Annotated in this window: 47 protein-coding genes, 2 tRNA genes and 1 rRNA gene (1 of these 50 running past the window's edge); 14 read left to right on the forward strand and 36 right to left on the reverse strand. The window is 62.7% G+C overall.

Features of this window, described 5'->3' with window-relative positions:
• From BMY91_RS19345 to BMY91_RS19360, 4 genes are all read right to left on the reverse strand, one after another.
• A 16S ribosomal RNA gene (locus BMY91_RS19345) occupies positions 1-163 on the reverse strand; the annotation flags it as partial.
• 487 nt (positions 164-650) lie between these two features.
• Positions 651-4,304, reverse strand: a complete 3,654-nt coding sequence (locus BMY91_RS19350) for a 1,4-alpha-glucan branching enzyme (protein ID WP_090824910.1) — start codon at positions 4,302-4,304, stop codon at positions 651-653.
• Between the two features lies 1 nt (position 4,305).
• A complete protein-coding gene (treS, locus tag BMY91_RS19355; protein WP_090824912.1) occupies positions 4,306-6,102 on the reverse strand; it encodes a maltose alpha-D-glucosyltransferase in 1,797 nt (598 codons plus the stop codon).
• Positions 6,102-8,186: an alpha-1,4-glucan--maltose-1-phosphate maltosyltransferase gene (locus BMY91_RS19360; protein WP_175538718.1), complete on the reverse strand. Its 2,085-nt coding sequence runs from the start codon at positions 8,184-8,186 to the stop codon at positions 6,102-6,104. The genes treS and BMY91_RS19360 overlap by 1 nt, the downstream gene beginning before the upstream one ends.
• Before the next feature lie 125 nt (positions 8,187-8,311).
• Between BMY91_RS19360 and glgP the strand changes: the two genes are divergently transcribed.
• The gene (glgP, locus tag BMY91_RS19365; RefSeq protein WP_177179965.1) at positions 8,312-10,936 is read left to right on the forward strand and encodes an alpha-glucan family phosphorylase; all 2,625 of its coding nucleotides are present in this window, start codon (positions 8,312-8,314) and stop codon (positions 10,934-10,936) included.
• 91 nt (positions 10,937-11,027) lie between these two features.
• Here glgP and BMY91_RS19370 read toward each other — a convergent pair whose 3' ends face one another.
• From BMY91_RS19370 to glgX, 7 genes are all read right to left on the reverse strand, one after another.
• On the reverse strand, positions 11,028-12,938 hold the full coding sequence (locus BMY91_RS19370; RefSeq protein ID WP_090824918.1) for an ABC transporter ATP-binding protein/permease: 1,911 nt from the start codon (positions 12,936-12,938) through the stop codon (positions 11,028-11,030).
• 104 nt (positions 12,939-13,042) lie between these two features.
• The gene (locus tag BMY91_RS19375; RefSeq protein ID WP_090824919.1) at positions 13,043-14,254 is read right to left on the reverse strand and encodes an efflux RND transporter periplasmic adaptor subunit; all 1,212 of its coding nucleotides are present in this window, start codon (positions 14,252-14,254) and stop codon (positions 13,043-13,045) included.
• Positions 14,251-15,099, reverse strand: a complete 849-nt coding sequence (locus tag BMY91_RS19380; RefSeq protein WP_143054087.1) for a hypothetical protein — start codon at positions 15,097-15,099, stop codon at positions 14,251-14,253. Before BMY91_RS19380 ends, BMY91_RS19375 begins: the two co-directional genes overlap by 4 nt.
• Positions 15,100-15,287: 188 nt before the next feature.
• Positions 15,288-15,614 carry a hypothetical protein gene (locus BMY91_RS19385; RefSeq protein ID WP_090824923.1) on the reverse strand — a complete coding sequence of 109 codons (327 nt, stop codon included), beginning with the start codon at positions 15,612-15,614 and terminating at the stop codon, positions 15,288-15,290.
• A 317-nt stretch (positions 15,615-15,931) separates the two neighbouring features.
• Entirely contained in the window at positions 15,932-16,291 is a 360-nt protein-coding gene (locus BMY91_RS19390; protein WP_090824925.1) for a barstar family protein, read from the reverse strand.
• A 6-nt stretch (positions 16,292-16,297) separates the two neighbouring features.
• Entirely contained in the window at positions 16,298-16,801 is a 504-nt protein-coding gene (locus BMY91_RS19395; RefSeq protein ID WP_090824927.1) for a guanyl-specific ribonuclease, read from the reverse strand.
• 25 nt (positions 16,802-16,826) lie between these two features.
• Positions 16,827-18,941, reverse strand: a complete 2,115-nt coding sequence (gene glgX, locus BMY91_RS19400; RefSeq protein ID WP_090824929.1) for a glycogen debranching protein GlgX — start codon at positions 18,939-18,941, stop codon at positions 16,827-16,829.
• 118 nt (positions 18,942-19,059) lie between these two features.
• Here glgX and BMY91_RS19405 point away from each other — a divergent pair, with 118 nt between their 5' ends.
• The gene (locus BMY91_RS19405; RefSeq protein WP_090825075.1) at positions 19,060-19,869 is read left to right on the forward strand and encodes a carbon-nitrogen hydrolase family protein; all 810 of its coding nucleotides are present in this window, start codon (positions 19,060-19,062) and stop codon (positions 19,867-19,869) included.
• Positions 19,870-20,175: 306 nt separating this feature from the next.
• Here BMY91_RS19405 and rlmB read toward each other — a convergent pair whose 3' ends face one another.
• The 6 genes from rlmB to BMY91_RS19435 form a co-directional block, all read right to left on the reverse strand.
• A complete protein-coding gene (gene rlmB, locus BMY91_RS19410) occupies positions 20,176-21,168 on the reverse strand; it encodes a 23S rRNA (guanosine(2251)-2'-O)-methyltransferase RlmB (protein WP_090824931.1) in 993 nt (330 codons plus the stop codon).
• An 80-nt stretch (positions 21,169-21,248) separates the two neighbouring features.
• On the reverse strand, positions 21,249-22,703 hold the full coding sequence (gene cysS / locus BMY91_RS19415; protein WP_090824933.1) for a cysteine--tRNA ligase: 1,455 nt from the start codon (positions 22,701-22,703) through the stop codon (positions 21,249-21,251).
• 35 nt (positions 22,704-22,738) lie between these two features.
• Positions 22,739-23,095, reverse strand: coding sequence for a hypothetical protein (locus BMY91_RS19420; protein WP_090824934.1), 357 nt, complete (start codon positions 23,093-23,095; stop codon positions 22,739-22,741).
• Positions 23,088-23,639, reverse strand: coding sequence for a 2-C-methyl-D-erythritol 2,4-cyclodiphosphate synthase (ispF, locus tag BMY91_RS19425; protein WP_254779886.1), 552 nt, complete (start codon positions 23,637-23,639; stop codon positions 23,088-23,090). The genes BMY91_RS19420 and ispF overlap by 8 nt, the downstream gene beginning before the upstream one ends.
• Positions 23,639-24,421: a 2-C-methyl-D-erythritol 4-phosphate cytidylyltransferase gene (ispD, locus tag BMY91_RS19430; RefSeq protein ID WP_090825079.1), complete on the reverse strand. Its 783-nt coding sequence runs from the start codon at positions 24,419-24,421 to the stop codon at positions 23,639-23,641. Before ispD ends, ispF begins: the two co-directional genes overlap by 1 nt.
• 121 nt (positions 24,422-24,542) lie before the next feature.
• Positions 24,543-25,025: a CarD family transcriptional regulator gene (locus BMY91_RS19435; protein WP_011690592.1), complete on the reverse strand. Its 483-nt coding sequence runs from the start codon at positions 25,023-25,025 to the stop codon at positions 24,543-24,545.
• A 293-nt stretch (positions 25,026-25,318) separates the two neighbouring features.
• On the opposite strand from BMY91_RS19435, the gene BMY91_RS19440 reads away from it, so the two are divergent.
• Positions 25,319-25,861 (forward strand): hypothetical protein, encoded by a 543-nt coding sequence (locus BMY91_RS19440; protein WP_090824936.1) that lies wholly within the window; start codon positions 25,319-25,321, stop codon positions 25,859-25,861.
• A gap of 95 nt (positions 25,862-25,956) precedes the next feature.
• Here BMY91_RS19440 and BMY91_RS19445 read toward each other — a convergent pair whose 3' ends face one another.
• Together BMY91_RS19445 and BMY91_RS19450 are read right to left on the reverse strand one after the other, a co-directional pair.
• Positions 25,957-26,637, reverse strand: coding sequence for a response regulator transcription factor (locus BMY91_RS19445; protein WP_020608526.1), 681 nt, complete (start codon positions 26,635-26,637; stop codon positions 25,957-25,959).
• The gene (locus tag BMY91_RS19450) at positions 26,634-27,908 is read right to left on the reverse strand and encodes a sensor histidine kinase (RefSeq protein ID WP_177179969.1); all 1,275 of its coding nucleotides are present in this window, start codon (positions 27,906-27,908) and stop codon (positions 26,634-26,636) included. The genes BMY91_RS19445 and BMY91_RS19450 overlap by 4 nt, the downstream gene beginning before the upstream one ends.
• A 199-nt stretch (positions 27,909-28,107) precedes the next feature.
• Here BMY91_RS19450 and phoU point away from each other — a divergent pair, with 199 nt between their 5' ends.
• Positions 28,108-28,761, forward strand: a complete 654-nt coding sequence (gene phoU, locus BMY91_RS19455; RefSeq protein ID WP_090824938.1) for a phosphate signaling complex protein PhoU — start codon at positions 28,108-28,110, stop codon at positions 28,759-28,761.
• A 142-nt stretch (positions 28,762-28,903) separates the two neighbouring features.
• Here phoU and BMY91_RS19460 read toward each other — a convergent pair whose 3' ends face one another.
• Entirely contained in the window at positions 28,904-29,650 is a 747-nt protein-coding gene (locus BMY91_RS19460; RefSeq protein WP_090824940.1) for a phosphoglyceromutase, read from the reverse strand.
• Between the two features lie 131 nt (positions 29,651-29,781).
• Here BMY91_RS19460 and BMY91_RS19465 point away from each other — a divergent pair, with 131 nt between their 5' ends.
• Positions 29,782-30,603 (forward strand): class I SAM-dependent methyltransferase, encoded by an 822-nt coding sequence (locus tag BMY91_RS19465; RefSeq protein WP_175538720.1) that lies wholly within the window; start codon positions 29,782-29,784, stop codon positions 30,601-30,603.
• 23 nt (positions 30,604-30,626) lie between these two features.
• Here BMY91_RS19465 and BMY91_RS19470 read toward each other — a convergent pair whose 3' ends face one another.
• Positions 30,627-30,968: a DUF2516 family protein gene (locus BMY91_RS19470; RefSeq protein WP_090824942.1), complete on the reverse strand. Its 342-nt coding sequence runs from the start codon at positions 30,966-30,968 to the stop codon at positions 30,627-30,629.
• Between the two features lie 10 nt (positions 30,969-30,978).
• The gene (locus BMY91_RS19475) at positions 30,979-32,163 is read right to left on the reverse strand and encodes a trans-sulfuration enzyme family protein (protein WP_090824944.1); all 1,185 of its coding nucleotides are present in this window, start codon (positions 32,161-32,163) and stop codon (positions 30,979-30,981) included.
• A gap of 83 nt (positions 32,164-32,246) precedes the next feature.
• On the opposite strand from BMY91_RS19475, the gene tmk reads away from it, so the two are divergent.
• Genes tmk through BMY91_RS19490 form a run of 3 tightly spaced genes read left to right on the forward strand, consistent with a single transcriptional unit; the run spans position 32,247 to position 35,700 of the window.
• Positions 32,247-32,906: a dTMP kinase gene (gene tmk / locus BMY91_RS19480; RefSeq protein ID WP_090824946.1), complete on the forward strand. Its 660-nt coding sequence runs from the start codon at positions 32,247-32,249 to the stop codon at positions 32,904-32,906.
• On the forward strand, positions 32,903-34,054 hold the full coding sequence (locus BMY91_RS19485) for a DNA polymerase III subunit delta' (RefSeq protein ID WP_090824948.1): 1,152 nt from the start codon (positions 32,903-32,905) through the stop codon (positions 34,052-34,054). Before tmk ends, BMY91_RS19485 begins: the two co-directional genes overlap by 4 nt.
• A gap of 8 nt (positions 34,055-34,062) precedes the next feature.
• Positions 34,063-35,700, forward strand: coding sequence for an alpha/beta hydrolase (locus BMY91_RS19490; RefSeq protein ID WP_090824950.1), 1,638 nt, complete (start codon positions 34,063-34,065; stop codon positions 35,698-35,700).
• Here the strand turns inward: BMY91_RS19490 and BMY91_RS19495 are convergent.
• Positions 35,697-36,428 (reverse strand): HAD family hydrolase, encoded by a 732-nt coding sequence (locus BMY91_RS19495; protein WP_090824952.1) that lies wholly within the window; start codon positions 36,426-36,428, stop codon positions 35,697-35,699. The genes BMY91_RS19490 and BMY91_RS19495 overlap by 4 nt on opposite strands.
• A gap of 214 nt (positions 36,429-36,642) precedes the next feature.
• On the opposite strand from BMY91_RS19495, the gene BMY91_RS19500 reads away from it, so the two are divergent.
• Positions 36,643-36,715 (forward strand) — tRNA-Thr (locus BMY91_RS19500).
• A 60-nt stretch (positions 36,716-36,775) separates the two neighbouring features.
• On the opposite strand, the gene BMY91_RS23540 is transcribed toward BMY91_RS19500, so the two are convergent.
• The 4 genes from BMY91_RS23540 to BMY91_RS19520 form a co-directional block, all read right to left on the reverse strand.
• Entirely contained in the window at positions 36,776-37,948 is a 1,173-nt protein-coding gene (locus BMY91_RS23540; RefSeq protein WP_256212839.1) for a DUF6226 family protein, read from the reverse strand.
• A gap of 114 nt (positions 37,949-38,062) precedes the next feature.
• Positions 38,063-39,292: an amidohydrolase gene (locus BMY91_RS19510; RefSeq protein ID WP_090824954.1), complete on the reverse strand. Its 1,230-nt coding sequence runs from the start codon at positions 39,290-39,292 to the stop codon at positions 38,063-38,065.
• Positions 39,293-39,341: 49 nt separating this feature from the next.
• Positions 39,342-40,079: a hypothetical protein gene (locus BMY91_RS19515; RefSeq protein ID WP_090824955.1), complete on the reverse strand. Its 738-nt coding sequence runs from the start codon at positions 40,077-40,079 to the stop codon at positions 39,342-39,344.
• 96 nt (positions 40,080-40,175) lie between these two features.
• Positions 40,176-40,937 (reverse strand): DUF5058 family protein, encoded by a 762-nt coding sequence (locus tag BMY91_RS19520; RefSeq protein WP_090824958.1) that lies wholly within the window; start codon positions 40,935-40,937, stop codon positions 40,176-40,178.
• Between the two features lie 270 nt (positions 40,938-41,207).
• Here BMY91_RS19520 and BMY91_RS19525 point away from each other — a divergent pair, with 270 nt between their 5' ends.
• Positions 41,208-42,656 (forward strand): amidase, encoded by a 1,449-nt coding sequence (locus BMY91_RS19525; protein WP_090824959.1) that lies wholly within the window; start codon positions 41,208-41,210, stop codon positions 42,654-42,656.
• Here the strand turns inward: BMY91_RS19525 and BMY91_RS19530 are convergent.
• The 8 genes from BMY91_RS19530 to BMY91_RS19565 form a co-directional block, all read right to left on the reverse strand.
• Positions 42,637-43,593: an Lrp/AsnC family transcriptional regulator gene (locus BMY91_RS19530; RefSeq protein ID WP_090824961.1), complete on the reverse strand. Its 957-nt coding sequence runs from the start codon at positions 43,591-43,593 to the stop codon at positions 42,637-42,639. The two genes, BMY91_RS19525 and BMY91_RS19530, sit on opposite strands and share 20 nt — an antisense overlap.
• A gap of 199 nt (positions 43,594-43,792) precedes the next feature.
• Positions 43,793-44,632 carry an aldo/keto reductase gene (locus BMY91_RS19535; RefSeq protein WP_090824963.1) on the reverse strand — a complete coding sequence of 280 codons (840 nt, stop codon included), beginning with the start codon at positions 44,630-44,632 and terminating at the stop codon, positions 43,793-43,795.
• 135 nt (positions 44,633-44,767) lie between these two features.
• Positions 44,768-45,208 (reverse strand): hypothetical protein, encoded by a 441-nt coding sequence (locus BMY91_RS19540; RefSeq protein ID WP_090824965.1) that lies wholly within the window; start codon positions 45,206-45,208, stop codon positions 44,768-44,770.
• An 8-nt stretch (positions 45,209-45,216) separates the two neighbouring features.
• Positions 45,217-45,972 carry a bacterial proteasome activator family protein gene (locus BMY91_RS19545; RefSeq protein ID WP_090824967.1) on the reverse strand — a complete coding sequence of 252 codons (756 nt, stop codon included), beginning with the start codon at positions 45,970-45,972 and terminating at the stop codon, positions 45,217-45,219.
• Between the two features lie 79 nt (positions 45,973-46,051).
• The gene (locus tag BMY91_RS19550) at positions 46,052-46,243 is read right to left on the reverse strand and encodes a YbdD/YjiX family protein (protein ID WP_090824969.1); all 192 of its coding nucleotides are present in this window, start codon (positions 46,241-46,243) and stop codon (positions 46,052-46,054) included.
• A complete protein-coding gene (locus tag BMY91_RS19555; RefSeq protein WP_256212840.1) occupies positions 46,240-48,573 on the reverse strand; it encodes a carbon starvation CstA family protein in 2,334 nt (777 codons plus the stop codon). Before BMY91_RS19555 ends, BMY91_RS19550 begins: the two co-directional genes overlap by 4 nt.
• Before the next feature lie 141 nt (positions 48,574-48,714).
• On the reverse strand, positions 48,715-49,257 hold the full coding sequence (locus BMY91_RS19560; protein WP_090824971.1) for a PadR family transcriptional regulator: 543 nt from the start codon (positions 49,255-49,257) through the stop codon (positions 48,715-48,717).
• 30 nt (positions 49,258-49,287) lie between these two features.
• Complete coding sequence (locus BMY91_RS19565) at positions 49,288-50,271, reverse strand: NAD(P)H-quinone oxidoreductase (RefSeq protein WP_090824973.1); 984 nt, start codon at positions 50,269-50,271, stop codon at positions 49,288-49,290.
• A gap of 101 nt (positions 50,272-50,372) precedes the next feature.
• Here BMY91_RS19565 and BMY91_RS19570 point away from each other — a divergent pair.
• The 4 genes from BMY91_RS19570 to BMY91_RS19585 all read left to right on the forward strand — a co-directional run bounded on the left by BMY91_RS19570 (position 50,373) and on the right by BMY91_RS19585 (position 56,821).
• Positions 50,373-50,463: transfer RNA gene (locus BMY91_RS19570), tRNA-Ser, on the forward strand.
• A gap of 189 nt (positions 50,464-50,652) precedes the next feature.
• Positions 50,653-51,438 carry a VOC family protein gene (locus BMY91_RS19575; RefSeq protein WP_090824975.1) on the forward strand — a complete coding sequence of 262 codons (786 nt, stop codon included), beginning with the start codon at positions 50,653-50,655 and terminating at the stop codon, positions 51,436-51,438.
• Between the two features lie 226 nt (positions 51,439-51,664).
• The gene (locus BMY91_RS19580; RefSeq protein ID WP_177179967.1) at positions 51,665-52,108 is read left to right on the forward strand and encodes a septum formation family protein; all 444 of its coding nucleotides are present in this window, start codon (positions 51,665-51,667) and stop codon (positions 52,106-52,108) included.
• 180 nt (positions 52,109-52,288) lie between these two features.
• Complete coding sequence (locus tag BMY91_RS19585; protein ID WP_090824979.1) at positions 52,289-56,821, forward strand: ExeM/NucH family extracellular endonuclease; 4,533 nt, start codon at positions 52,289-52,291, stop codon at positions 56,819-56,821.
• Between the two features lie 81 nt (positions 56,822-56,902).
• Here the strand turns inward: BMY91_RS19585 and cycA are convergent, their stop codons facing one another.
• A protein-coding gene (cycA, locus tag BMY91_RS19590; RefSeq protein WP_090824981.1) for a D-serine/D-alanine/glycine transporter crosses the window boundary here: on the reverse strand, positions 56,903-57,671 show its 3' portion. 698 nt of this gene lie beyond the right edge of the window; the window shows 769 of its 1,467 coding nt (coding positions 699-1,467); its start codon lies beyond the right edge, outside the window; its stop codon occupies positions 56,903-56,905.

Here is a 57,671-nt window from a genome sequence, read left to right on the forward strand (position 1 = left end):
ACCCAGTTTCCCAGGCTTATCCCAGAGTCAAGGGCAGGTTACTCACGTGTTACTCACCCGTTCGCCACTAATCCACCCAGCAAGCTGGGCATCATCGTTCGACTTGCATGTGTTAAGCACGCCGCCAGCGTTCATCCTGAGCCAGGATCAAACTCTCCGTTGAAGTAAAACAAATCAAACAGACACAACCACACCCACCGGAAATAACGGCAAACACGGCTGCACAAAATTCGAAACCAGCTGAAAACCAGACCACCACACACGGGGGTGCGCGACAATCCGGCCATAATTTCAACCAATCAAAAAACAATCGGTATCAACAAACTTGGCACACTATTGAGTTCTCAAACAACAGGTCACTATTCCGAAGCAGTACCACCAGCCTTCGCTGGATCGCTCCGGAGCAACTTTTCAAGCTTACCGGCTAGCTTCCTTCGAGTCAAATCGGCATGCTTGACTTGATTTTTCCTTGCGGTATCTTGTCAGCTTGCGATCTCTACTCGTGGAGCAGCGCGGGTACTAACTATACCCCTACTTCCCCGGGATGGCAAAACCGGTGAACGACACACCCTCTACGCCGAGCAAAAACCCCGAAAACAAAGGGAAGAGGGCCTGAAGAGCAAGCCTTCAGACCCTCCTAACCCCGGCTGTTACTCAGCCGGCGCGAACCAGGAAGCTCCGAGCGGCGGAAGCGTTACGGTCAGGACGGCCGGCTGACCATCTGTCCCTGGAGCGGCAGCCTTCAAGGTTCCGGCGTTGACCACTCCCGAGCCGCCGTAGCTTTCTGAGTCGGTATTCAGCACCTCCACCCAGTCCCCCGCTGCCGGAACACCCAGGATGTAGTCCTTGTGGGGACCGCCGGAGAAGTTCACTGCGCACACCAACGGCTTGCCTTGGTGATCCCAGCGGATAAACGTGAGGACGTTGTGATCGGCGTCCCCGCCGTTGATCCATTGGAAACCACCGGCCTCGTTGTCGCGTTCATAGAGGGCCGGCGTGGACGAATACACCTGGTTCAGGTCCTTGATCAGCAACTGGAGTCCCCGGTGAGCAGGGATATCGGCAAGGAACCAGTCCAGTCCGTACTGTTCGGACCATTCCGCTTCCTGGCCGAATTCAGTGCCCATGAAGATGAGCTGCTTGCCCGGATGCGCCCACTGGTAGGCGAAGAAGGCACGCAGGTTGGCCAGTTGCTGCCACCGGTCACCGGGCATCTTCCGCAGCATGGAGCCTTTGCCGTGAACTACTTCGTCGTGGCTGATGGGCAGCAGGAAGTTCTCAGTGAAGGCGTAGACCAGGGAGAACGTAATGGTGCCGTGGTGCCACTTGCGGTTGATGGGATCCTCGGAGATGTACTTCAGGGAGTCATGCATCCAGCCCATGTTCCACTTCAGGCCGAAGCCGAGCCCGCCGTGGTTGGTGGGAGCCGTGACGCCAGGGAAAGCGGTGGATTCCTCGGCAATGATGATGGCACCCGGGTGGGACTTGTACACCGTGGCGTTGACTTCCTGCATGAAGGAAATGGCTTCGAGGTTCTCGCGGCCGCCGAACTTGTTGGGCCTCCACTGCCCTTCTTCACGGGAGTAGTCCAGGTAAATCATCGAGGCCACAGCGTCCACGCGCAGGCCATCGATGTGGAATTCCTCAAGCCAGTACAGTGCATTGGCCACCAGGAAGTTCCGGACCTCGCTGCGGCCGAAGTCGAAGATGAGGGTTCCCCAGTCCGGGTGTTCTCCCAGCGCGGGATCCGAGTGCTCGTACAGCGGCTGGCCATCAAACTGCGCCAGCGCCCAGGAATCCTTGGGGAAGTGTGCGGGTACCCAGTCCAGGAGGACGCCGATTCCGGCCTGGTGCAGCGAGTCCACCAGGAACCGGAACTCATCCGGGTGACCGAACCGCGACGTAGGCGCGAAGTAGGAGGTCACCTGGTAGCCCCATGACCCACCGAAGGGGTGCTCTGCAACCGGCATGAACTCCACGTGCGAGAAGCCAAGCCACTTGACGTACTCCACCAGTTCCTTGGCCAGCTCCTTGTAGCCAAGCCCCAGACGCCACGAGCCCAAGTGGACTTCGTAGACGCTCATGGGCGAGTTGTGCGGATCCCTTTGTGCACGGGCACTCATCCACTCCGCGTCCTTGAACCTGTAGCTGGGATCCACCACGCGTGAAGCCGTCAGCGGCGGTACCTCAGTACCGAAGGCCAGAGGATCAGCCTTCTCTACCCAGTGCCCGGCCTTGGTCAGGATCTCGTATTTGTAGCACGCCCCTGCTACAACGCCCGGAATGAACAGTTCCCAGACGCCGGAGGAACCCAGCGAGCGCATTCCGTGCGAGCGCCCGTCCCATCCATTGAAGTCGCCCTTGACGCGAACAGCCTGCGCGTTCGGCGCCCACACGGCGAACGAGACACCGTCCACGTCGCTCAGTGCGGAGCGGTAATGCTGGACGTGCGCCCCCAGCACATCCCAGAGACGCTCATGGCGACCCTCGCCGATCAGGTGCAGGTCCACTTCACCTACGGTAGGCAGGTAGTGGTAGGGGTCGTCGATGGTGACGGGTTCGGCGTCGTACACCACGTCCAAACGGTAGTCCGGCACGTGGCCGGCCTGCAGCGGTTCCAGGACCGCGGTCCAGACGCCATGCGACTCATGGGTCATGTCGGTGCGGCCGGCTTCGGTCACAACAACCACTGACTTCGCGAGGTGCTTCACAGTACGGATGGTGACGTGGCCATGGTCGTCCAGGTGTGCGCCGAGGACGGAGTGCGGCGCGTGGTAAGCGCCCGCTGCCACGCGTTCCAAGGTCTCGGAGTCCACGTGCAGGGGAACTCGGGGCCGTTCGGTGCGTGCAGAGCCAGTCATGTCATTACCTTCCGCTGTAGCTGCCGCATGCTTGCCGCGGCTTGTGTTGTCGAGGATTCTTCGCGATGCCATCACCGGAATCGCCAGCCAGTCAGGCCGGTTCCGCAGCTCGTAAACCACCTCGTATAAAGCCTTGTCCAGCCACAATGCCACAAAGAGCGGCGAGCGGCGGTCTATGGTTCCCGGGGTGACTTCGCTGTACCCCTCCAGGAACGCCGTCGCGCAATCGTCCACCCAGGTTTCAGGCACGGTGACGTCCGAATTCTCGCGCGTGGCAGCTCCGGCGGCGTAGTCAAAGGAACGGAGCATGCCCGTGACATCACGTAGGGGAAGATCAGGTGTGTTGCGCTCATCAATGGTGCGGAGCGGCTCGCCCTCAAAGTCCAGGATGGCCCACCGCCCCGGCTGGCCGTCAGCACCCGGCACCCTGAGAATCTGTCCCAGATGGAGGTCGCCATGAACGCGCTGCAGCTGCCCAACGTCCAGGGGGTCCAGGGCCGCCAGCAGGTGGTCGAGGTTGGCGTCGTAAGGTCCGACGGCGGAGGCCGCCTCAGCCCACGACTGGCGCATGCGCCGGGCCACAGTCGCCATGATGTCCGGGCCCTGCGTTTGGCCGTCCAGAACCCCAAATGTTTCCGCGAGCCTGGCGTGCACTGTGGCAGTGGCGGCCCCGAGCCCGCGGGCCTCAGCGGTGAAGTCCTTGCCCGAAGCGGCCGCGTCAACAGCCAGGCGCCAGGCATCCAGGCCGCCCACGAGGAACTCGTGTGCCACCGTCAGTTCGCCGGTGGCGGCCGCGGAACCGTCCGACGCCGGTACGTCCCATGAGCCTGTGATCCAACCGAGCGTCGCGGGAACCTCGGTGGTCCCGGCAGCGGTCAGTGCCGCACCAAGCTCCACTTCGGGGTTCTTGCCCGGTGCCAGCACACGGAAAATCTTGACGATGGCTGCCGAATCACCGTCGTCGATGATGACCGATGTGTTGGACTGCTCGCCGGAAAGCACCTTCACAGACGTGGGGTCTTCCGGGAGGGCGACGCGGCCACGCGTGAGGTGCCCTCGGGCGCCAGCGACGGTACCTTCGCTGCGCATGAGCCCCAGCCAGGCGGTGATGAAGTCCGGATCGTAGGCGGCGTCGTACACCAGCTGCAGGCCCGAATCATCCGTCAGCTCACCAACCAAAGCGCCGGGAGCTTCAACCAGCGGTTGGCTCCGGTAACTCAATGGAACCTGGACAACGTCAGTCCGGGGACCGCCGTCGGCCGTCCGGTAGGTGACCGCCAGCAACACCACCTCAAACGCGGGATCGCCACCGGAGACCGGGAGGCTGAAACCGCCCACCTGCTCCAACGCAAAGTCGGGGCTCTTGACCGGGAACCAGCGTTTGCCGGGAAGCCAGGTCCGGAGAAGTCCTTCAATGGAGGGGTTCAAGTTTTCCTTGCTCATCTCATCCTTTGGAGGTCACCACTGGAATCGCCTGGGTAAAAGGCGATGAGGGATTGGAAAATGCCGAACGCACCCGCAGCCAGTAGAAGCTGTGGCTGCCCAGCATCACGGTCAGGTGACCGTTGTCCCCGACGGCCGGGAAAGGCTGGCCGCCAAAAATATCGCGCAAGCCACGGCCAGCGAATTCAGGAAGGTCAAGGGTGGCGGCCACGGGATGCTGTGAGAGGTTGAAGACGCAGAGAATGTTTTCGCCGTCCTCCCCTTCCGGGTTCCCGGCCGGCAGTTCGCGGACGTATGCCAGCACCACTTCGTGGTCCGCTTCGATATGCCGGAAGCCGCCCAGGCCAAACACGGGGTGGTTCTTCCGGACACTGAGGATCTGCCGGGTCCACCGCAGCAGCGACCCTGAATGCGCGGCTTCGGCTTCAACGTTGGCCATGCTGTAGTTGTAAACCAGGGATTGGATCACCGGAAGGTACAGCTTGCCCGGATCCGCTCCGGAGAAACCCGCGTTGCGATCCGGGTTCCACTGCATGGGCGTGCGCACGGCATCACGGTCATCAAGCCAGATATTGTCTCCCATGCCGATCTCGTCCCCGTAATACAGGAACGGACTACCCGGCAGGGAAAGCAGCAGTGCGTTGATGAGCTCGATCTCGGAGCGGGAGTTGTCCAGTAAGGGAGCCAACCTGCGCCGTATCCCGATGTTGGCGCGCATGCGCGGGTCCGGGGCATACCAGCCGAGCATGGCAGCACGCTCCTCGGCAGGAACCATCTCAAGGGTGAGCTCATCATGGTTCCGCAGGAAAGTCCCCCACTGGGCACCCTTGGGAATCTCCGGGGTGTCCCTCAAGGTTTGGATGATTGGCGCGGCCTTCTGGTCCCTGAGGGCGTAGTAGAGCCGCGGCATGATCGGGAAGTGGAACGCCATATGGCATTCGGGGGCCTCTTCGGTGCCGAAGTACTCCACCACTTCATGGGGCGGCTGGTTTGCCTCGGCGATGATCACCCTGCCGGGATAGTTCGCGTCCACCATCCGGCGCAGGTCCTGCAGGAAGGCATGGGTTGCCGGCAGGTTCTCGCAGTTAGTGCCGTCTTCTTCGAACAGGTACGGAATGGCGTCAGCCCGGAAACCATCAATCCCCTGATCCAGCCAGAACCGGATGACGTCATACAGGGCCTCAACGACCTTGGGATTCTCGAAGTTCAGGTCCGGCTGGTGGCTGAAGAAACGGTGCCAGAAGAACTGCCGGCGGATGGGATCGAAGGTCCAGTTGGATTCCTCGGTGTCCACGAAGATGATGCGGGCGTCCTGATACTTCTCATCCGTATCACTCCACACGTAAAAGTCCCCGTAAGGACCGGTGGGGTCCTTGCGGGACTCCTGGAACCAGGGATGCTGGTCCGAGGTGTGGTTCAACGGAAGATCGATGATCACCCGGACACCGCGTGCATGGGCCTCGGCAACCAGCCTTTTGAAGTCGCTGATGGTGCCGAATTCGTCCAGCACCGAGGTGTAGTCCGCGATGTCGTAACCGCCATCGCGCAACGGGGAATGGAAGAACGGCGGCAACCAAAGGCAGTCCACGCCCAGCCACTGCAGGTAGTCCAGTTTGTCGATCAACCCATGGAAGTCGCCGGAACCATCCCCGTTGGCATCCGCAAAGGCCCGCACCAGTACCTCATAGAAGACTGCCTTGCGGTACCAGTGCGGATCATGCTGGAGACCGGGGGCGTTCAACTCGAAGGTGTTCTTCGGAGTGAAGTACTGGCTGGGATTTTGCGGAGAAAAACTCACTAAGGCTGCCTCCGGATGCTCAGTATGTGTGCCGGTTCAACGTGGGCATCCAACCGGACGTAGTTGTGCTCGCCCCACTCCCAGCTCTGGCCGCTGATGAGGTCGTCCACCCGGAACCGGCCGTCCTCGTTGAAGTCCGAAGGATCCAGCTCCAAGGCCGCGAGGTCCAGGGACACTGTGCTTTCGCGGGTGCTGTGCGGATCCACGTTGACCACCATGATCAACGTGTCCTTGGTGCCGTCCGGCAAGGTCTTGTGCTTGGAATAGACGATCGTGGCGTCATCCGTGCTGTGGTGCACGGTGAGGTTCTGCAGGTCACCCAACGCCAGGTGGTTCCTGCGGATGGCGTTGAGCCTGGTGATGTACGGCGCCAAGGTCCGGCCAGACTCGGCTGCGCCCTCCCAGTCCCTCGCCTTGTACTCGTACTTCTCGTTGTCGATGTACTCCTCGGCACCCGGCCGGGCAACGTGTTCGTACAACTCAAATCCGGCATAGACGCCCCACAACGGGCTTGCCGTCGCGGCCAACGCGGCGCGGATCCGGAAAGCGGCCGGCCCACCGAACTGCAGGTATTCGGTGAGGATGTCCGGGGTGTTCACAAAGAAATTAGGCCGGAAGAACGCAGGGCTTTCGTGGCTGACTTCCAGGAAGTACTTCTCCAGTTCGGTCTTGGTATTCCGCCACGTGAAGTACGTGTACGACTGCTGGAATCCCGCCCGGCCAAGGGCGTGCATCATGGGCGGCCGGGTGAAGGCTTCCGCGAGGAAAACAACCTCGGGGTTCTTTTTGTTGATCTTGCCGATCAGCCATTCCCAGAACCACACAGGCTTGGTGTGGGGATTGTCCACGCGGAAAATCTTCACACCGTGACTGATCCACAGCTGCACGATCCGAAGAATTTCCTTGGAAAGGCCGGTCGGATCATTGTCAAAGTTCAGGGGATAAATGTCCTGGTACTTCTTCGGAGGGTTTTCCGCATAGGCGATGGAACCGTCCACGCGTGTGGTGAACCACTCGGGGTTCGAGGTCACCCAAGGATGGTCGGGCGCAGCCTGCAACGCGAGGTCCAGGGCAACCTCAAGGCCCAGCTCTCCGGCACGGGCAACAAAAGCATCGAAATCCTCGAACGTTCCCAGTTCCGGGTGGATGGCATCGTGGCCGCCGTCCTTGGAACCGATGGCCCACGGCGAACCCGGGTCCTGCGGCCCCGGCGTCAACGTGTTGTTGCGTCCCTTGCGGTGCTGGAACCCGATCGGATGGATGGGTGGCAAGTAGATGACGTCGAAGCCCATGTCCGCCACGGCGTCGAGCCTCTTGGCTGCGGTCCGGAAATTACCTGAAGTCCACACTCCTGTTGAGTGGTCCAGTACGGCGCCTTCGGAGCGCGGGAAGAATTCGTACCAGGAACCGCGTCCGGCGAGGTCCCGCTCCACCTGCAGTGGGAAGCGCTCGGAGACGGTCACCAACTCACGGATCGGGAAACGTTCGACGGCGGCAAGCACCTCGGGGCTGAATCCGGCGCCAAGGCGCTCCTCGGCAGTCTTGCTTGTATCTGCCAGCACCACAGAAGCGGCACGCAAGGTGCGCTTGTCCGCACCTGTGCGGGCGGCGTCGTCGGCTGCTCCGGAGAGGAGCGCGGCGCCTTCGGCGAGCATCAATTCGACGTCAATACCAGCGGCCACCTTCACCTCGGCATTGTGGTGCCAGGTGCCGTAACGGTCGTGCCACGCTTCGATGACGAATGACCAGGCGCCCGTGCCGCCCGGCGTGATCAAGCCCTCCCAGCGGTCCAGGCCCTTCCACTGCTCACCCTCTGCAGGGGTAAGGCGGACACGCTGGCGCTCCCTGCCCCTCGGATCAAGCAGCACGGCGGAGACTCCGAGCTGGTCATGGCCTTCCCGGAAGACCGTGGCACCCACCACAAGGTCCTCCCCCGGCAGGGCCTTCGCCGGGAAACGGCCACCTTCAACCACGGGCTGGACGGCCGTGATCGGGAACCGGCCAAAGCGCAGTCCGTCGGTGATGTCCGTTTTCGTCTTGGATTTCAGGGCGGTGATGGTTCGCGCGGTATTCGTCACAAGCACGACGTTAGCGACAAAAATCACAGAATGCTAAGCACACGACCTTTCTCCTCGACGCAAGATGTCTTTTACCTAAAAGAAACCCAAAGCAGTTCCGACTGCCATGTCAGTCAGTTAGTGTGGCGCTCGTGAAGGCTATTCGAAGGTTTACAGTCCGTACCGTCCTCCCCGAGCCCATCCGGCCCTTGGCCCGTTTGGCGACCAATCTGCGCTGGTCCTGGCACCGGCCCACCCGGGAACTTTTTGCGAGCCTCAACCCGGCTCTCTGGGAGGCGTCGCAGCACGACCCCATAGCTCTTCTGGGCTCGATCAGCCGCGAGCAACTGCAGGATCTGGCCAACAACACCGATGTGGTGGAACGTGTGCAGCACGCCGCGGCAGATCTTGACCGGTACCTCAGCGAACCGCGCTGGTACCAGGGCCTCGGCGAAGACGCTCCGGCCTGCATTGCGTACTTCTCACCGGAATTCGGTATCACCGAAGTCCTCCCCCAGTACTCCGGCGGCCTTGGCATCCTGGCCGGCGACCATCTCAAGGCCGCTTCGGACCTTGGCGTCCCGCTGATCGGCGTCGGACTCCTGTACCAAGCCGGCTACTTCAAGCAATCCCTGTCCCGGGACGCCTGGCAGCAGGAAACCTATCCCGTGCTGGACCCCGACGGCCTGCCGCTGACCCTCCTCCGCCACCCGGCCAAAGACGGCGTGCCCGGCAAGCCCGTTCATATCTCCCTGCCGCTGCCCAACGGCCGCGAGCTTCACGCGCACGTGTGGCGTGCCGACGTCGGACGTGTTCCGCTGCTGCTGCTGGACTCCAACGTCCCCTCCAACGACGAAGCCGCGCGCGGCATCACCGACCGCCTGTACGGTGGCGGCGGCGACCACCGCCTCCAGCAGGAACTCCTCCTGGGCATGGGCGGCGTCAAGGCCCTGCGCGTCTACCAGGAACTCACCGGCACTCCAGCGCCTGAGGTCTTCCACACCAATGAGGGCCACGCCGGTTTCCTGGGGATTGAGCGCATCCAGGAAGCCATGTCCAATCCCGAGCACCCCCTCAGCTGGGACGAAGCCCTCGCCGCCGGTCGCGCCTCCACCGTCTTCACGACGCACACGCCCGTACCCGCCGGCATCGACCGCTTCGAGACCGTGCAGATCAAGCACTTCTTCGAATCGGGCCTGGCGCCCGCCGTGCCCACGGACCGGATTCTGGAACTCGGCCGCGAAAACTACGACGGCGGCAACCCTTCCGTTTTCAACATGGCAGTGATGGGCCTGCGCCTGGCGCAACGAGCCAACGGCGTGGCCAAACTGCACGGCGTAGTGTCCCGCGAAATGTTTGCCGGACTCTGGCCGGGATTCGACCACTCCGAAATCCCCATCACCTCCGTCACCAACGGCGTCCACGTACCCACGTGGGTTGACCCGCGCATCTCCTCCCTGGCACGTACCCAGTTCGGTGCAGAAGCCGAAGCACTCGGCCGCTGGGACCTCGCCTATAACGTCAGCGACGAAGACGTGTGGAGCCTCCGCCGGGAACTGCGCGCCCAGCTGATAGACGACGTTCGACGCCGGCTCCGGGCCTCCTGGAAGAAGCGCGGCGCAGCCGATGCCGAACTTGGTTGGACCGACTCCGTGCTGGACCCGGACGTGCTCACCATCGGCTTCGCCCGCCGTGTGCCCACCTACAAGCGGCTCACCCTGATGCTGCGCGACCCCGCCCGTTTGAAGGCCTTGCTGCTGGATCCCAAGCACCCCATCCAGCTGGTCATCGCCGGCAAGTCACACCCCGCCGATGACGCAGGCAAGAAGATGATCCAGGACCTGGTCCGCTTCACCGACGACCCCGAAGTCCGGCACAGGATCGTCTTCCTGCCCAACTACGACATCGCGATGGCACGGACACTGTTCCCGGGCTGCGACGTCTGGCTCAACAACCCGCTCCGCCCCCTGGAAGCCTGCGGCACCTCCGGTATGAAGGCAGCCATCAACGGCTCGCTCAACCTGTCCGTCCTGGACGGCTGGTGGGACGAAATGTACGACGGCGAAAACGGCTGGGCCATCCCCACCGCCAACAACAACGCCTCCGCCGAGGAACGCGACGACATCGAAGCCGCAGCCCTCTACGAGCTGCTGGAAACCCAGGTGGCCCCGCGCTTCTACGGAACCACGGTGGCCCAGGGCGCCGGCGCTGCAGGACCCTCCGAGTCCAGCCGCGAGACCGTGCCCACCCACTGGGTCTCCATGATCAAGCACACCCTGGCCAACCTCGGCCCGGCAGTCTCCGCGGAACGCATGCTCCACGACTACGTCAACGACCTCTACTGCCCGGCAGCCGTTTCCGGACGCAGGGCAGTTGCCGAGTCGTTCAAGGAAGCCAAGGAACTCGCCGCCTGGACCACCAAGGTCCGGAACGCCTGGCCGCAGGTGGTGGTGGAGCACGTGGACTCCGTTGGAGTCTCCGAGGAACCCCAAGTGGGCGACAGCCTCCAAGTCAACGCCTACGTAGCGCTCAACAGCCTCACCCCGGACGACGTCTCCGTGGAGGTCGCCTTCGGCCGCGCCGAAGAATCGGACGAGCTTGAGGACATCGTGGTGGCGGAACTGGACTCCCTTGAGGACCTCGGCAACGGCCGTCATCTCTTCAACGGATCCTTGGTCATCAACCGATCCGGTTCGTTCGGCTACACAGTGCGCGTGTTCCCGAAGCACAGCGCGTTGGCGTCGAAGGCTGAACTTGGGTTGATCGCGAACGCCTAGTCCGTATAACGCTGCTGGCCCGCTTTTCCGTTATTGCTCAAGGACGGGAAAGCGGGCCAGCGACGCTTAACTCGCGACGTGAAGGGGATTGCTAGCCGCGAATTGCGATTGCGGGGTCTTGACGACTGGCAACCCAGGCAGGGTATATGGCGCTGACGATGCCGGTGCTTGCCCCCAGCAGGAGACCCACCAGCCATAGCTCCGGGGGCAAAACGGGGGGCCAGGCCTGGATCCACGAGACACACAGCGTGGTGGCATTTCCGATGATGCCGCCCAGGGAACCTGCTGTGATTCCAACGATAAGACCCTCAAGAATGAAGGATCGGCAAATGAGCCATCGACTTGAGCCAATCGCTCGTCGAAGGGCTATCTCCGCCGATCTGTTCTGAACGGTCAAGTACATTGCGGAAGCCGCAGTGATGACGGCCAAGATCATCAAGACCAGCGACAGCAGCGCGATCAGTGACCCGAGATCGTTGGAGACCCCCTGCCTGATCGACTGAATATCGGCCGTGACATCCACCCTTGCCTTCCCTGGGTCGCTGGGCGAGTACGCCAGCGGAGCTACTCGCGCGATCGCTGCGGCGAAGCCCTTTTCGGTTCGGACTTGAATTTTTAGCTCGGACCTGGGGACAGCCCGCATGATGCCGGCGTCGACGAAAACGGAGTTAGCGTACTCAGGGAATTGTGGGCCGGGATCGAAGACGCCAACAACCGGGACCAGCCGGTCATCGATCCATATGCTCGACCCGTCCGGAGGCCCGTTGATCCTGCTGTACGGTATGTCGAGCGCAATTGCTGCCTTCGTTGAGATTACGGCGAGGGGACCCGCTCGTGAATCGTCGAGGGCACTGCGGCTGTTCTGGGGTATCAGCTGGATTTCGAAGTCTTCGAAATAACTCTTCGACGAGGAATGGAGTGACAATGGCGTTTCGGGCTCGGGATCGGACGGTCCGATTCGTGTGATGCGTACGTCTGCCGGGACCGTTGAGTACACATAGGATGCGCCGACCACATGAGGGAGGCGTGTCATCCGTTCTACTCCGGAACGAAGCCCATCGAAATCATCACGAACCACAGCAGGTCCGTCTCCGACGGATAAGGACAACCGGTCCTGTGACGCAATCGCCAACCGGTTGTTGATGGCATTCGAAGTTGTCGAACTAATTCCAAGGGCACCCGTCATGCCCCCAATGGCAATCGCAAAAGCGAGGATCAGAAGCATTGTTCGGAGGGTACGGGCGGAGAGTGCGGTAAGCGCATCGCCCCAGTCATCCAGCAGGGAACACGCGATGCGGGACCCCCACTTCTGCTGGCCTGACGCTTTGAAGGGCTCCGGGACTGCGGGAACTTCAAACTGCGGCCTTGGCGGGGACTTGGTTTTTACGTCACCCGTGATTCGACCGTCCCGGATCTCAATCCGGCGATCGGTCTGGTTCGCCACGTCCACATCATGAGTGACGATTATGACTGTGACACCTTCGGAGTTGAGCTTCCGAAGGTAATCAATGACGCGGCTGCTGTTCTCGGAATCAAGATTGCCTGTAGGTTCGTCGGCGAGGATGATCCGCGGCTGCGTCGCAATGGCTCGTGCTATTGCCAGCCGTTGCCGTTCGCCGCCCGACAGAAATTTTGCTTGGACCCTGCGCTTATGTTCCAGCCCAACGAATTTCAGGGCGTCCAGGGCAGCCAACGCCCGCTGGTCCATAGGAACACCCTGAACCCTCAAGCCGATGGCCGCGTTGCTCATCACACTGTAGTCACCAATGACGTTTGAGGACTGAAAGACAAACCCCATCAGGTGCAGGCGCACCGCGTCGAGGCTTCGCTCTGCTGCGGTCTCGACTGCCTGCCCACGAATGGCGAGACGCCCCGAGCTTGCTCTATCCAACAAGCCCATGATGTTCAAAAGAGTCGACTTACCTGAGCCTGAAGGGCCCACAATGGACACGAACTCACCCGACCCGATGGTCAAGGAGACGTCGGATAAGGCCGGAGACATGGCACCTGGATATGTGCGCCATACTCTCTCCAGGCTGATGGCCGACGTGTTACCGGTGGCTGTAGGTTCCGCCCTGAGCGCGAGGTGATCCGATCGCGGGATCGTCACGATATCCGGACCTCGTCACCCTGGCTGAGTTCCCCAGAGACTGCGGCGAATCCGCCCCCTGACCGAAGGACGGTTATGGGGACACGCATTGCCTGGTCCCCTGAGTCTCCATCGCCTCCCCGGCGACTCAGAACGTAGGTTCCTTCGGCATCCTGTCGAATACCGGACAGCGGCACTGCGAGAGCCTGTGCCGTACTGCCCTGACCAGCTACGGTAACGCTTAGGTTGGGAGTCAATAGAGCAAGATCGGCTGTAGCTGTGGGCTCTACCGTCACGGGATTTCCCGCCCGTCGGCCATTCCCCGCATCCGTAAAGGGACCTACCTCAGTTATCCGTCCGGGCACTTGCTTCTCCGCGATCCTGACGGTGACATCCTGCCCAACCCTGAGAGACCCAGCCTGCTCCACGTCTGCGACAAACTCTACGAAGTTCTCTTGGGTCTGGACCGTGGCGAGGGGGCTTTGGTCCGTGACTTTCTGCCCTATGCCCAGCGCTGAGACGATGGTGGCGCGGGCGACAGGGAGGCCGATCAGTTGCCTGAACGGGATCGACACCGCAGGGGATATCGAGTCGCCCGTTTCCGGGGACTCCGGTGTGGCTCCGGGTTCGACTTGTTGAATTTGCCCGGAGGGGATTCTCCCGCTGCTCAAGGTGAATCCTTCGCTGGCAAAGAATGACGATGCAGCCTCCATGGTTGCGCCGTCCAGGTGACCAGATTCGTGGGAAAGGTATCCAATCTGCATCAGCGCGCGTTGCAGAGCCAGGACGTCGTCTCCCTCATCACCTCGGGCGAGATCGCGATACAAGGGAAGCGGGGCTGGCAGGACAAAATAGGGCTTGCCGGAAACTACACCGGCAAGGTCACCCCACTCCAACGTGTCCCCCGCCTTGAGCGTCTGACGAACCACCATCGGTTCTTGTCCCTCTACATCAATCTGGATCGGCACAGCCGGGCCGGCCTTAATGACGCCGGAATATGTAAGCCGGTCATCGACAGTACGATTTTCAACCGTTGCATAGACGGGGATTTCGGCCATGGAGTTCTCGGGCCGAATGATCTCAGATTGGTCAAAGACACGTCCGGCCAGCAGACCCACCCCCGCGGACAAGACCGCGGTAATTGCCAACAGGAAGACCAGCCAACGTCGCGAGAGTCGCGTCAACCCGACAGCTGTAGCCGTTCCCTGCCGGGGCCGGTCATCATTCACTGCGTCTCTTTCAGCAACTTCTCAGCAGCATCCACGTACTTCTGGCTCTTCTTCTTGAGCTCAGTAAGAACTGCCTCATTCTGCTTGATGAGTGGCAACTGGTAACTTGCTTGAATATCACCGAGAGTTTGGGTCAGCCGGACCGCCTGATTGCATTCGGCCTCAATCGTCGCAATTCGGATACCCTCCGCGGCGTCGGACGTCGACGGGTTTTGCTGATCTGTCCTCACCTGAAGGTCGAAAGACTGCTGGCTCGACCACTTGGCGTTGGCGGGGTCCAGTCCCGGCGTCAAACCTGCCGCTGAGACGCATGTGTCCCAGTCGTCTTTGGCGTTGTTCCAAGCTTCAGTTTCTGACGCCAGACTGAGGCTCTTCAAAGCGATCTCAGCTGCAGCGCCGCCGTTCATCAGCTCGTCAGGCGGAGTGATTTCATCGATCTTGCTCTTTTCGCTGGCAAGACACTCATACCTGGCCTCCCCCCACGCGCCCGCCTCATCATGTTTCTGGTTCGATTGAGCGTCTTCTCCAATGAGCCGGAAGCCGAACTTTCTCACTCGCTCGACGTTCCACACGCCAAAGTTCCGGTTTTCGGCCTTGGGATAAGCTGTCGTCGGATCATCCATGAAGCCAAATCTCTTCATGCACGTTGTCATGACGACTTCCCTCGCAAGGAGAATACGAGAGCGCTCAAGGGCAGAAATTCCGTACTCGTCAACCGGGAACACGATCATCGAGTTCTGGTAATCCAGATTCACTTTTCCGGATGGGTCCGGCGTCAGTGAATTCACCGCAGCTCCAGAACACGATGAAATAGCCAACGCTGCGCTTGCGGCAAGTGATGTCACGACGAACCTTGTCCAGCGCGACCCTCGTTCAGGAATTATTGTCGACACTTTCCGCGTCCAATCTCATTTCTTGCGCCTCATGTGAATACCGGGCGCCGCGCCAAAAGAAACTCTAACCTGCCGGTACTTGATCGGCAGATCAAAGTATCGTGGCGCTTAGCCTGCTTTTATCGAATAGGAGATTGGGCTTAGCCGCGATGGAAGCTACTGATGTTGTCATTCCATGATCCAAGGAAGGGCACATACCAGCCCAGAGCGCTGTAGTCGTTAGCGCTTCCAAAGCCGGCACCACCGTAATTGACGTCCTGCCACCAGGTTACGTAGTAGCCGAAGTTCTTGACCGAACTGGTCTTGTTGTCGAACGACCCCATCCAGGTCGAGTTGTCGGCTCCGTAGGATCCACCGCCGTAGTTATTGTTTTCGTACATAATGCTGGCGTTCGCTTCCTGGCTTGCGGCAAAGAGTGCTGCGGCAGACAATGCGACGACAGTAGCCGCCCGTGTGAGCTTTTTCATTTCTTGATCCTCATATTCGCTGATGCAATGAGGAGAGCAAATAACTCAGCACGCTCCCCAGTACGCAAGTAACGAGGCACATAAATGCCTCACCGAAAATGTATCGCTCGACACCCTTAATTTCAATATTTTGAAATAATCGGAATAGTCATAGAAATATACAATTTGTCGCGTCACGATTCGGGGCGATGCAACACTTAAGCATTTCGGGGGTAGTCCCGACTCACCTGGAACGAATACTGACTCAGCACTCCGCCAGACCTGTCAATGCAGATACCTGGTCTGGCCTTTGCCATCTGAGGACGAAGTCGGCGCGACTAGTGCTCGAAGACTGCGATGACTGCCAGGTCGCGGCCGGCGTAGCGCTCGGCGTCTTGCAGGATTTCGCACACCACGCCGAAAGAACGGTCTGTGCGGTAGGCAGCAGGCACTTGCCAGATCATGGTGACCGGGCTGCCGTCGTCCTCTGACAGAGCATCGGCGTAATCGTGGAGGGAATCGTTCAGGGCATCAAGGTTCACCCCGTAGTACTCCGGGAAATCGAGGACTTGTCCAAAAACTTCCAGGACTGCCTGCTTGGTGGTTGCCGGCGGGACCAGCACGGTCCGACGGCCGATATCGGACATCTGCTCCTGTAGTTCCTCCAGGGTCCAGGTGTCTGCGGAATAGATTTTCATGGGCTCCTACTTGTCTTCGACGATGAACATGAACGACTCGTAATGGTCCGGTGTGTAGTACTTTGCCGAATCCTTGCCAACGATGATCCGGCGGGCGCCGCGGTCCGACTCGCCAGGAGTTGGCACCGTGTATTCCTTGTAGAAACCGCCGGACTTCCTGGGCAGGAGACCCTCAAAATTGCCGAAGTTCACGCCATCGCGATCATACGGATACGGGCCACCCTTAGCGATCAGCGCCAACGTTTGACGGGCTTCCTTGGGCAACTGGGCAGCGCTGATCGTGGGCAGGGTTGAAGGGTTCGCAACGGCGGCCGCCGGCGTCGGGACCGAGCCAGGCTCCGGCGTCGTGGTCTGGACGCTGGAGAACCCAGCGCCGGAAGACGCAACGCCGGAAGGAGGCGCGCTGGAGGGGGCTGTCAGCGAGCCGCCGCCCACCATGGCGATCACCAGCACGACGACGGCGATCACCAGCCCCGCGAAAGCCACCAGTTTGCTGCGGCTGCGGTTCATGCGGAAAGCTCCTGTGGGTTAATGCCTATGTGCGGTAGATGTTGATGGTGTTGGCCTGCAGGATATCCCGCTCGCCTGAGGCCACCAATGCGCCCTTTCGGCGCTCATGCAGCACTGACGTGGTGAAGCGGAGTTCAAACATGCGCTTGCCGATGCCCGTTTCGCTCAGGATCTCCGGGAGAACCATTTTCACGTCCTGGTTGCTGCCGTTCACCACAACCAGGCCACGGATCTCACTGTCCTCGTGGCCCATAAGCAGCTGCACTGAGCGCACATTGGGATCGTTCCAGCGGGCCGGAGTCATCCGCTTACCCTTGTCATCAAACCACTGCAGGCTGGCATCGTTCGCGCTGCCGGGGAAGCTCTCGGGTTGGTGCCGCAGGAACCAACGGCGCAACCTGACAAGCTCACGCGTGGTCCTGAACATGGCGTTGGCTTCCTGGGTGCGGCTCCAGTCCAGCCACGCCGTGGGGTTGTCCTGGCAGTAGGCGTTGTTGTTTCCCTGCTGCGTGCGGCCGAGTTCGTCACCCGCAGTGATCATGGGAACACCGAAGGACAGCAGCAAGGTAGCCATCAGGTTGCGGATGGACAGGGCACGGGCAGCCACAATGGCCTCGTTCTCGCTCCGGCCCTCCACGCCGTGGTTGTAGCTGCGGTTGTCTCCGTGGCCGTCGCGGTTCTGCTCACCGTTGGCCTCGTTGTGCTTCCTGTCGTAGCTGACCAGGTCCTTGAGGGTGAAGCCGTCGTGGGCTGTGATGAAGTTGACCGAGGCCAGCCGGGTGCGTCCCGAAGATGCGAAGAGGTTGGCGGAACCGGCCATAAGTTCAGCCAGCGATGCCACCGAGCCGCCTTGGCCTCCGGACTCGATGGCAGCACGGTCGGACAGCCAGAAACGCCGAACGCCGTCGCGGAAATGGTCATTCCAGTCAGACCAGCCGTGAGGGAACCGGCCCGTTTGCCAACCGCCGTAGCCTACGTCCCATGGCTCTGCAATGAGTTTGACCGCGGACAACACAGGGTCCTCGGCAATGGCTTGGAGGAAGGGATGGCCCGGATCAAAGGTATTCCCGGCGTCCCGGCACAGAGTCACAGCCAGATCAAAGCGGAAGCCGTCTACATGGAAGTCATTCACCCAGTAGCGCAGGGAATCCAAGGCAAGGTCCACCACCACAGGATCGCTGAAGTCCAGGGTGTTGCCGCAGCCGGTGGTGTCCAAGTAGCGGCCGTGGGCGTCATGCCGGTAGTACCGCGACTCCCCCAGGCCACGGAAGCTGAGGGCGGGCCCATCGGGTCCAGCCTCCGCTGTGTGGTTGTACACCACATCCAGAATCACTTCGATGCCGGCTGCGTGCAGGAGCTTGATCATGCCCTTGAGCTCATCCTGCACCGCGTGGGGACCGGCGTTGCGCGCAGCCTCCGTGGCGTAATCGGCATGCGGGGCAAAGAACGCGGCCGTGTTGTAGCCCCAGTAGTTGGTCATGCCCAGATCCTGGAGGTGCGATTCGTCCAGGTGGAAGTGAATGGGCAGCAACTGGACCGCGGTGATGCCAAGCTCTGTGAGGTGCTGGATCATCACCGGGTGAGCCATGCCCGCATAGGTCCCCCGGAGGTGCTCCGGGATGTCCGGGTGAAGCATCGTCTGGCCACGGACGTGTGCCTCATAGATAACCGAGGTCCGCATCGGGGTCCGCGGCGCTTGGTCATCGCCCCAGTCAAAGCCGGTGTCCACGTGCACACTCGTCAGGAACTCGCCCCGCTGGTCCACAGCGCGACCGTACGGATCGAGCAACAGCCGTTGTTCGCCGTCGTCGTCCAAATCCAGCGCTGGAACAGGCATGGGAAGACCGCCCTCGGACGGCGCTTCGCGGAAACCGTACCGGGTGCCCGGCGGCATTCCGCCCACCAGCCCGAAGTGCACGCCGTCCTCAACGTTGGGAAGGATCTGGGCGCGCCACGGTTCGCCGGGCGCCTGGAAAGCAACCTCAACCTGTTCCAGGTCCGGTGCGAAGACGGCCACATTCACATCATGGTTCTGCGCTTTTCCGGCATCCGAAAGCCCGGGCTGGGGCGAGCTCAGTCCGAGAGGCCGGGGCCGGGAGGCGTCCACGGCAGCTGCTGTGTCAAAAATAGGCATAACCATTGCTTGCAAGTTTAGTTCCACGCCCAGTATGTGCCGCGCCAACCGCCCATGTGACGACGATCGGTGCAGTGATTTCGTTACTTGGCATACTGGAACAGAGACAACAGGAGGTTCTATGGTGCGCGTGGCACTCGCCCAAGTCATCACCGGCCGGGATCTGGCCGACAACCTGCGGCTCCTGGAGGAGTACGCCCGGAAGGCCAAGGACGGCGGCGCGGAGTTAGTAGTCTTCCCCGAGGCGATGATGCGTGCGTTCGGGAACTCCCTGTTGGACATAGCGGAGCCTTTGGATGGCCCGTGGGCCAGCCGGGTGCGATCCCTCGCCGAGGAACTTCAGCTGGTGATCGTGGCCGGCATATTTACCCCGGGCAGCCCCTCCGATTCCGGATCCCCGCGGGTGCGGAACACGCTTCTGGCCACGGGGCCTGGCGTGGAAACGAGCTACGACAAAATCCACCTCTTCGATGCGTTTGGCTTCGCGGAATCGGACACCGTTGAGGCGGGAACAGAACCAGTAACGTTCGACGCCGGTGGCGTCACCTTTGGTTTGGCCACCTGCTACGACATCCGCTTTCCCGCGCTCTTTACGGCCAACGCCCAACGTGGCGCTGTGGTGAACATCGTTTCTGCCTCCTGGGGATCAGGACCGGGCAAGGCCGAGCAATGGCAGCTCCTGGCCCGGGCACGTGCCGTGGATACCACCACGTTCGTGCTCGCATGCGGCCAAGGCGATCCGGCCACACAGGGGATCGAACCCAAAGGTGCCGCGCCCACGGGCGTGGGGTACTCCGCCGTCGTATCCCCGTTCGGCCAGGTCCTTGAAGCCCTGGAAGGCGAGCCAGGCGTGATCTTCGCCGACATCGATCCCGCAGAGGTTGATGACGCCCGCCAAAAACTCCCCGTTCTGGCCAACCGCCGCGACTTCTAAAGCCGACCCTCCCTCACCGATCGGTGGTTTGGCACCAACCCTCTCTCACCGATCGCTTGTTTGGCACCAACCCTCTCTCACAGGGTAGGGCCGTCGTCATCTTCCAGGGTGGACCTGGCGGACACTTCCCCGGAAACGCCAAACGCCCTCCCACCCGGAAGGTGAGAGAGCGTCCTGGCCAAACACCCGGAAGGTGAGAGAGCGTCCTGGCCAAACACCCGAAAGGTGAGAGAGCGTCCCCGTTAAACACCCGAAAGGTGAGAGAGCGTCCCCCTCAAACACCCGAAAGGTGAGAGAGCGTCCGGGCTACTTGGCGGCGCGCTGCCTCGATACTTCGTACAGCGAAATACCAACGGCCATCGAAGCGTTCAACGACTCCATGGCCGAGTCGATCGGGATGGAGACGATCTGGTCGCAGTTTTCGCGGACCAAACGGCTGAGGCCCTTGCCTTCGGAGCCCACCACGATGCACACCGGTTCCGTAGCAACGGTGAGATCAGGCAGCGAGACATCGCCGTCGCCGTCCAGGCCGAGCACGTAGATGCCCATGTTCTTGAACTGCTTGAGGGCGTTGTTGAGGTTCGACGCGCGGGCGACAGGTACGCGGACAGCGGCGCCGGCACTGGTCTTCCAAGCGGACGCGGTCACGCCGACCGAGCGACGCTCGGGAACGATCACGCCGTGGCCGCTGAAAGCGGAGACGGAGCGGATGATCGCGCCGAGGTTGCGGGGGTCGGTGATGCCGTCCAGGGCTACGAAGATGGGAGCGTTGGAGATGTGCCCCTTCTTCCACTTGGCGAGGGTTTCCTCGGCGAGGTCGTAGGCATCCTGGTACTCGTACGGCGGGATCTGGAGGACCAGGCCCTGGTGGACTGCTTCCTCGGTCATCCGATCCAGTTCAGGCTTGCCGGTTTCCAGCAGCGGGATGCCGCGCTCTGCCGCGAGCTTCAGGGACTCCTTGACGCGATCGTCCATTTCGATGCGGATGGCGACGTGCAGGGCCTTGGCCGGGATGCCGGCGCGCAGTGCCTCAACGACGGAGTTACGGCCGGTGACCAGTTCTTCCGTTGCACGGCCCTTGGGACCGGAGCGGGCTCCGGCGCCACCGGGACGGGTGCCAGATCCGCGCTTGGCGGCCGAGCGTTCCGCCAGCTGCTTGTTCTTGTATGCCTTGTGGTAAGTGCGATCCTCCGCCTTGGGCGTAGGACCCTTGCCTTCCAGGGCCTTGCGGCCATGGCCACCGGTTCCGGTGGAGGGGCCCTTCTTCTGCTTGACCGACCGGCGACCGTTGTTGGCCATGAGATTCCATCCTTGATTTTGTGAGTAAGTCTGGAATCAAGTCTACTGACCCAATGCAATTCGGCCGCAGAGCCGGTTTGTCAGTCGCGTTTGAGGCTCCAAGTGGCGCCGTCCGCACCATCTTCGACCACCACTCCGGCAGCGGCCAGCGTGTCCCGGATGGCGTCGGACGCAGCCCAGTCCTTATTGGCCCGTGCAGTGGCCCGGGCTTCGAGTTGGGCTTCCACCAACACCTCCAGGGCAACATGTTCGCGGCCCTGGACAGCTTCCGGACGCTTGACGGAATCCAGGCCAAGTACCTCGGTCATGGAGAGGACGCTGTAGAGAGCGGCCTTCGCGGCATCCACATCCCCGGACGCCAGCGCGGTGTTGCCGGCGCGGACGGTGTCGTGAAGAACGCCGAGTGCCTGTGGAACATTGAGGTCGTCGTCCATGGCCGCGATGAAAGCCGCGGGCATGTTGGCCTGCGGGGAAACGTCTGACGCGCCCGTGCCCACCTTGGAAGATGCTTTGTGGATGAAGCCATCAACGCGCTCGACGGCGGCCGCGGCCTCCTGCAGGGAGGTTGGCCGGTAATCCAGGATGGAGCGGTAATGTGCCTGGCCAAGGTAGTAGCGAACCACACGGGGTGAGGCGAGTTCCAGCATCTCTGCAGGGCTCACAGTGTTGCCGATGGATTTGGACATCTTTTCACCTTCGTAGGTGACCATGCCGTTGTGCATCCAGAAGTTGGCGAACCCGTCGCCAGCAGCCTGGGACTGGGCCATCTCGTTCTCGTGGTGCGGGAAGCGAAGGTCCAGTCCTCCACCGTGGATATCGAACCGCGGGCCAAGGTACTTGGTGACCATGGCCGAGCACTCGAGGTGCCATCCGGGACGTCCGGCACCCCAAGGGGATTCCCATTTGGCGGTGACGGGTTCACCGTCTTTGAAACCCTTCCACAGCGCGAAGTCGCGGGGATCGCGCTTGCCCCGGGGGTCGGCGTCGGGCGCTCCCTGCATGTCATCAATGTTTTGCCGCGTCAGCGATCCGTACTTGTTCCAGGAGCGGACGTCGAAGTAGACGTCCCCGGAGTCGTCAAGTGCGGGGTAGGCGTGGCCGCGGTCGATGAGGCGCTGGATGAGCGCATGCATTTCCGGGATGTGGCCGGTGGCGCGGGGCTCGTAGGTGGGCCGCTGCACGCCGAGGGATTCGTAGGCGTTCTCGAATTCCTGCTCGTACCGGTAAGCGAGTGCCCACCATTCTTCGGCATGGCGCGCGGACGGTTCGGCATCCCAGTCGGGCCCGAACGACTGCGCGGACTTGGCCAGGATTTTGTCGTCGATATCCGTGACGTTGCGCACCACTGTGACCCTGAGGCCCCGGAACTCGAGCCAACGGGTCAGTTGGTCGAAAACGATGGCCGACCTGACGTGGCCCACATGCGGCATCCCTTGGACGGTGGCCCCGCAGTAGTACACGCTGGCCTTGCCGTCTTCGAGGGGAACGAAGTCGCGGACTTCGGCGGAAGCGGTGTCATAGAAGCGCAGGGTCACCGCTCCAGATTAGCCGATGACGCGGCGTGACCTGCCTACTTGCAGTATTCGCCGATCTTGTTGAACTGGACCTTGAGCTTCTCCTGCTGCTCCTGGGTGGCGGCCCCGAGGGAGGAAGCGGCTGCTTGGTCCATGATGGCGGCCATCTCCTTGATGGGATCACCAATCTCCGGAGCCAGCTTGTCCGCGATCTCGTGATAGTGCTGGGCGATCTGTTTGGACTGCTGTTGCTGGTTGCCGTCGGGCTTGAAGGTGTCGTCGTTCAGGAACCCGCAACTGGCGTTGACGTCCATCCTGGGCGTCCTTGCACAGCCACCCAGCAGGAGCGCGGCAGCCAGGGCCGCGGACAGCATCAGTGCGGAACTCACGACGCCGGTACGCGCCTTACGCATGAGGGGCACCCTTTGCTGGACCCGGATCGGATGCGGCCACCTCGTGTCCGGAGACCGGGTACACCAGGGCCGTGGCCACTGCGGAGATACCCTCGCCACGGCCGGTGAATCCCAAGCCATCGCTGGTGGTGGCCGTAACGCTGACGGGTGCGCCTGCAGCTTCGCTCAGGACCCGCTGGGATTCCTCACGGCGCGGCCCGAACTTGGGACGGTTGGCCACAAATTGGACTGCCACGTTACCGATCTCAAAACCTGCCGCCCGGACAATGCGGGCGGCCTCGCTGAGCAGCGTCACACCCGAGGCGCCGGCATATTCGGGGCGGTCCGTACCAAAGTGTGTGCCCAGATCACCGACGCCGCAGGCGGAGAAAAGCGCATCCGCAGCCGCGTGGGCGACGCAATCGCCGTCGGAATGCCCCGACAGTCCCTGCTGCCCCTCCCACAGCAGCCCACCCAACCACAAGGGTTGTGGGTCGTCGTCCGGAGCGAAAGCGTGGACGTCGATGCCGATACCGGTGCGGGGCAGGATCATGGCGTGCGTCATCAGCCTTCCACCCAACGAATCCCCAGCGGGCCTTCCAACAGGCCCTCGGCGATGATCAAGTCCAGTGGAGTGGTGATCTTGAGCGACTGGCTTGCACCCCGCACGGCGTGGACGGGGACGTTGAGAAGTTCAACCAGCATGGCGTCATCGGTGACGGCGGCCGATTGCTTGTCATCGAAGAGGCCTGCAGCTTTATGGGCCCGGCGCAGGGTGGCCAACTCGAATCCCTGGGGGGTCTGTACGGCGCGGAGATGCTCCCTGGGCGCAGTGCCCGTGACGAGTTCGGGAGCTATGGCGGCGTCGTCGCCGCTTGTCTCCGCCACCGTCTTGATGGTGTCCACCACCGGCAAGGTGGGGATGACTGCCTTCGCGCCGGAGGCCAGGGCCTCCGCTACCCGCTGGAAAACACGTTCAGGAGTCAACGCACGGGCGGCATCGTGGACGAGCACGAATTCGGTTCCGTCTTCCAAAGCAGCCAACGCGGCGCGGACCGAATCCGCGCGGGAGGAACCGCCGTCGACCACTGAGATTTCCGGGCCGCCGTCCACGAGTTCGATGGTGAACCCGGCGATCAGTTCGCGGAGCTCCGTGTCCCCCTTGGGCACGGCGATGCAGACCTGCCGCGCAACGTCCGACGCAACCACCCCGCGGAGGGCGTGCATCAGGATGGACTCGCCCCCTAGCGGAACCTGGGCTTTGGGCATGCCGTAGCCGAGTCGCTCACCGGAACCGGCAGCAACCACTATCACGGCCGTGACGGCGCGCTTGGAAGGAGTACTCATGCGCCCAAGATTACTGGGAAAGTACTTGAAGGCGCCCACCATCCCTGATTGCCAGGTATCTGCGGCCGTATTTGGGCAAAAAGAAACCCGGCGGCGCTTTCGCACCACCGGGGCTCAATTCTTAGGAAGCCAAGACCTCGTCAAGAACGCTTGCAGCCTTCTCTTCGTCTGTCTTTTCAGCCAGGGCCAGTTCTGAAATCAGAATCTGCCGCGCCTTGGCCAGCATGCGCTTCTCGCCTGCGGAAAGGCCGCGATCGTGATCACGACGCCAAAGATCGCGAACGACCTCCGCCACCTTGATGACATCGCCTGAAGCAAGCTTCTCCAGGTTCGCCTTGTAACGACGTGACCAGTTGGTAGGCTCTTCAGTGAACTCGGCGCGGAGAACGTCAAATACGTGCTCCAAGCCTTCTTTGCCCACTACGTCCCGGACCCCAACAAGGTCAACGTTCTCTGCTGGAACTTCAATGGTCAGATCACCCTGAGCCACCTTGAGCTTGAGATACATCTTCTCTTCGCCCTTGATGGTGCGCATCTTGATTTCCTCAATTTTTGCTGCACCGTGGTGAGGGTAAACTACTGTCTCGCCGACCTCAAAAACCATGTGGACTTTCCCCTTTCCCGCAGATTAGTCTATCACGGTTAAGGCATACGACTGGCATCGCGAGGGCTCTCCTGCCGCGCCAATAAAGGGAATAAGGCCTTAAACGACTTCCTCCAACCTCTTGACGAAACCGGGGAAAGATGCTTGGAGCAAGCAACTTGAGCGACGGATCCCGGCAGTTGACTGCGCCACAATGCCTTCCCGAATCCTTATTTTGGCGGGTTTGCCGATAGGCTATGGCTGAAAAGTGTTCCAATGACTCTTGAGGAGTAGGTGTCGTGCGCAATACTGCGATGAACCCTGTCCAGCGCGGCAAGCTGGCAATTGCGGCGGCTGCAATCGGCGTCGGTCTTCTGTCCGTCACCGGCTGTGGATTCGTCAACGCCCAGCAGACCACCCACCAGTACTCGGCATCGGACGGGATCAAAGCAGATCTCGGTTCGCTGCAGTTGCGCAACATCCTGATTGTTGCCTCGGGCGAGAACGAGCCCGGCCGCGTTATCGGCGCCGTCTTCAACACCTCCAGCACCGATGCCACCCTCACCATGAGTGGTGCGAACGGCGCCCAGACCGAGATCCCGGTCAAGGCCAACTCGGAGACGTACCTGAATGACACCACCGATGCCGCCATTCTCAGCACCGCAGGCGTTATCCCCGGTGGACTGACGCCCATCACCATCCGCAGCGGCTCCGACTCCGCCACGGTGAACGTACCGGTGGTTGACGGCACGCTCCCCGAGTACGCCAAGTACCTGCCCAGCACGCCGACTCCGACGCCAACCTCCACGTCGACGTCCTCTGCGACGCCCACGGAGTCCGCAGCAGCCGGTCACTAGCCGGCAGCACGCAACAAGCCATACAAAGGAAGGGTCCCGCCGACGCGGGACCCTTCCTTTGTTGCAGTTGCTGCAGCAGCCGTAGTTGCTGAGGCTTACGGCTCGAACTTGTAGCCCAACCCGCGCACCGTCACCAGGTAACGCGGAGCAGAAGGATCAGGCTCGATCTTGCTGCGGAGCCGCTTCACGTGGACGTCCAGGGTCTTGGTGTCACCCACATAGTCCGAGCCCCACACGCGGTCGATCAGCTGCCCGCGCGTCAGTACCCGGCCCGAGTTGCGGAGCAGCATTTCCAGGAGTTCAAACTCCTTCAACGGAAGGGACACCTGTTCACCGTTGACACTCACCACGTGGCGCTCGATGTCCATGCGGACGGGACCCGCCTGCACGGTGGAGGTGATGAGTTCCTCCGGCTCGCCCTGGCGACGCAGCACAGCACGGACGCGGGCCACGAGTTCCCGGGATGAGTAGGGCTTGGTGACGTAGTCGTCAGCCCCCAGTTCCAAACCCACCACCTTGTCGATTTCCGAGTCCTTGGCAGTCAGCATGATCACCGGGACGCTGGAGCGCTGGCGAAGCTGGCGGCAGACTTCCGTGCCCGGCGTACCCGGCAACTGGAGGTCAAGGAGGACGAGGTCTGCACCGTTGCGGTCAAACTCCACCAAGGCATCACTGCCGTTGTCCACTACCTCGACGTCGAACCCTTCCTTGCCCAGGAGATAGGACAGGGGGTCGCTGAAGGACTCTTCGTCCTCCACTATCAAAATCCGGCTCAAGCGCTGGCTCCTTGCTCTTGGGCGCCGCTGGCACCCGTTTTTTCACTCGCGTGTTGGCTCGTGTGATGCGGTTCGACGACGGCAGGTACCGCCGGACGTTCGATGGAAGCAGCCGCCGTGGCAGCGGGAGCCGGCAGGCCGGCGTCGTCGTCCTGGCCTTCCATCTCCGGCAGGCGGATGGTGAACGTGGAACCTTGGCCGGGCTGGGACCAGACGGTCACCTCGCCGCCATGGTTGGAAACAACGTGCTTGACGATGCTCAGCCCAAGGCCGGTGCCGCCCGTGTGCCTGGAGCGGGCAGCATCAACGCGGTAGAACCGTTCAAACACGCGTTCCTGGTCCTCGGGGGTCAGGCCTTCTCCCTGGTCCGTGACGGAGATGGCCACCACGCCCTCCCGTGTCCGGACGCCGACACCTACCCGAGTGTTCTCAGGTGAGTATCGGATGGCGTTGTCTATGAGGTTGCGCAGGGCCGTCACCAGGAGGTCGCGGTCGCCGAACACCAGAGAGTCCGAATGCCCGCCCACCACGATCTGGATGTTCTTGCTCTCCGCCGGCAGCTGCGAGCGGTCTACGGCCTCGGTGATCACGGTGTTGATGTCCACGGCGTGGCCCTGCTGGGCCACGTTGGCGCCCTGCAAGCGGGAAAGTTCAATGATGTCCTGGACCAAGGCAGCGAGCCTGCCGGACTCCTTGTGCATGCGCTTGGCGAACCGGCGCACGGCTTCTTCATCATCCGGCGAGGCCTCCAGGGCTTCGGCCAGGAGCGAGATGGCGCCCACGGGAGTCTTGAGCTCGTGGGATACGTTGGCCACGAAGTCGTTGCGGATCTCCTCGGTGCGGGTGATCTCGGTGCGGTCGTCAGCCAACAGCACGATGTATTCCCAGCCGAGCATGGCTGCCCGGACCTGGACAACAATGGTGCCCTTGCCCAGCGGCCCCCGTGGGAGTTCGTACTGTTCCTCCAGGATCACGCCATCGCGGCGGACCTTCGCGGTCATATCCAGGAGCTGCTTGTGCACCACGGTGTGGCCACGCACCAATCCGTAGGCATATGCCGCGGGACTTGCGCGGACCACGCCATCGATTGCGTCCACCACCACAAACGCACGCCCGACGACGGCAAGCACTTCCGCTGCACCTTCAGGAAGCAGGGGCTCGGTGACATCCAGGTCAACAATGCTGCGCTGCCGCTCGCTGATCCTGAATGCGAGCATGCCAAAGACGCCCAACGACAGGCCAACGAGGCCTGCGACGACACCTATGAGCAATGGATCCACGTGTCCAGCTTATGCTGTGGAAACACGGCAAAGTATTGATCCGGCACCAAACGCAGACGGTTCAACTAACGTTCATCTAAAGGTGCCGAACAGTTCACTGGGTCCTGACACAGTTACTGGTTGGACTGTCAATGGTTTTGAAATCCGACCCCCACCATGGGAACGGGATTTCCAAGGAAAGGACGCCTTAGTGCGCAAGGTTTTTCAGGAGGAGCTCACCCAGGTAGGTGACGACCTCATCGAGATCTCCAAGCTGGTCCACGAAGCAATCACGAAGGCCACGACGTCCTTCGAAGGCGCCGACGTGGATCTTGCCCAGGACGTCATCGCGGCAGATGCCCGGATCGACTTCCTGCAGAACAGCCTCGACGAGCGCGCCATCGACATCCTGGCGTTGCAGGGCCCCGTGGCCAGCGACCTCCGCATGATCGTGGGTTCGCTGCGCATGAGTGCCTCGCTGGAACGTATGGGTGACCTGGCCCGCCACGTGGCCCAGCTGGCGCGGCTGCGCTACCCGGCCACCGTTATCCCCGCCTCGCTGACCCAGACCTTCAAGGCCATGGCCCAGCACGACATTGAGATCACGGCCAAGGTGATCGAGCTCCTCGAAACCCGCGATCTTGAGGTTGCCCGCGACATCCTCAAGATCAACATTGCCGTGGACGACCTCCACCTCAGCGTCTTCAAGGCGATCGCTTCCCCGGAATGGAGCGAAACCCCGTCCACCACCGTGGACGTCGCCCTGGCCAGCCGCTACTTCGAGCGCTTCGCTGATCACGGCGTCTCGGTTGCCCGCAAGGTCACCTACCTGGTGACCGGCGAATGGCAGCCCGAGGGCTTCTAGCCTTCCCCGGATTAACGACGACGGCGGCCGGTCACCCATGGTGACCGGCCGCCTGCCTTTAACTGCGCCGCAGCTGGTGCCGCGGGCGAACTGCGTCCAAGGGAGGAACGACCGAGCAGTCGCCCCGGCAGCAGCGGAGGATTTATTTTTTGCCTTGGTTCGCTACCGCGAGGATGGCCTGCTCAGCTGCTGCAGGGTCCAGGTAGGTACCACCCGGATTGATGGGCTGGAAGTCCTCATCCAGTTCGTACACCAGCGGGATGCCCGTGGGGATGTTCAGCCCGGCAATGGCGTCGTCGCTGATGCCGTCCAGGTGCTTCACCAGGGCGCGCAGGGAGTTGCCGTGGGCAGTGACCAGAACGGTCTTGCCAGCCTTGAGGTCTTCCTTGATATCCGATTCCCAGTACGGGAGGAGCCGGACCAGGACGTCCTTGAGGCACTCCGTGCGGGGCAGGGCGTCACCAAGATCCTTGTAGCGGACGTCGTGTGCCTGCGAGAACTCGCTGTCATCGGACAGGGGCGGCGGCGGGGTGTCGTAGCTGCGGCGCCATTCCATGAACTGCTCTTCGCCGAACTCGGCGAGGGTCTGGGCCTTGTCCTTGCCCTGGAGAGCGCCGTAGTGGCGCTCGTTGAGGCGCCAGTCGCGCTTGACGGGGATCCAGCCGCGGTTGGCCTTGTCCAGCGCCATGTTGGCCGTGTTGATGGCACGCTTCAGGAGGGAAGTGTAGAGGACGTCCGGGAGGATGTTGTTCTCAACCAGGAGTTCCCCACCGCGCACTGCTTCTTCGCGGCCTTGGTCGTTCAGGTCAACGTCCACCCAACCGGTGAACAGGTTCTTGGCGTTCCAGTCGCTGTGGCCGTGGCGCAGCAGAATCAGCTTGTAAGTCATGGTTTTCATCCTAGCCGAGCAGTCCGGTGCGCTGCTGGGCGTTACGAAGAGCAACGCGGGTCACCTTCGGCCCTTTGAAGCCCGGTTTATGGGCCGTTGGTGACCCCTCGTTGCAGGATAAAGTGGTGGCCGTGGTGCAAAAAGCGGAACGGGTGGGCTCACCCCGGAGTCGGGGCGGCAAGCCCGTCGGCAACATCACCCGCGGCACCACCAACCCCAACCGCATGCGCCGCCTGGACCGGTGGCTTGCCGGTCCGCAGGCGTGGCGGCTGCGCGCCGCCGTCGACCCCCTGGTTGTGGACCTGGGCTATGGCGCCTCGCCGACCACCGCCGTCGAACTTTTCGAGCGTTTGCGAGCCGTGCGGCCCGATGTGCGGGTCTGTGGAATCGAGATTGAACCGGAGCGGGTGCGGACGGCCAAGGCGTTGGAACGGCCTGGGCTGAGCTTCCATGTGGGCGGATTTGAAGTTCCCGTGCCGGGCAACCCGGTACTGGTCCGGGCCTTCAACGTGCTGCGGCAATATGAGGAAGCGGACGTCGCCGGGATCTGGCGGCTGGTGCAGTCACGTCTGGCCCCAGGTGGACTCTTCATCGACGGAACGTGCGACGAGATCGGCAGACGGGTCACGTGGGTGGCGTTGGACCCCGAACGCCCTTTGAGCCTCAGTTTTTCGGTGCGGTTCGGAAGCTTCGAGCTGCCGTCGGAGGTGGCGGAGCGGTTGCCCAAGGCCCTTATTCACCGGAATGTGCCGGGCGAACCGATCCATGCGTTCCTGCAGGCCATGGACAAAGCCTGGCTGGAAGCTGCGCCGCTGGCATCGTTCGGGAACCGGCAGCGATGGACTGGTATGTGCCGTTCACTGCACGACGCCGGGTGGCCGCTTCAAGATGGTCCCGCCCGGTGGCGTCTGGGTGAAGTCACCGTGGCGTGGGAGGCTGTGGCGCCCCACTAAGGATGGCGCCGGAGGAGTGCTCTCTACCAGGGGCCGTACGGGCCGACGTTCCGGTTTCCGCCGCTGCCGGCTTCACGGACCGCCGGACGGACGTCGGCAAGGTAGACACAGGATGCCGTCACAGCGACAATGCCGAACAAGCCCAGGCCGTTGCCACCTGTGAGAACGGTCAAGGCTCCAATGGCCATGGCCACACCGGTGAGCGCTAGCCAGAAGGTCTTGGTCCTCTTTGAAGCCGCCACGAAAAGCGTCGGCTTGTGGCGCAGGCAGTCCGCAAAGGCCCACAGTTCCAAGGCAAGGGCCACCAAGCCAAGGATGAGGTAGACCCCGCTGGTGACATATGCGATCAAGATTTTTCCGTCCACGCCCTTTAGCCTAGCCGTCCAGCGACTTCAGCGCTTGCTCAAGGTCGGACCAGAGGTCTTCCACGTTCTCGATTCCAACGCTGAGGCGGACCAGGTTGTCCGGGACGCTCAGCGGCTCGGCGGTGTGCCGGCGTCGGCGTTCGATCAAGGACTCCACACCGCCCAATGATGTGGCGGGCAGCCAGAGCTGCAACGCGCGGACCAATTCGTCTGCTGCGTCGGCACCACTGCGGTGGTCGTCGCCGGAGATCTGGATGCAGAGGATGGACCCGAAGCCCTTCATCTGGTCCTTGGCGCGTTGGTGGCCCGGATCGGTGGGGAGACCCGGGAAGCGGATGGTTTCTACACGCGGGTGGACGCTGAGGCGTTCGGCAAGGGTTGCCGCCGAAGCCTGGGAACGTTCGATCCGCAGTGCGAGGGTGCGGAGGCCACGCAGCGCCAGCCAGGCTTCGAACGGACCGGCGATTCCGCCATGGATGATCCGGTGATGCAGAAGGGTGGCGCGCAGTTCAGGGTTTGACGTCACCAAGGCGCCGAGCACAACGTCGGAATGGCCGGCCAGGTATTTGGTCACCGAGTGGAGAACGACGTCGGACCCCAGGCTGAGGGGCTGCTGCACCAGCGGCGTGGAGAAGGTGTTGTCCGTGACCACGATGGCGCCGGCTGCATGGGCGGCGTCGGTCAGCGCACGGATATCGGCGATGCCGAGCATGGGGTTGGTGGGGCTTTCGAGCCACAGCAGGTCTGCCTTCTTGCCCTGTTCCGGGCTGATGAGGGACTTGACGGTGTCCGTGTCCGTGATGTCCACGGTTCGCAGTTCCAGGAAGCCCTTCTCTGCCAGTTCCGTCGCCATGACCAGCGAACCCGCGTAGCTGTGCGAGGGCATGACCAACACGCCGCCGGCGGGGACCAGGGAAAGTGCTGAACTGACTGCTGCGAGGCCGGAGGCGTACAGCAGGCCCGGAAGGGTGGCGCCCTCGAGCTTGGCCAAGGCGTCCTCAAACGGATCCCAGGTGGGGTTCGCGTAGCGCCCGTAGCCTCGGTCCCCGTCGCTCAGGGAGCCCGTACCGAAGTATGTGGAGGACAAGACGATGGGTGGATTCACCGGCTCATCGTGGGCGCGCTCAGGGCGGCCGGCAGCAACCACAACGGTTTCCGGCGACAATTCGGCAGCGTGCTGATCGGAAAGGCTCATGGTTTCAGGGTAGTCGGGGGCGTGGCTGTGGATGAAAGGCGTTACGCGCCTTTGATGTCAGGGAAGCTCGGTAGGCTAGACGCGTGAGTATTCAGAGTCCAGGTCTATTTATCGCCTTCGAAGGCGGAGACGGAGCGGGCAAGTCCACCCAGGCCGCCCGGCTCTCTGACGCCCTTGAGTCGCGGGGACTTTCCGTGCTGCGCACCCGCGAACCCGGCGGCACCCCCATTGGCGAGAAGCTCCGCTCCCTGGTGTTGGACCACGGGCACGGCACGATCGATGCCCGCACGGAAGCCCTCATGTTCGCCGCCGCCCGTGCCGCCCATGCCGCCCAGGTCATTCGTCCGGCCCTGGCTGAAGGAACAGTGGTCATCACTGACCGCTACGTCGACTCATCGGTTGCTTATCAAGGTGCCGGACGTGGGCTGGGCGCCGAGGGTGTTTTGAGCCTTAACGAATGGGCCACGGAAGGATTGCGTCCGGACCTGACAGTATTGCTGGACGTCGATCCTTCTGACGGCCGCCAGCGCCGTACGGCCGGAGATGCCGCTGAGGACAGGCTGGAGTCCGAGCCTGACGACTTCCATTCCGCCATCCGTCACGCTTTCCTTGACCTCGCTGCCGCAGCGCCGTCCAGTTACTTGGTGCTGCCGGCAAACGCGGACATTGACTCGCTGGCCGCGCAGATTCTGGAGCGCGTGCAATCGCTGTTGGGTGACCGCGTTCCGGGCGTCCGTCCGTGAGTGTCTGGGACGACCTCCAGGGGCAGGCCCCCGTCGTCGCGCAACTGAAGCAGGCTGCGCAGGGCGACACAGGACTCACCCATGCCTGGCTCTTCACCGGCCCACCCGGATCCGGCCGTTCCAATGCAGCCAAAGCCTTCGCGGCAGCCCTGAACTGCGAGCAGGATGACATCACCCTGCGCGGCTGCGGAGAGTGCGCGGCATGCCACACGATCCTCGGCGAGACGCATTCCGACGTGACGTTCGTGCGGACCGAAAAAGTCACCATCACTATCGATGAAGCCCGCGAACTGGTGTCCAAGGCGGGCGACCGTCCCGCCACTGGCCGGTGGCGGATCATTGTGGTGGAAGACGCGGACCGCATGGCCGAGCGCACCACCAATGTGCTGCTCAAAGCCATCGAGGAACCCACGCCGCGCACCATCTGGATGCTGTGTGCCCCTTCGCCTGCGGACGTACTGGTCACCATCCGTTCGCGCTGCCGTCCGGTGAGCCTGCGGCTTCCCCCGGCGTCCGACGTCGCTGACCTTTTGGTAAGGCGCGACGGCGTCGACCCCCACCTCGCGGAGACGGCAGCCCGTGCGGCGCAGAGCCACATCGGCATTGCCCGGCGACTCGCGCGGGACGCTGACGCACGGCAGCGTCGTTTGGATACCGTCCGCATTCCACTGGGCCTGCGGGGCGTCACGGCAGCGGTGATGATGGCCGAAAAGCTGGTCAGGATCGCCACCGAGGAAGCCAACAGTTCCAACGATGAACGGGATGCGGCGGAAAAGATCGCTCTGCTCGCCAGCCTCGGAGCCCCCGAGTCCGGCACGCTGCCGCCCTCCATGCGCAGCCAGGTAAAGCAGCTGGAGGACGATCAGAAGCGGCGTGCCAAGCGCTCCATCACGGACTCACTGGACCGCACCCTGACGGATCTCCTGTCCTTCTATCGGGACGTCCTGGTGATCCAGCTGGGGAACGCCGTGGAACTTGTCAACGTTGAGCTGACGGGCGACCTCGAAGAATACGCAGGCCGTTCAACCCCGGAAACCACCTTGGCCCGGATGGACGCCATCAACAAAGCCCGTGTCCGTATCACCACCACCAACGTTGCGCCACTGTTGGCGGTAGAGTCCATGGCCACAAGCCTCATCCAGCAATAGGAGAATGCATGAAGTCCGCACCCCGCCGGTCCGACGACACCCCTTCAAGGGACCGGTCTGCCCAGCCTGCTGCGGGCGGTGGTGCTGCCGGCAAAGGCTCTGCACGGCGTGGGACGCGCCCCGGGTTCCTAGCTGTGTGCCTTGCCCTGGCCTCAATGCTGGTCCTGAGCGCATGCACGGTTCCTTTCCTGCCGGCCCCTACGGCCAAGCCGTCCACCAGCACGGTGGATCCGTCCATCGCGGCGTCGGCTCCCAAGGGCCTGGAGAAGTTCTACTCGCAGTCCGTGGAGTGGAGCTCGTGCGAAAACGGCCTCCAGTGCGGCAAAGTCCAAGTGCCCATGAACTACGCCAAGCCCGATTCCGGGGACATCACGCTCTCGGTGATCAAGCTGCCCAGCACCGGAAACAAGAAGGGGTCAGTCCTGGTCAATCCGGGTGGTCCGGGTGGCTCTGGAGTGGACTTCGTCCGGGATGCCGGCAACACGCTGTTCACTGAAAAATTGAAGGCCAACTACGATGTTGTGGGCTTCGATCCGAGGGGCGTGGGCCGCTCCGCACCCGTGACCTGCATGACGGACGCCGAACGTGACGCTGCCCGCGAAAAGGTGTTCCGGAAGAACACTGATGATGGACTCGCGGCAGCCCTGGCGTTTAACAAATCCTTCGCGGACCAGTGCTCCCAGCAGACCGGTGAGGTGCTGGGCCTCATCGATACCGTCAGTGCGGCCAAGGACCTGGACGTCCTGCGCGCCGTGGTGAATGATGCAAAGCTGACCTACCTGGGCTTCTCCTACGGGACCTTCCTGGGCTCCACCTACGCCGCCCTTTTCCCGGACAACGTGGGCCGGCTGGTTCTGGACGGTGCTGTGGACCCTTCCATCAGCAACGAGGAACTGACCGCCGGCCAGGCCCGGGCGTTTGAACGTGCCATCCGCACCTACGTGGCCAGCTGCCAACAGCAGAACCAGTGTCCCCTGAGCGGCTCGGTGGACAACGGCGTGCAGGAAATCCGCGACCTCATCAACGCCGTGGACCAGAACCCCCAGACCGCTAAGGACGGCCGTTTGGTGACCAGCAATGACTTCGTCAACGGCCTGATCCTGCCGCTGTACAACGACCAAAGCTGGCCCGCCCTCACGCAGGCATTGGAGGGCGCATTTTCCGGCGATGTATCGCAAATGATGCGGCTTGCGGATCTGGGCGCCGACCGCGAGCCCAACGGCACGTACAGCTCCAACTCGGCCTTTGCGTTCCAAGCCATTAACTGCCTTGACTACCCGATGGTCACGGACACTGAGGGCATGCGGGCCGAGGAAGTCCGCCTCATCCAGGACTCCCCCACCTTCGGCTCGTTCTTCGCCTACGGCGGGGTCAACTGCAAGGACTGGCCGTACAAGAACACCCGCACCCCGGCCCCGGTGGAATACGACGGATCGGCTCCGATCGTGGTGGTGGGCACCACCGGCGATCCCGCGACACCCCTTGAGTGGTCCCAGTCGCTGCGCAAGCAACTCGAAAACGCCTCCCTCGTCACGTGGGAAGGCGAGGGGCACACAGCCTACGGCCGCTCGAATACCTGCGTCAGCACCGCCGTCGACGACTACTTTGTTGACGGAAAGCTGCCGCAGGACGGCCTGAAGTGCTAAAGATGCCGGGCTTCGCGTTTCTCCACCAGAAGCGGGAGCTGCTTGATGGAATCCACCACCACGGTGGCGCCGGCAGCGCGTAGCGTCGCCTCGGAATGCGATCCAGTCAGCACTCCGGCCACCAGGGAGGCACCGGACCGGACACCTGAGAGCATGTCCGAGCTGGTGTCACCGACCACCGCCACCTCCCGCACGTCGTCCAGGTCCAGTGCGAGCAATGCCGTCAGGATCATGTCCGGGTAGGGCCTGCCACGCCCTGCGTCGGCAGGGCACAGGCTAAGGTCCGCCAAGCCCATCCAGCCCAGCGATTCCAGCACCATGTTCTGCGTATGGCGGCCAAATCCGGTGGCCAGGCAGATCTGCATACCGGACTCACGCATCCACAAGATGGCGTCCTCCGCGCCCGGAATGGCGCGGACGCCGCCGTCGTCGATCATTTCGTCGTACGCCTTCTCGAAAACCTTGTTGGCGCTCGCGGCCACCGCGGCGTCGTCGAAAAGGTGGCTGAAGACGGTCATTTTCGAGAAGCCCATGGTGTCCCGGGCGTAGCCCAGCATGCTCTCGAACCGGCTGCTGCCGGGTTCTATGCCGTGTTCCGCAAGGGCCCGGGACATGGCCCGCTCGGTGCGGCCATCGTCAGTGATGGTGGTGCCCACCATGTCCACCACCGCCAGCCGCAACCGGCTGGAATCGTGGCTGGCGTCCCTGGTCAATGCGTCCCCGGTCATTGAGCGGCTCCTTCGGCTTGTTGCGTGCCGACATGCGCCGCCACGATTGATTCCTTAGCTTCCGGCGGCAGGGAAACGCCCGCCTGAACCCGGTCCGACCGGCGGGTGAACATCCCCGCAACGGCCGCCGCCGCGCTCGTTTTGACCCGGGTGCGGTGCCTCTATTACAGTTATGTCTTGCGTGATCGCCCGGGAAACCGGTGATGAACGCGGTGCTTCCTTAGCTCAGTCGGTAGAGCGTTTCACTCGTAATGAAAAGGTCATCAGTTCGATTCTGATAGGAAGCTCAGAGAAAAAGCCCCGCTGGTTCGTTGAACCAGCGGGGCTTTTGTTTGGGTGATGCCAGGTCAGTCCGAGGCGCTGGGACTCTTCCTCAGCGGCCAGGGTTTCCAGCCGTCGGGGACCGCGCCCAGACGCTGCGCTGCAGCTTCCAGTTCTCCTTCACCTGCCAGCGCTACCTGGCCCCTCCCGCTTTGGCTGCCCGATCCGTCGACGGCGGTCAGCGAGTACTCGGCCCAGCGTTCCCTGCCCACGGGATAGCGTTCGCCGTAGCCTCCTGCAGCAACACTGAGCACCAACATCTCCAGCCGTGTGGCTTCGCTGTCAACTGTCTCGTCGCACGCATCGCAACCGCAGATGGGAAAGGGAAAGTCATGCAGGAGCCCGGCATGGACCACCACGCCGGGGTAGGCGGTCCAGACAAATGTCAGCGGCGCCGCTGACGGATCCCGTGGCGTCACGCGGGCAACCTCCATCACCTCGCCGGCATTCACTGACAGGTCCGCAGCATGGGCGGGATCCACGCTCACATCAACGTCATACGTGCTGTTCATATACTCCACCAGCGCCTTGGCCACCTGATGAAGACCTTCGAAGCGCTCGCGGTGTGTGTCCACGCTGTACGAGTCCTCGGGCGGGCTGTCCGCGCCCCATCTGTCCCCATAGTTGATGGGCCGCCCATCCTCGCCGTGGTACTCGCGTGACGGCAGATCCGGCCGCACAAAGTGTTGCTGGGCTTCCACGACAGGAACGGGCCGCAGTTCCGGGAACAGTGAATCGTCGGGCCCGTCACTGGACCATTCCGAAAGGCGCGTGACAAGCCCAGCCAGCATGGCGTCGTCTGCCTCCCCCAGCCCTTCGATCAAGCGGTCCACAGTGATTCGCAGGTCCATGTTCCCTGCTTCGCGGGAGCCATCCGGCATGACTGACCAGCATGCGTCCGGCCGAAGTGCGGCAATGACGTTCCCCACGAAGACCGTGGCGGCGTTGCTGAGTTCCGGATCTTCCGCGATCTGCTTGAGATGGGGCTTCAGGAAAGTGAAAAGCCGCTCAACGTTTGATGCCAGGTCCTGGGCAGGAACTCCCAAGGCATCGCAGAACGCAACGAAGGGCGCGTAGCCGGCAAGGTGCTTGACAGTTTTCCCGTCCGTCTGGTCCGTTGCATAGGCCACGGCGGTGCTGGACAGTGGTGCCGGCAATCCGGTCACTGGTCCGTCAAAAAGCGTTTCGATTTCCCCCATGGGGCCATCCTAGGACCCATTGCTCCCGCACGACCTCCCGCACACCCCAGGAACGGGCATCGCACAGCCCACCATGCCCGCCAGGGGTGGCAACGAGGTCCCGGTCGCCAGCCGTCACACACCCAACCGGGACATCAGGACCGCGACGGCTGCAGAAACTCCGCCGGCCAGCGACCCTTCCAGCTCGGGAGCGAAGAGCGGCGAGTGGTTGACGGGCACGGGACCCGGGCCTTGATGGCCGGCCGCGGGCGTGCCGCCGAACATCCAGAACACGGACGGCACACCGATGGCCGTACCCAGGTGCCCGAAATCCTCGCTGCCCATCATGGGCGGGGTGATGTCAACGGCCTCGGCCCCCAGCGCAAGCCGGAGGGCCTCCACAACGGGAGGGACGGCGTCGGGATCGTTGAAGCACTGCGGGAAGCGGTACATTTCCTCGATGTCCGGCTTCGGAGCCCCGGAGGCGGCAGCTTCTGCCTCGATAATGCGGCGGACGGCGGCCAGAACCTGGCCGCGGACGTCCTCATCAAACGTGCGGATGTTGAGGGTGAACTCGGCGGATGCCGGGATGATGTTTTCCTTGAGACCGGCATGGAACGTCCCAACAGTCACGACTGCGGACTTCCGCGGGTCCAGCTCCCGGGACACAATTCCTTGCAGACGGGTGACCATGTGTGCAGCCATCACGATGGGATCGATGGAATCCTGTGGCTGTGAGCCATGGGACTGCTGGCCATGAACGGTGACTCTGAGCGAATCCGCCATGGCGGCCACCGGCCCGCTGGAAATCGCAACGGTGCCCACCGGGCGCGGCATGACGTGCTGCCCGAAGACTATTTCGGGACGCGGCGCCTTGTCCCACAGTCCGTCGTCGAGCATGGCGAGCGCGCCGGCTGCCGTCTCTTCGCCGGGTTGGAAGATCAACACCAGGGTTCCGGCCCAGGCATCCGGGTTCCCTGCAAGCAGTTCCGCGGCCCCCAGCAGACTGGCCACGTGGGTGTCATGGCCGCACCCGTGCATGACGGGAACCACCGTGCCGTCGGGCAGTGTGCCGGTGTCCGTGCTGGCGTATTCCAGTCCGGTGGCCTCCTCAATGGGCAATCCATCCGAATCGGCGCGGAAGGCCACCACGGGCCCGTCGCCGTTCCGGAGGATACCCACCACGCCTGTTCCCCCGCAGCGGAAATGCTCAATGCCCAGGCCGTCCAGTTGCTCCTCGATCAACGTTGCCGTGGCGAACTCCTGCATGGAGAGTTCCGGATGTGCGTGAAGGTGCCGGTACAGGGAGTGGAGCTTGGTGGTCTGGTGGGAATCGAGCTGGAGAGCGGTGGCTGTTGACGTCATGGGTCCTGTCTTCCTGGTGGATACGGAGGCTGCGGCTTCTTCTGTGCTGCTATTCGATGTGGATGGGCTTCGCTTCGGTGATGGTGTTCTTGCCGCGGAAGAACCAGGCAAGCAGGATGGTCCCCAGCACGGCGATGGCCGTGGACACCATGGCGAGCGACGGCACCAACGGCAGCACAACGAACACGACGACGGCCGAGACCAGCAGGGCGAACACCGTGGTGCGGGGTTGCTTCATGGACACGATGGCCTGCACCAGCACGGCGCCCAGAACCGTAGGCAGCACATAAAGGCGTGTGACCAGCAATACCGACGGTGGAATGACACTGATCAACCAGCTGCCCAGGAGTCCGACGAAGATCGCCAGCGAGATCAGGTGGACCACTGCGGCGCCACAGATGGCAACGACGGCGGCAAGCTCGGCCCGCTTACTGCCCGGCTTCGCGCCGATGTTGGTTTGGGCGATCAATGCCGCTGGCAGAAGTTTGTTGGAGATGTTGCCGATCATGAACGCCTGGTACATCGCGGCTGGTCCCAGGATTGGGTAGTACGTCAGTGGTTCGACGATCCAGATGATGCCAAAGGTTGCAGCGACGGCAGCAAAAGCGATCCACAGCTGTGCCGGGCCAATATCCAAACCTGTGGCGAAGACGAGGTACAGCGGACCGGCCACGGAGATCAGCAGGCCGGCGATCATGGTGATCTGCCCCCAGCGGGAGGTGGTGCGGCTGAAGTCCGCCATGGCGTTGCTGTGGGTGGTGGTGGGAGCGGAAGTGATGGAAGACATGAGGGTGTTCCTTTCGTGCTCAAGGACTGTGGTGCTCAGAGGATGACGACGGCGGCCGGCCCCCGGTCAGATGCGGATGCCTCAGGCGCCGATGTATCAGGCGCCGATGGCGGGACCGACGGCCAGGTACGCGGCGCTCAAGCCGAGGACGATGGAAATGCCTAGGCCCCATTCGCGGAGCCAACTCTTGCCAAGCCTCTTTGCGAGCAGCAAACACAGCCCCATGACCGCCGCGGAGACAAGGAAGGACAGGATGTGGATGCCGGACTTGGGGAGTTCGGTAAGCCCGAGGCAGGAGAAGGCGCCGATCAGTGCAGCTGCCGGCACAATCGCCATGGCGGCTGGGTTCACGGAGCGGATTTTGGCATCGCCCTTTCGAAGCAGTGGCGTCAGGATCAGGGTGGCGAGCATCCACATTGCCCCGCCGATACTCATGGCGAAGAACGCCACGGCGAAGACACTCTGCGTGTAGCTGGCATCGCCCAACTTGGCGCCCATGGAACCTGCCGCGATACCCGCGGCGGAAACGTCGTAGGCGGCCGAACCGATCAGTCCGATCCTGGAGAGGACCGCCGGGGCCCCGAAGAGGCCCAAGAGGGCAATGGCCACGAGCGATACCGCCAAGGACGGACCGATGGCCGAGACCGCGCCTGAGCGGAAGGAAGTCCTGATGTCCTGCGTGCTCATGTCCACGGCAGGAGCAGCGCGTCTGGCGGCTTTCATGAAGATGGCTGATTGGATGATGATGACGCCGAAGACGCCCGCCACGCAGATCCACAGGACGGGATTGTTGGCGATGGCCATGATGTCGGTTGAGCTGTTGGGGGCGAGTGGTTGAAGAGCCAGGGGTTGGTGCATAGGTACCTCCCAGATGTTGGCCCGGCAACTCCGCGTCCGAACCACGCTGTGCGGCATGTGGCGTCCCGGGGCAAATTCTTGTCCAACGACCAGATCGGCCAGTGGGTTACCAACACCCTCTGCTATGAGCCGGATCACACACAATAGCTGACGGAATCAGCCGCGGAGCTGGCCGATTCAGTCAAAGCTTGCCTTGGACGGCGTTAAGGCTTCCGCGGCTTGATGTGACCCGGCACACTTTCAGGCAGTAGCAACCAGCAAAGGAGCACCATGCCTGACACCATTGGCGAGCTGTCCGCCGTCGAACTTTCCGCAGCGATCCGGGAGAAGAAGATCTCTGCGCGGGAGGCACTGGCCGATCACCTGGAGCGCATTTCCGAGGTAAACCCCGTGATCAACGCTGTGGTGACCCTGGACCCGGAGGGTGCCCAGGCCCTGGCCCACCGCGCCGACCAGCTCACAGCCGCCGGCGACGCACTGCCGCCCCTCCACGGCTTGCCCATGACCCACAAGGACACCAACAACACCGCCGGGATGCGCACCACCCAAGGTTCGCTTGCCCTGCGGGACTTCGTTCCCGACGCCGACGACCTCATCATTGCGCGGTTGAAGGCGGCCGGAGTAGTCAGCACCGGGAAGTCGAACGTTCCCGAGTTTGGCGCGGGATCGCACACCTTCAACAACCTCTTCGGAACCACCACCAACCCCTATGCGCCCACCCTGAGCGCCGGCGGCAGCAGCGGCGGGGTTGCCGCCGTCGTCGCCTCCCGCGTCCAAAGCATCGGCGACGGCAGTGACATGGGCGGTTCGCTCCGTATCCCGGCGTCCTTCTGCAACGTGGTGGGTTTCAGGCCGTCGACGGCGGTGATCCCCATGCCGTCCGACGTCAACGCCTACGCGTGGCTGGGGAGGACTGGTCCCATGGCCCGGACCGTGGAGGACATTGCCCTTTTCATGTCCGTCACTGCGGGCAACGACCCCCGCGTTCCGCATCCGGCAGGCCTCGATCCGGAGGTTTTCCGGTCCAATCTGGAGACAGACATGCGAGGCGTCCGGATCGGCTGGTCCCGCGACTTTGGCATCGGTGTGCCCGTGGAAGCCGGGATCCTGGACCATCTGGAACGGCAGTTGGCGATCTTTGAGGATATGGGCGCGATCGTGGAGGAAGCCACTCCCGACTTCAGCGAAGCAGACCTGGTATTCGGCAACACCCGCGCCATGGATTTCGCCGCCGGGCTCGGACCGATCCTGAAGCGCGCCGGCGACGTCATCAAACCGGAAGTTCACTGGAACGTCAACAAGGGGTTTGCCCTCACCGCCCGGGACCTCATTGAAACCGCTGCCGCGCGCAGCCGGCTGGAACGCAGCGTCCAGGAATTCTTCGGCCGCTACCACCTCTTCGCCAGTCCCTGCGCCCAGGTCCTGCCCTTCGATGCAACGCTGCGGTACCCCACGGACATTGCGGGCGTTCCCTCGGAGACGTACTTGGACTGGATGCGGTCTGCCTGCCTGCTGTCCGCCACCGGCCTGCCCGTACTTAGTATGCCGGCAGGGTTCAGCCCAACCGGACTGCCCATTGGCCTCCAACTCGCCGGCAACCATTACACCGACATGCAGCTGCTCCGCTACGGCCGCGCGTTCGAGCAGCAGACCGGATACGCCGCGGTCGCCCCTGTCCTCGCGGCGACGCCGGCACCGCTTACGACGGTGAGCGCATGACCCGTCCGCCGCGCTTCCGGGCATCCAGCAGGATGGACACGTCCACGCCGGTGGCCTCTTGAGCCCACTCCGAGTCGGTGATGAAGCGGTAGAGGGACGCCATGTCCTCCACAGTGACATCGGCAACTATCTGGTAGTTCCCCGCTATCGCCGCGGCATAACGGACCGTGGGCAGCTCGGCAAGGCTCCTTCCCACGCGCTCAACGTGGTGCGGCGATGCGCGGATCCAGAGCAGGGCCTCAACTCCCAGGCCAAAGGACGCGGGCTCAACAATTGCCCGCAGATGGACTTGGTTGCTGGTCAGGAGCCATTCGCTGCGCCGCCGGGCGGTAGCTTCTGAAACGCCAACCCGGCGCCCCAGGGCTTCGAAGCTCATCCGCCCATCGGCGCACAGAGCGTCAACCAGCTCGTTGTCCTGGCGGCTCAAATCCTGCCGCGGCACCAGGATGCCTGAGTCCTGCGTCAACGTTGAACGGAGCGCTTCGGCTTTCTCAGCGGTGAGTATCTCCGGCCGCCACCCACGGATGGTCCGGAAGTATCTGAGCACGGGATAACTGGTGGAATCGCGCAAGCCGATGGTGGATGGCAATTCATCGGAGAGCACATCGCCCATCCGTGACGGTTCGGTGAGTATTTCTGCCACGCAGTCCCCGGTGCCGGTGGTGGTGTAAACAAACGTGGTGTCGGCACGTTGTGCCAGCGCGTGGGAAGCAGCACGAACAGTGCCGGGCAGGCAACGCATCTCCACCAGGACCACTGCCGGCCTCGGCCGGATGCCCACCACAGCTACCGCGCCGGACTCCAGCAGCTGGGAACCCCGGCGGGCAACAGTCCGCTCGGCCTCGCCGAGTACTGCTGCCATCTTGCGCCAAGGACAGCGCGGGTCCAGTTGGAGCGCGGCCACGATCTGCCGCTCCAGCGCGTCAAACACCACCATGCCAACTCCGTCCGTTTGGGTCGATCAATTTCACCACGGACTCAGGTGCGCCGCGGCACGGAGGCAAGTGCCGGCGTCGGGCCTTGGGTTTCAGGCTTTAGGAGCCGGGCCTTAGGCGTCGGGCTTTAGGCGTCGGGCTTTAACGGCAGGTGCCCCGCACCCAAGGTGGGTACGGGGCACCGTGGCCACGCTTTCGGGATCAGGCGAAGTCGGAGACTGCCGGGTCCGGGCCGATGCGGCCTTCAGCGCCGCGGTCCAGGCCGTTGATGGCCTCGATGTCCGTGGCGTCCAGAGTGACGTTCAGGGCAGCAAAGTTCTCCTGAATGCGGGACTCGGTGACGGACTTGGGGATCACGACGTTACCGATGGCGAGGTGCCAGGCAATGACCACCTGGGCCGGCGTAGCACCGTGCTTGGCCGCGATCTCAGCCACGGTGGCGCTCTCCAGGAGCTCGCCGCCCTGGCCCAGCGGGGACCACGCCTGGGTCAGGATGCCCTTGGAGGCGTTGAACTCGCGCAACTCGGCCTGGTTGAAGAACGGGTGCAGTTCAACCTGGTTGATGGCCGGAACAACACCGGTCTCATCGATGATGTGCTGCAGGCCTTCCTTGGTGAAGTTGGAGACGCCGATGGACTTGACCCGGCCGCGCTTCTTGAGCTCGATGAGGGCCTTCCAGGTGTCCACGTACTTTTCCTGCTTGGGCTGCTGCCAGTGGATCAGGTACAGGTCCAGGGTCTCCACGCCAAGGTGGTCCAAGGACTTCTCGAAGGCTTCCAGAGTGGACTCGTAGCCCTGATCGGCATTCCACAGCTTGGTGGTGATGAAGATTTCCTCAGCGGACAGGCCGGAGGAGGCAATGGCTCGGCCTACGCCGGCCTCGTTGCCATAGATCTTGGCAGTATCGATGTGGCGGAACCCGGCTTCGAATGCCTGGCGCACCACCTTTTCGGCTACATCGTCTTCAACTTGCCACACCCCGTAGCCGAGCTGGGGGATGGTGTTGCCGTCGTTGAAAGTAAGTGTTGGTGACGAAGTCATGTCTGCCATCCTGCCAGCACAAACCCAGCAAAAGCGCGGAATGTTACGCAGATCAGCTATGCGCTTAACTTATTGCCCCTGAGGAATAAAGGCGCACGCCTGTAGTTGCGCACGCCTTGCATTGATGACTGCGTCCTAGCCGTTGAGCTGCCGCTCCGCGTCTTCAACCTGTTCGAAAACAGCTTCCGCCCGGCGGCGGACAGACAACGCGCCCACTGGGACCGGCCCCACGGCAAGCCGCAACATGGCCGCAGCTTCCGCCGTGGTGGCAAGAGAGTTTCCTGCTTTGGACAACGCCCTGTGCACCCCGGCAAGCGCCCCTGGAACATCCAGGCCATCGCTTGGGGAACGCTTTTGCGCCTCGACGCAGATGGTTCTGACCCGTGGCGACAGCTCGGCGAGTTCGTTGGCGATCTGCACCAGCTCGTTGTAGAGCTGGTCATCGTCAACGCCTTCAAGGACCTGGTGGTACCGGTCCAGCCCCCGGTGGAAACGGTCGTGGGCGCGACGCCACAGACCCTTGCCAAGTTCCAGATCGTCCCTGCGCCCTTGCCGGACGGCACCAAAGAAACCCACGTGCGGACTCAGAGGTACTGGCCCGGGCCGTGGTCGGGATCTTCCGTGCGGCCTTGCTGAGGCGCGCCTGGAGCGCCCGGCGCAGCTGCTCGCTGCGGCTGGCCGTTCTCACCAATGACGATCCCGGGCGCGATGACAGTTCCCGGCGGAAGCTGACGAAGTTGGAGCTGCGCGGCGGCATGTTCCTTGGCGGCCTGCTGGGCGGCGATTGCAGCCTGGATGCCGTGGAACAAGCCCTCCAGCCATCCCACCAACTGCGCCTGCGCAATGCGAAGCTCCGCATCGGAAGGCGCCTTGTCCTCAGGCAGGGGCAGGCTGATCCGTTCCAGCTCTTCAATGAGCTCCGGGGCCAAGCCGTCCTCAAGTTCCTTGATGGAACGCTCATGGATCTCGGCGAGACGTCCGCGGGCGGCGTCATCCAACGGCGCGGCCTTAACTTCTTCCAGCAGCTGACGGATCATGGTGCCGATCCGCATCACCTTGGCGGGCTCATCCACCAGCTCATGAAGGTTTGTTGCCTTGGGTTTGGAGTCCTTGCCGGACTTCCCCGGCCCGGAAGACTGGTCTGCGGCCGCCGGCCCCTCGTTCAGCGCGGTGCCGTTCAGCGCGGTGCCATCCAGCGTTGTGCCATCCAGCGTTGTGCCATCCAGCGCAGCGCCGTCCACAGTTGTGCCGTCCAGGGCGGCACCGTCCAGCGTGGTGCCCTCCACAGGGGTGTCGTCCGAAGCCTCATCCGTGGGCTGAATGTTGTTCAGATCGCTCATTCGTTCATACTCTCATGTGGTGTGCGCGAACCCCCGTCCGGAACCTGAATTTGGACTTCGTTCGTAGCGAAACTACACGTCAGCAGCATCGTCCCTGGGGGTTGTTGTCCTGCCGGTCCATCCGGTCCCGCCAGAACTCGCGTTCAGTCATGGCAGGACCGGCATGGCCCGTACAGGTGAAGTGCTCCAGGTACCGCTGGTATGCATCAGCGCCCATCAGCGAGCGCATGTAGGCAACGAACCCGCGAAGCCCCTGCGCTACGGTCTTCATGAGTGTTGGCCAGCCTTTTGGGTGCGTTTCTCCGCGGGCAGCGCCTTCCACTCTGCGAGCAGGGCCTTCTCGTCCGCTGTGGGGAACAGTCCGGCGGGCGCGAAGACCTTGGAGGCCACGGGCGGATCCTCGTTGTTCCTTCCGCCCCCGGCACGGATCGCCTTCATGGTTGCCACCACAGCCGTGATGATCACGATGATGCTCAGCGTTACGAAGATGACCGAGAGTACGCCCTGGATGGCAGTATTGCGGACTACCGCTTCCATGGCCGCCACCGTCTTGGCCGTCCCGAACTCCGTCTTGCCGTCAGCCAACGCCTTGGAGAACGCCTGGTTGTTGGCGAAGTAGCCCACTGCCGGGACGGGCGAGAAGATCTTGTGGAAGCTGGCGGTGATGGTCACCACTGCTACAAAAGCCAGCGGGAGTGCCACGATCCACAACCACTTGAACACTCCGCGCTTGGCGCAGATGGCCAGGCAAACGGCCAAGGCAATCGCCGCCAGGAGTTGGTTGGCAATGCCGAACAGCGGGAAGAGCGTGTTGATGCCACCCAGGGGATCGGTGACGCCCATCAGCAGCACCGCACCCCAGGCGCCCACCATGATGGCCGTACACAACCATGCTCCCGGCCGCCATGAGGCCTCCTTGAACTTGGGAACGAAGTTGCCGATGGAGTCTTGCAACATGAAACGGGCAACGCGTGTTCCTGCGTCCACGGCGGTGAGGATGAAAAGGGCTTCGAACATGATGGCGAAGTGGTACCAAAACGCCATCATGCCGGGCCCGCCGATGAACTGCTGCATGATGTGCGCCAAGCCAACTGCCAGTGTTGGGGCACCGCCGGAGCGGGAGATGATGCTTTCCTCGCCCACGTCCTTGGCGGTCTGGGCCAACACGTCAGGGGTGATGTTCACGTTGGCCAGGCCAAGGCTGTTCACCCATTGCGCCGCGGACTCCACAGTTCCGCCGGTGAGGGCCAGTGGCGCGTTCATGGCGAAGTAGATGCCGCGATCGATCGAGATGGCCGCCACGAGTGCCATGATGGCCACGAAGGATTCCATCAGCATTCCGCCGTAGCCAATGAAGCGGGTCTGCCTCTCCTTCTCGATCAGTTTGGGTGTGGTCCCCGATGAAATCAGCGCGTGGAATCCGGACAAGGCACCACAGGCAATAGTCACGAACAGGAAGGGGAACAGCGCACCGGAGAAGACCGGACCGTTCTCCCGGCCGGCGAACTCGCTGAAAGCAGGGACGTTGATCTCCGGACGCACCACGATGATGGCCAGGGCCAGCATCACGATCACGCCGATCTTCATGAACGTGGACAGGTAGTCGCGGGGCGCCAGGAGCAGCCACACGGGCAGGATTGCGGCGATGAAACCGTAGATGATGAGGCCCCAGGCGATAGTGACCTTGTCCAGGTGGAAGAACGCTGCACCCCACTCGGTTCCAGCAACGGCACCGCCACCAATGATGGCCGCCATGAGCAGCACGAAACCGATGATGGACACTTCCATCACCTTGCCCGGCCGGATGAAGCGCAGATACACGCCCATGAACAAGGCGATGGGAATGGTCATCCCCACAGAGAACACACCCCACGGGCTTTCGCCGAGCGCGTTAACCACCACCAGCGCCAGGATGGCCACGATGATGATCATGATCAGCAGGGTGGCTACCAGGGCCGCCGTGCCGCCAATGACACCGAGTTCCTCGCGCGCCATTTGACCCAACGAACGCCCGCCGCGGCGCATGGAGAAGAACATGACCAGATAGTCCTGCACCGCACCGGCAAGAACGACGCCGATAATGATCCAGATGGTGCCGGGCAGGTACCCCATCTGGGCCGCGATGACCGGTCCCACCAGCGGACCCGCGCCTGCAATCGCAGCGAAGTGGTGGCCGAACAGCACGTTGCGGTCCGTGCGGACGTAGTCCTTGCCGTCCGCTTTGTATTCAGCAGGAGTAGCGCGGCGGTCGTCCGGTTTGAGCAGATAACGCTCAATCACCTTGGAATAGAACCGGTAGCCAATCAGGTACGTGCACACTGCGGCGAAGACGAACCAGATCGCGTTCACGGTTTCACCACGAACCAAGGCGAGCATGAACCATGCCACGGCTCCCAACAGCGAGATTCCCACCCAAAGGCCGATCTTCGCCGGTGTCCACGTCCGTTCTCCGGCTTCGCGAACGGAGTCCTTCACCGCCGCTGCGGGCAGCGTGGAATCAAGCCTTTCCTCGGATTGCGCGGGGTCAAGATCTTGTTGATCAAGATCCAGTTGGTCAAGTTCTTCCTGGTCAAGTTCTTCTTGGTCAGGGGCTCTGCCCATGTCTCCTCCTTGAGAACTGCTGCCCTTGGGGCACTGAACATTCAGGGAGGACGCTACAAGGAGGTCAAAAAACAGTGGCGCGGACCACGCCGGATGCCCGGGTCCGTGCGGTAAGCGGTGGCTCTGGTGCGGTGGGCGCGGTTAGCCCACTCCCCCGTTGCCTTGTCCTTGCACCATGCGCGCTTCGCAAAGATCCAACCAACGCACTTCCGCTTCGGCTTGGAAAATCAGTGAATCCAGCACCAGGAGCCAGGCTGTGTCGGCAGAACGCTGGTTGGCAGAGACGGCCTTTCGAGCCTGTGTGTGCTCCTGCAGGGCCTTGACTGACACCTCTCGCTGGGACTGGATCACGGCTGAGGTATCCACGCCCGGAAGCGTCACTGCGAGCGCCAGCTTGATGGCAATCTCGTTCCGTGGCGGGTTGCCACGGTCCACCGCCCCCGTGAACCAGGCCACCACTTCCTGGGCCCCGGCGTCAGTGATGCTGTAGATGACGTGCCCACCGCCGTCGTCGCCGTCTTTGCTGACCAGGCCGTCGCGCTCCAGGCGGTCCAGCGTGGTGTAGACCTGCCCGATGTTAAGCGGCCACGCGGCACCCGTGCGGTCCTCGAATTCAACGCGCAGCTCATAGCCGTACCGCGGCTGGTCCTGAAGCAGGGCCAGCAGGCTGTGCCGTATGGACATATGGCTCCTCGCTGCGGTTGGTCGGACGGATCAGAGGAGCAGCAGGACCTTGCCCACGTGCTCACCGGAATCAAAGTACTGGTGCGCTTCCCGGACCTGGTCCAGCGGGAAGGACTTGGCCACCAACGGCCTGATCCTTCCGTCGGTAATCATGGGCCACACCGACTCGCGCACGGCGGACATGATGATGCCTTTCTCGGAGACCGGCCGCGGCCTCAGGGCGGTGCCGATGACTGCAGCGCGTTTGCTGAGGAGTTGGCCAAGGTTGATCTCAGCCTTGGTGCCGCCCTGCAGGCCGATGATGATCAGCCGGCCGTAGTCGGCAAGGGCGTCAACGTTCTGTTCAAGATACTTGGCACCCACGACGTCGAGGATCACGTCCGCGCCTTTGCCTCCGTTGTGGGCTTTGAGGCTTTCGACGAAGTCCTCGTCGGTGTAGTTGATGGCGATGTCGGCGCCGAGGAAGGCCTTGGCGGTACCGACTTTTTCGTCAGTACCGGCTGTGGTGGCCACTGTGGCGCCGTACGCCTTGGCCAACTGGATGGCCATGGTGCCGATGCCGCCGGTTGCCCCGTGAATGAGCACCGTCTCTCCGGGTTGCAGCTGCGCCGTCATGATGAGGTTTGAGTACACCGTGGCCGCAACTTCGGGCAGGGACGCAGCTGTGATCAGGTCCACGCCGTCGGGAACCCTCAGTACTTGCTCCGCGGGGACTGCCACCTGCTGGGCGTAGCCACCGCCGGACAACAATGCCACCACTTTGTCTCCCACGGAGAAGGCTTTGGTGACGCCTGGACCAAAGGCCGCAATGCGGCCGGAAACCTCCAGGCCTGGTACTTCCGATGCGCCCGGGGGTGGCGGGTAGAACCCCCTCCGCTGCTGGACGTCCGCACGGTTCAACCCCGCAGCCACGACGTCGATCAGCACCTCGCCTTCGCCGGGCACTGGAGAAGGGACCTCGCGGATTTCGAGGACTTCGGGCCCGCCTGGCTCTGAGATGTAGACGGCTTTCATGACGAACTCCCGGTTTCTTGCTTGTCTTCCAGACCCGGGGCAGGGGCTGGAAGACGTGATGTTTTGGAACAGCCAACTCCCTATGAAACACTACTAGGCGAGGAAGGTTGTCCGAGCGGCCTAAGGAGCTGGTCTTGAAAACCAGTGTGCGGTAACCCCGTACCAAGGGTTCAAATCCCTTACCTTCCGCCAAAGAGATGCCCCGGGTTCCAGGACCCGGGGCATTTTTGTGTCCGCAGACCGCGCCCCTCCGCGGAACTGAGAACTGACACCCGGAAGATCATTGAAAGTGTCAGACCCCCCGCATAGTGTTCTGTCTGTCTCCACACCACTGACATCAGCCGTGGCTTTCACCGCGGAACAACCACAGGAGCCTGACCTATGCCCACGCCTGAAATCACCCCCGGCGCACCGTGCTGGATTGATCTGATGACGTCCGATACTGAGAAGGCCAAGGCTTTCTACACTGCACTATTCGGGTGGACGTACCAGACCGGGGACGAGGAAAAGTACGGCGGTTACATCACCGCCTCCAAGGATGGCCGGATGGTTGCCGGCATCATGGCGAAGCAGGCTGACATGGGTGCCATGCCGGATATCTGGTCCACCTACCTGCGCACGGACGATATCCAGGCGACCACTGCGGCAGCTGCCGCCAACGGCGGCCAGGTTTACCTGGAGCCCATGGAGGTTCCCGAGCAAGGCAGCATGGCAATGTACGGCGACTCCTCCGGGGCCTCCATCGGCGCCTGGCAGTTTGGTGACATGAAGGGCTTCGAAGTCGCCGCTGAACCCGGCGCACCCGCGTGGCACGAACTTCTTTCCAAGGACTATGAGTCTGCCGTCGGCTTTTATCAGAAGGTCTTCGGCTGGAACACGGACGTCATGAGCGACACTCCGGAATTCCGCTACACCACTCTGGGCGCGGGCGACGACGCCAAAGCCGGCATTATGGATGCCTCCGGTTTCCTGCCCGAGCAAGTGCCATCCATGTGGAGCGTCTACTTCGCGGTAGAGGACACGGACGCAACCGTGGAGCAAGCCACAGCGTTGGGCGCAACTGTTATGCAGCCAGCAGAGGACACACCGTTCGGGCGCCTGGCCACTCTGTCGGATCCCACTGGCGCAGTCTTCAAGGTGATCCAGGACTTGGGCCAGACGGCTTAGACTTTCACGAATCCGGGTCACGTCCGGCCGCCTCCCACCCAGGGGCGGCCGCACGGATCCGCTCGTTGCCGGCGTTGGGGGATCTGCCGGCGGCGGCTCCTGTCCGGTCCCTCGTTGTTGATCACAGGACCGGCTCTTCGTCCGGCTTACTGTGGTCCTTCTGGGAATGAGGACCAGAATGCTCCACCTTTCAAAAAGCTTGAGGGCTGCCGCTGCGCTGTGCTGTGTGTCCATTGCACTGGCGGGTTGCTCCCTCATCAGCAGTGGCGATGCCAAACGTGACGAATCCGGCAAGCCCACAGAGTCTTCAGTGGCGGACGTCTTCAAGGTGAAAATCGGCGACTGCATTGCGCAACCGAAGGGTGAGCAATTCCGCAACGTGTCCGTCATTCCGTGCGATCAGGGCCACGATCTCGAAGCATTTGCCACCAAGGACCTGGAGGATTCGTCGTACCCCGGCGACTCCGCCCTGGTGACCCGATCCGAGGAATACTGTGTGGCCGAGTTCGCCACGTTCGTGGGCAAAGCCTTCGATGAATCCGTGCTGGAAATGATGTATTTCCATCCCTCCCGGGAAACGTGGTCGGCCGGGGACCGCGAGATCGTTTGCCTTGCGGGAGGGACTTCCGGCGCCTCCATCACCGGAACACTTAAGGGCGCGGCCAGGTAGCCCCGGCCTTGCCGGAACCCTGCGGCCACCACCGGTCCACCTCCCATTCATTCCATCGTGTTCAGCTATGCCCCAGCTACAGGTTTACACCGGAGTAACTTCCGGAACAGCGTCCACTTCACAAGAGAGTGGGCGTCGTCCACAGGGCCCCACAGGGCTCCCTAATGAAAGTTAGAGCGGATGCACCAACAACACTGGAAACTATTAGCGGGAACAGTCCTGTCAGCCGGGTTGCTCGCAGCCCCGCTGACAGCTGTTCCGGCCATGGCGGCGGACCAGCCCGCCACGCTGGCAGGCACCTCGCCGGTGGTGATCAACGAGGCCTACCTCAGCGGTGGCAGCAGCGGCGCCGCCTTCAAGAACAAGTTCGTGGAGCTGTACAACTCCTCGGACGCGCCGGTCAGCCTGGCCGGATGGTCTTTGCAGTACCGCTCCGGTACGGCTACCGCGGCCCCCACCGGCATCACGCCCCTGAACGGAAGCATCCCCGCCAAGGGCTACTTCCTTGTTCAAGGGGCCACCAACAGCGGAACCTCCACTGCGCCGGCGCTGCCGACACCCGATGTCCAGGCAACCGGCACACTGAACCCCAGCGGCACCACCGGCACCCTCATCCTGGCCAAACAGGGCACGGCGGTTTCGCCGCTCCCTGCAGGTTCAGTAACGGGCAACGCTGCCATCGCCGACCTCCTGGGATACGGCACCTCCAACACGTTTGAGACGGCCGTTGCCACGGCACCGACGGGCAACGCGGACGTGAAAAGCCTCAACCGCACCAACGGCGCAGACACAGACTCCAACGCCGCCGACTTCAGTCTCAGCGCCACCATCACCCCCACACCGTCCGGCGGCGTAACCCCGCCCATCGATCCTGAGCCGGAGCCCGGCGTCAAGGCCATCGCCGAAATCCAGGGAACCGGTACGGCCAGCCCGTTCGTCGGAAGTACCGTGACAACACGCGGCAAGGTCACTGCCGTCTACGCAACCGGCGGCTTCAACGGTTACTACATCCAGACCCCCGGAAGCGGCGGCGATACCTCCGGGGCGGCCAGGACGGCGTCGGACGCTGTGTTCGTCTATTCACCCACGACGTCGGGAACGGTCCAGCCAGGCGACTATGTGGAACTCACCGGTGCTGTCAGCGAGTTCGCCAACCAAACGCAGCTCACTGTCGAGGCTGCCGGGTTCAAGAAGCTCACCGAGGCCGCGCCCGAGGTCAAGTCCACCCCGTTCACTTTGCCGGCCAACGAGGCCGCACGTGAAAGCCTCGAAGGCATGCTCGTTGCGCCTCAGGGTGACTTCACGGTCACGGACAACTACTCCCTGAACCAGTACGGTGAGATCGGTCTGGCGGCCGGTACCTCGCCTTTGGTTCAGCCGACGGCGGTAGCCTCCTACGGCTCGCCGGAGTACGCCGCGGTGGTTGCTGACAACGCGCTGCGCGGGATCAAGCTCGACGACGGCGCCTCCACGAACTTCCTCAAGGACGCCACCACCAAAGCCCAGCAGTTGCCCTATCTGACACAGTCGGACCCCGTTCGCGTGGGCTCGCCCGCGACGTTCCGGACCGATGTCATCCTGGGCTACGGCAACAACTCGTGGAAGTTCCAGCCCCTCACGGCGCTGAGCCCCAGCAACGCTGAAACTGTCCAGCCCGCACGCTTCACCGCTTCCCGGCCAGAGGGTCCCGCTGACGTTGGGGGCAGTCTCAAGCTGGCTTCCTTCAACGTGCTGAATTACTTCCCCACCACCGGCGACCAACTGGCCGGGTGCGTCTTCTACACCGATCGCGACGGCAACCCGATTACGGTCAAGGAGGGCTGCAACGCCCGCGGCGCTGCCAACGCAGAGAATTTTGAGCGCCAGCAGAGCAAGATCGTGGCCGCCATCACCAAGTCCGGCGCCGACGTCGTTTCCCTTGAGGAGATCGAGAACTCGGCCCAGTTCGGGAAGAACCGCGACGACGCCTTGTCCAAGCTGGTGGAAGCACTCAACGTCAAGACGCCTGGTGTTTGGGACTACGTGCGGACCCCCGCAAACGCTCCCCCGTTGAGCGATGAAGACATGATCCGTACGGCGTTCATCTACAAGAAGGCTGTGGCCGAGCCCGTGGGCGAGTCCATCATCCACAACGACACCGTGGCTTTCGCAAGTGCCCGCAAGCCGCTGGCCCAGGTTTTCAAGCCGGTGGGCGGGAACGATGACAAGAAGTTCATCGCGATCGTGAACCACTTCAAGTCCAAGGGCTCCGCTGCAACACCGGATGACACGGACAAGGGTCAGGGCGCCTCGAACATTGCCCGCACCAAGCAGACCGAATCGCTGCTGGCCTTCTCCAAGGACCTTCAAGCTTCGAAGGGAACGGACAAGGTCTTCCTGATCGGTGACTTCAACGCCTACTCCAAGGAAGATCCCATCAACGTCCTCACGGGCGCCGGCTACACGGACCTGGAAGTGGGTACCGGCAAGCACTCTTACCTGTTTGGTGGCATGGTGGGTTCCCTGGACCACATCCTGGCCTCACCCGCAGCCCACAAAGTGGTGACCGGAACCGACATCTGGAACATCAACTCCGTGGAGTCCGTGGCGCTGGAATACAGCAGGTATAACAACAATGTGACCAACTACTATGCCGCGGACGAGTTCCGTGCCAGCGACCACGATCCCGTGGTGGTGGGCTTGAACCTGGCTCCCGACGCACCGGCCACTGTTGACCTGCAGTTCCTGGGCATCAACGACTTCCATGGCCGGATCGACTCCAACACGGTGCTCTTCGCGGGCACCGTGGAGAAGCTCCGTGCGGCCGCCGCCCCTGGCGCTACCGCTTTCATCTCCGCCGGCGACAACATCGGCGCTTCGCTGTTCGCATCCTCCGTGGCGAAGGACCAGCCCACCATTGACGTCCTGAACGCGCTGGAACTGAAGGCCTCCGCTGTGGGCAACCACGAGTTCGACGGCGGCTGGGCGGACCTGCGGGATCGCGTTGTTGCCGGCGGGAGCAACGCGAAGTTCGCCTACCTGGGTGCCAACGTTTACCAGAAGGGCACCACCACTCCTGTCCTGCCTGAGTACAAGGTCCTGGACATGAACGGCATGCGGGTAGCCGTGATCGGTACCGTCACCCAGGAAGTTCCGTCATTGGTAACCCCGGCCGGAATTACCGACCTTGAGTTCGGCGATCCTGTGGAGGCCATCAACCGGGTGGCCGCGAAGATCAAGGCTGAAAACCTGGCCGACCTCATCATTGTGGAAAACCACGACGGCGCCGCTTCCGGCACCCCCGAGGGTGCCACGTTGGAGCAGGAAGTCGCTGCCGGTGGGCCGTTCGCAAAGCTCGTCAACCAAACCACTCCTGACGTCGCCGCGATCTTCACCGGGCACACCCATAAGGAGTACGCCTGGGACGCCCCGATTCTTGATGCCATCGGCCAGCCCACCGGCAAGACCCGGCCCATCGTCCAGACCGGCAACTATGGCGAGAACGTGGGCAGCGTGACCCTTACGGTGGACACGGCAAGCAAAACAGTGACTGCCTACAAGGCCGCCGTGGTGGACCGGACCACCGAGACCGCCGAAAGCCTTGTTGCTGCCTACCCGCGGGTGGCGGCAGTGAAGACGATCGTGGACAGGGCCCTCGCACAGGCTGCAGAGATCGGCAACCAGCCGGTGGGTGCAGTGACGGCTGATATCACTACAGCCTTTACCCCGGACCCCGCCGGCGGCGCCCCCAAGCGGGACGACCGCGCGAGCGAGTCCACCCTGGGCAACCTCGTGGCGGACTCTCTGGTTGACACGCTCAAGGCGCCTGAACTGGGAGCGGCGGAGATCGGCGTCGTCAACCCCGGCGGCCTTCGCAACGAGCTCTACTACGCACCGGACGGGACTATCACGTACGCCGAGGCCAACGCGGTCCTGCCGTTCGTGAACAACCTCTGGACCACGTCCCTGACGGGCGCGCAGGTCAAGACGCTCTTGGAGCAGCAGTGGCAGACCAACCCGGACGGCACCGTTCCCAGCCGCCCGTACCAGCAACTGGGGCTATCCAAGAACGTCAACTACACCTACGACGCCGCACGCCCGTCGGGTGACCGGATCACCGGCATCTGGGTCAACGGTGCAGTGATTGATCCAGCCAGGCAGTACAGGATCGGCACCTTCAGCTTCCTTGCTACCGGCGGTGACAACTTCCGGGTCTTCAAAGAAGGCAGCAACACCAAGGACACCGGCCTGGTGGACCGCGACGCGTGGATCAAGTACCTGCAGGCGCACAAGCCCGTGTCCCCGGACTTCGCGCGCCGTTCCGTTGCCGTGGCCAACTCCACGGCGGCTGAGGTCAAGCCCGGAGAGTCCATCACGCTGGCCGTCTCCAAGCTCAACCTGACCTCCATCGGAAGCCCGGTAAACGCATCGCTCAATGCCGTCTTCGTAGACAGCAAGGGCGCGGCTGTTGCACTGGGTTCCGTCCCGGTCACAGCTGGTGCGGCCACGGTGAACCTCAAGGTTCCCGCAGCGGCCTCTGCAGGCACGGGCACCCTGGTGCTGACCGCCGTCGAATCCGGGACGGTGGTGAAGGCCCTGGTGAAGGTGGCTGAAAGCGGCCCGAACCCGCCGCAGTGCACTCCCCCGGTGAAGCCGTCCAAGTGGTACGACATCGTGGGCTGGCTGCGGTACGCCTTCGCATGGTTGGAGTACCAGAAATGCTTGAGGGGCTAATTAGCCTCACTGTGACATAACAGGGCAGGGCCCCTCACGATGTTCCTTCGTGAGGGGCCCTGCTTGTGCTGTGGGGAACAGTTACTTGTTCGCGGGTTCCGGCTCCCGGACCCTGTCGGCGTCACGCTTGAGCTCCGCTTGGAAGGCGGCGTACCGCGCCAGGTGCGCCGGACGGCGGCGGAGGATCAGCCAGGCGACTCCAAGGATCACGAACCACACTGGCGTAGCCAGGAGCGCCGTCAACGTGTCCGGTTGGGTGGTCAGCGCCCAGAGCACGAAGGCAAAGAACGCGAACACCACCCACACCATCACCACGCCACCGGGCATCTTGAACGCCGAAGAATCATGCAGGTGCGGGCGACGCTTCCGGAAAGCCAGATAGCTGGCCAGGATGATCGACCACACGAAGACGAAGCACACAGCAGACACCGTGGTCACCATGTCGAAGGCCTTGCCGACGTCCTGGCCGGCATACATGAGGACGACGCCGGACAGCAACAGCACGCAGGACAGGAACAGGGCATTGCGGGGTACTTTGCGTCCGGAGAGGGCGCCGAACACCTTGGGAGCGTCGCCTTCCTGGGCGAGTCCGAACACCATGCGGGACGTGGAGTAAATCCCCGAGTTGGCCGACGACATGGCGGACGTCAGCACCACCAGGTTGACGATGGTTGCTGCCGCCCCCAGGCCGGCCAGCGAGAACATGGCGATGAAGGGGCTGTGTCCGGCAGCGAACTGGGTCCAAGGGGTGACCGACATCAGGATGATGAGGGCACCTACGTAGAAGAGGAGCACGCGGATGGGAATCGAGTTGATGGCCTTGGGCAGGTTCTTCTCCGGATCCTTGGCC

It is taken from the genome of Arthrobacter sp. yr096, assembly GCF_900108925.1.
GTDB lineage: Bacteria > Actinomycetota > Actinomycetes > Actinomycetales > Micrococcaceae > Arthrobacter.

Excerpts from the sequence above, each read along its gene's own strand:
- BMY91_RS19520 (WP_090824958.1), bottom strand. The coding sequence starts at position 40,937 with ATGCACCAACCCCTGGCTCTTCAACCACTCGCCCCCAACAGCTCAACC.
- BMY91_RS19515 (WP_090824955.1), bottom strand. The coding sequence starts at position 40,079 with ATGTCTTCCATCACTTCCGCTCCCACCACCACCCACAGCAACGCCATG.
- BMY91_RS19550 (WP_090824969.1), bottom strand. The coding sequence starts at position 46,243 with ATGAAGACCGTAGCGCAGGGGCTTCGCGGGTTCGTTGCCTACATGCGC.
- BMY91_RS19460 (WP_090824940.1), bottom strand. The coding sequence starts at position 29,650 with ATGACTTACAAGCTGATTCTGCTGCGCCACGGCCACAGCGACTGGAAC.
- BMY91_RS23540 (WP_256212839.1), bottom strand. The coding sequence starts at position 37,948 with ATGGGGGAAATCGAAACGCTTTTTGACGGACCAGTGACCGGATTGCCG.
- BMY91_RS19525 (WP_090824959.1), top strand. The coding sequence starts at position 41,208 with ATGCCTGACACCATTGGCGAGCTGTCCGCCGTCGAACTTTCCGCAGCG.
- BMY91_RS19555 (WP_256212840.1), bottom strand. The coding sequence starts at position 48,573 with ATGGGCAGAGCCCCTGACCAAGAAGAACTTGACCAGGAAGAACTTGAC.
- BMY91_RS19385 (WP_090824923.1), bottom strand. The coding sequence starts at position 15,614 with ATGAAAAAGCTCACACGGGCGGCTACTGTCGTCGCATTGTCTGCCGCA.
- BMY91_RS19395 (WP_090824927.1), bottom strand. The coding sequence starts at position 16,801 with ATGAACCGCAGCCGCAGCAAACTGGTGGCTTTCGCGGGGCTGGTGATC.
- BMY91_RS19495 (WP_090824952.1), bottom strand. The coding sequence starts at position 36,428 with ATGACCGGGGACGCATTGACCAGGGACGCCAGCCACGATTCCAGCCGG.
- BMY91_RS19575 (WP_090824975.1), top strand. The coding sequence starts at position 50,653 with ATGCCCACGCCTGAAATCACCCCCGGCGCACCGTGCTGGATTGATCTG.
- BMY91_RS19440 (WP_090824936.1), top strand. The coding sequence starts at position 25,319 with ATGAACCCTGTCCAGCGCGGCAAGCTGGCAATTGCGGCGGCTGCAATC.
- BMY91_RS19530 (WP_090824961.1), bottom strand. The coding sequence starts at position 43,593 with ATGGTGGTGTTTGACGCGCTGGAGCGGCAGATCGTGGCCGCGCTCCAA.
- BMY91_RS19565 (WP_090824973.1), bottom strand. The coding sequence starts at position 50,271 with ATGAAAGCCGTCTACATCTCAGAGCCAGGCGGGCCCGAAGTCCTCGAA.
- BMY91_RS19535 (WP_090824963.1), bottom strand. The coding sequence starts at position 44,632 with ATGACTTCGTCACCAACACTTACTTTCAACGACGGCAACACCATCCCC.
- BMY91_RS19510 (WP_090824954.1), bottom strand. The coding sequence starts at position 39,292 with ATGACGTCAACAGCCACCGCTCTCCAGCTCGATTCCCACCAGACCACC.
- BMY91_RS19475 (WP_090824944.1), bottom strand. The coding sequence starts at position 32,163 with ATGAGCCTTTCCGATCAGCACGCTGCCGAATTGTCGCCGGAAACCGTT.
- BMY91_RS19420 (WP_090824934.1), bottom strand. The coding sequence starts at position 23,095 with ATGCGTAAGGCGCGTACCGGCGTCGTGAGTTCCGCACTGATGCTGTCC.
- glgX (WP_090824929.1), bottom strand. The coding sequence starts at position 18,941 with ATGGTTATGCCTATTTTTGACACAGCAGCTGCCGTGGACGCCTCCCGG.
- BMY91_RS19390 (WP_090824925.1), bottom strand. The coding sequence starts at position 16,291 with ATGAAAATCTATTCCGCAGACACCTGGACCCTGGAGGAACTACAGGAG.
- BMY91_RS19350 (WP_090824910.1), bottom strand. The coding sequence starts at position 4,304 with ATGAGCAAGGAAAACTTGAACCCCTCCATTGAAGGACTTCTCCGGACC.
- BMY91_RS19370 (WP_090824918.1), bottom strand. The coding sequence starts at position 12,938 with ATGTCTCCGGCCTTATCCGACGTCTCCTTGACCATCGGGTCGGGTGAG.
- rlmB (WP_090824931.1), bottom strand. The coding sequence starts at position 21,168 with ATGGCCAACAACGGTCGCCGGTCGGTCAAGCAGAAGAAGGGCCCCTCC.
- ispD (WP_090825079.1), bottom strand. The coding sequence starts at position 24,421 with ATGAGTACTCCTTCCAAGCGCGCCGTCACGGCCGTGATAGTGGTTGCT.
- BMY91_RS19490 (WP_090824950.1), top strand. The coding sequence starts at position 34,063 with ATGAAGTCCGCACCCCGCCGGTCCGACGACACCCCTTCAAGGGACCGG.
- BMY91_RS19545 (WP_090824967.1), bottom strand. The coding sequence starts at position 45,972 with ATGAGCGATCTGAACAACATTCAGCCCACGGATGAGGCTTCGGACGAC.
- ispF (WP_254779886.1), bottom strand. The coding sequence starts at position 23,639 with ATGACGCACGCCATGATCCTGCCCCGCACCGGTATCGGCATCGACGTC.
- BMY91_RS19435 (WP_011690592.1), bottom strand. The coding sequence starts at position 25,025 with ATGGTTTTTGAGGTCGGCGAGACAGTAGTTTACCCTCACCACGGTGCA.
- BMY91_RS19560 (WP_090824971.1), bottom strand. The coding sequence starts at position 49,257 with ATGTCCATACGGCACAGCCTGCTGGCCCTGCTTCAGGACCAGCCGCGG.
- BMY91_RS19585 (WP_090824979.1), top strand. The coding sequence starts at position 52,289 with ATGCACCAACAACACTGGAAACTATTAGCGGGAACAGTCCTGTCAGCC.